The following is a 45,747-nucleotide window of genomic DNA, read 5'->3' as shown; positions in this document are numbered from 1 at the left end:
CGCCGTAATCTGGTTCTGCCTCAGGCCCTTGCTGCCATGCAGCCTGCGGGAGCCAAGATGGAAGAAGACTACCTCAAAATTAAATTTAGTGGGGCTGCTGCCTAGCTTGACCCTGCTGATAGAGACATCGATCGCGCCCCCCGCAATGTCATAAGATGGTTGAGCAGATTTTTTGGGCTCAGAACCGTTCATGAATTCATTGCAAGATCAGGTCGCAATCGTTACCGGTGCCTCCCGAGGGATTGGACGGGCTACGGCTTTGGCCCTCGCCGGTGAAGGGGCTAAAGTGGTCATCAACTATGCCAACTCTAGTGGTGCAGCTGATGCGGTAGTGGCTGAAATTGCAGGCAATGGGGGAGAAGCCTTAGCCCTCCAAGCCAATGTGGCAGAGGCCGATCAAGTAGATACCCTGTTTAAGACAGTGCTTGATAAATGGGGGCGTGCTGACGTGCTCGTGAATAATGCAGGGATTACCCGAGATACCTTGCTGTTGCGAATGAAGCCAGAAGACTGGCAAGCCGTGATTAATCTCAATCTCACTGGAGTCTATCTCTGTACTCGGGCGGTGAGTAAAGTGATGCTGAAACAGCGATCCGGTCGGATTATCAATATTGCCTCTGTGGCGGGACAAATGGGGAACCCAGGACAGGCCAACTACAGTGCGGCTAAGGCGGGGGTCATTGGTTTTACCAAGACCGTAGCCAAGGAAATGGCGTCTCGTGGGGTAACGGTGAATGCAGTGGCTCCTGGCTTTATTGCCACGGATATGACGGAGGGGCTAGGGTCCGAAGAGATTATCAAATTTATCCCCCTGGGGCGCTATGGCCAACCCGATGAAGTGGCCGGTATGATCCGGTTTTTGGCCGCTGATCCAGCGAGTGCTTATATTACCGGTCAGGTCTTTAATGTAGACGGTGGCATGGTGATGGCTTAGGATTCTCTTATTTTTACGGATAAAACCCCTGAGGCATCTCCCTTTATTGTGTAGTATTTTAAAGTGCTCTTAATGAATGTGGGGTTGTCCACAAGTTGGCTTGAGGGTCCTTGAAGCCTAGAGCACGCTTGTTAGAATCGTCGTAATAGTCTGTGTGACTGTTGGATAGAACAACAAGACTAGAATTGTTTAGTGTTTGACTAGGTATCTGCGAATGGCTGTTTCCGATCGCAAGCTCCAACTGCTCGATTTTGAAAAACCCTTAGTGGAGTTAGAGAACCGAATTGAGCAGATCCGTAGCCTCTCTGAGCAGAATGGCGTAGATGTGACCGATCAGATCACTCAGCTCGAAGGTCGGGCTGAGCAGCTTCGCCAGGAGATTTTTAGCAGCTTAACCCCAATGCAAGAGCTGCAGCTAGCCCGACATCCTCGGCGGCCCAGCACCTTGGACTATATCCATGCCATTAGTGACGAATGGATGGAATTGCATGGTGACCGACGCGGCCATGACGATCCGGCGATTGTCGGCGGGGTGGGGCGAATTGGTGGTCAGCCCGTATTAATGTTGGGGCATCAAAAAGGGCGCGATACCAAGGACAATGTCGCCCGCAACTTTGGCATGCCTTTTCCCAGTGGTTATCGTAAAGCGATGCGGTTAATGGACCATGCCGATCGGTTTGGTTTACCCATTATTTCGTTTATTGATACCCCTGCTGCTTGGGCTGGACTGGAGGCAGAACAGTTTGGCCAAGGTGAAGCCATTGCCCTCAATTTGCGGGAGATGTTTCGGCTAGACGTGCCTATTATTTGTACTGTGATTGGCGAAGGCGGGTCTGGAGGGGCGCTGGGAATTGGTGTGGGTGATCGACTCCTGATGTTTGAACATTCGATTTACAGCGTTGCGCCGCCTGAAGCTTGTGCGGCCATTCTGTGGCGGGATGCTCAGGAAGGCCCCCAAGCAGCTGAAGCCCTCAAAATTACGGCAACGGATTTAAAAGAATTGGGTATTATTGACGACATTCTACCCGAACCCTTAGGTGGTGCCCATTCTGCTCCGGCACAGGCAGCAGAAACGATTAAATCGACTATTCTGAGCAGCTTGGAAGAGCTATGGCGGCTGAGTCCCCATGAACGTCGCCAGCAGCGCTATCATAAGTTTCGGAATATGGGAATTTTCACCCAGCTGCCCTGAGTATGCGCCCCACCTTGAACCAGTGGTATGATGACTAAGTCGCAACATTTGTTTACAATTAGTGCAAGCTTGCGCGCGATGGCTGCCTCTGAATCTGCGCTGATAGCTTCAAGGAGTTTACACCCGTATTTTTAAGTCCCACAATGATTTGCTGGTCCAGTGTGCAGAAGCATTTATTGCTGGGCTGTTTTTTACCGAGTATTGATTTTAGGAATTTTGCATGACTGCTCAACGGAAACTGCGAGCTCTGATTACGGGAGCGAGCAGAGGGATTGGTCGGGCCACGGCCGAAGCATTTGCTGCGTCAAATATTGATTTGGTCCTCGTCAGTCGTTCCCAAGACCAACTAGATGAACTCACTCAGACCCTGCAAAAACAGGGGGGAGACGCGCGAGCCTTTGCCATTAACTTGTCTGACGTCCATCAGGTTAAGTCCCAAATCAGCCAGCTCTTGGAAGATGTTGGCCCCGTTGATGTTTTGGTCAATAATGCTGGGATGGGTTTTACCGCAGAGCTGATCGATATGTCCCTGGCGGACTGGCAGCGGGTGATTGATTTGAATCTCACGAGTGCATTTCAATGTATCCAAGCCGTGCTGCCGGGGATGCGATCGCAACAGCAAGGCACCATCATCAATGTCGTTTCCGTGGCGGGCCAACAAGCGTTTCCCCAGTGGGGGGCCTATTGTGCCAGTAAGTTTGCCCTGATGGGCTTAACCAAGTCTCTCGCCCAAGAAGAACGCCCCCACGGCATTCGGGTAACGGCGGTTTGTCCGGGTGCGGTGAACACACCGTTATGGGATACCGATACCGTGGATGCCGATTTTGACCGTACCGCCATGCTGAAACCAGCGGATGTGGCCCAATCGGTTTTGCATATTGTGCAGATGCCTCAACATGCGGTGATTGAGGAACTAGTGCTAATGCCAAATGCCGGGACTTTTTAAGCCCTCTCCTGCACCAGCCACAGCCCTTCTGTCAAATTTTCTACAATTAACTGAAGCTAATGACTACTTTCTCCCCTAATTCTTCTGATACGACTAATTCTTCTATGAACAGCACTACTAATAGTTCTCAACTTCGTCCTGATCGCAGTTTGTCTCAACGGGGGAGAGAGAAAGACACCCATCGCCAAGCCAGTAAAGAAGAGATGATGGGAGCTGTAGAAACCATGCTGTTAGGCGTGGGCGAGGATCCAGAGCGAGAAGGGTTACTAAAAACGCCGAAGCGGGTCGCCGAGGCCATGCGCTTTCTCACCAGTGGCTATCAACAGTCCTTAGAAGAGTTGGTCAACAATGCCATCTTTGATGAAGGCCATGATGAAATGGTGCTGGTTCGGGATATTGATGCCTTTAGTTTATGTGAGCATCATATGCTGCCCTTTATCGGTAAGGCCCATGTCGCTTATATTCCCAACAAAAAAGTCATTGGTCTGAGTAAGCTAGCTCGGATTGTGGAAATGTATTCTCGCCGTTTACAGGTGCAAGAGCGACTAACCCGCCAGATTGCCGAAGCCGTCCAAACGGCCCTAGAACCCAAGGGTGTGGCTGTAGTGATGGAAGCCAGCCATATGTGTATGGTGATGCGAGGAGTGCAAAAACCCGGCTCTTGGACCGTCACTAGCTCCATGGTGGGGGTCTTTCAAGACGATCACAAAACCCGTGAAGAGTTTCTGAATTTGATCCGCCATCCCCATAATTTCTAGCCTGAGCGGATGGAGATGAAAATCTATCCCCACCACAGGGCATACTCAAGGTTGAGAGGCTTTTCTCTGTTCGGAGTGAGTTCCCGGAGGCTGCCGTTGATAGTATTGGGGTTTTTTAGATCGTGAGCAACCATCCTCTGACCAGAAGCAGCCGTAGAGGGAACGCTGGCCAAACCCAGACTCAGTTTTTGACCATTGCGCTGCTGATCGGCAGTATGGTCGCATTGGTGTCTCCCTTGGCCCGAGCGGAGAACACAGAGGATTTGCAGCGCTTTAAGCAAACGCGTCGCTGCATTAATTGCAATCTAAAAAAAGCGAATTTAGTAGATGCCCCGTTGACCGGTGCGTTTGTGCGAGACACGAACCTGAAAGAGGCCAACCTAGAAGGTGCCGATCTACGCTTCGCCATCTTCAGAAAAGTCAATCTGAAGAACGCCAACTTAACCAATGCCGATCTGACAGGGGCAATCTTTAAGGACGTCAATCTAGACGATGCCATTTTAACCGGGGCGCGATTACCGATCGGCTTTGGAGAACGTCCTAATCCCACTCGAGATGTTCAGATGCCAAGCCAGCTTCAGCGACCCGAAAGGCCTTAACGCTAAGCTATTGTAGAGTTTCAGAACTCAGCTCCCCCATAGGTTGAGAGCACATCATGGGTAACCACACGATTACCGCCGTCGCTGCGAGCTTGCTGCAGGTTGCGATCGCAAGCCTCAATAAAGGCTTCAATACCTAGTTCAGCAGTCGGTTGAATGGCAGCTAAACCAATACTTAAGGTGATAGGTGGAGACCCCATCGCTAGCTGCTCGATTTGTGTTAGCAACTGCTGAGCAAGGGGTTCCGTTTGAGTCGTAGTCTGCTGGGGTAGCACAATCGCAAAGGTGAAAGTGCCATATCGACAGACGAGATCGTTGGGACCTTGTATCGCTTGTTTGATGCTTTGAGCGATGTCATATAAACATTGATCGCCCGGTTGAGACTGGCCCCCTGTACTATAAACATTGAAATGATCGAGTTGACACAACATTAACGTTAAGGAGTATTGGCCTTGAATGGCTGCTTGCCAGGAGGTGAGCAAGTAAGCATCAAAGCGGCGGCGGTTGGCTGCCTGGGTTAAGTCATCCAAAGCGGCGAGGCGCTGCAATTCTAGATTAGCTTGTTGGAGTTGAGCATTTTGGGTCCGCAACGCCTGCTGAAGTTGCTGAATTTTGAGTTGATTTTCGACCCGAGCCAGCACTTCTACGACCTTAAAAGGCTTGGTAATATAGTCCACTCCCCCGGCTGAAAAGGCTTTCACCTTATCCCAAGATTCATCCAAGGCACTGATAAAGATAACAGGAATATATTGTGTGGATGGATTGGCCTTTAGCTTTTGACAAACCGTATAGCCATCCATTTCGGGCATTTGGATATCCAATAAAACCAATTGTGGTTGATCGAGAGCAACGGCCTGGAGGGCAACCTCACCATTCAGGGCTTGGAGCACTTCATAGCGCTGTTCTTCGAGGACATCTGTCAGCAGTCTTAGATTTTGGGGCTGATCATCGACGAGTAAAATTTTGATTTTTCCAGATAGGCCCGTGGCGTCTAGCAAGGGCGGTTCTACGATCGCTGGTGAGGGCTGGATCGGCGTGGGGGTAGAGGCGGCCTGTGTTGCACTGCGCATTTCCTGGGCCAGAATAAACCGTACATTAGACTTGGAAACTTTTTTATCCAGGGCTTGGGAAAGTAAGTGCCACAGTTTAGGGGCCACATCCTGTTTGACATATTTAGGTGAATAACCACATTCATCCGCTATCTGATCATAGGTTTTACGTTCCCCTTGCAAGGCCGTACTGAGAATACGCCGTTGGAGTTCACTGCAATAGGTCTCCGTTTTTTGCAGAATTAAGTTCTCCGCGAATTCTAAGAGTTGTTCTGTGGAATTATCGGTGTCACTCATGGGAACTGCCTTTGGTGTTATTCCTGGATTAGCTGGGCTGTGACTTCAGTGATGTGGGCATACTCATAGTTCTCGGCTAGATTCATTAAATAGTGAGCGGCTGCGTCATACTCTGGGGGAATGTCCCTTAACAGTTGGATCACTTGCTTCCCCTTTAGTCGTAAGGCGGCGTGATGCAACTCCTTGAGCCAACTGGAAGGCATCAATGCTAAGACTTGGTGAATGGTGCCTGAGCCGACGGTGAGGGATACTTCTGGTTCAACCCTATCACTCCGTTGGGTGGCGGGAATGATGGTCGCCTCGTCCGCTATCGGTTGTGGGCTATATTCACTGTCTGCTAACGAGACTTGAGCAGTGAAGGTCAAGAGGGTTCCTTGTTCCACTTGGCTAGAGACTGTGATCTCGCCATCCATCAACTGGGCGAATTGCTGGCTAATGGGTAACCCTAACCCTGTGCCTGATTTCGATTTTTCGCCACTTTCCGTTTGTTCAAAGGGAATAAACAGTTTATGGAGTTCTGAGGCGGCAATGCCTTCGCCCGTGTCTTCCACTTCAAATCGTAGGGTTAAACGGTCTGTTGGCGGCAGACTATTGATCCGTAGCGTAATGTGTCCGACATGGGTGAACTTAAGGGCATTACTCAATAAGTTAATCAAGACTTGGCGAAGTTTCTGCGCATCACCGACTAAGGAAAAGGGCAAATCGGGGGCTACTTCCACCCGAAAAGACAACCCTTTTTGTTCTGCTCGGAGTCGAAAAATGCCTTCAACAGTCTCGATTAACGTGCTGAGTTTAAAGGGAGCCTCTCGCAGTGATTGTTTTCCCGACTCCAACTTGGCGAGGGAAAGAATGTCGTTGATCAGTCCTAATAAATGCTCGCCACTTTGATTAATCAAACGAGTGCGTTTGTGGTTGGCCTCAGAGAGGGTGCTGTCCTGCGCCATCATTTGGCTAAACCCCAGGATTGCATTGAGGGGGGTGCGTAATTCATGGCTCATTTTGGCGAGAAATTTGCCTTTAGCCCGACTGGCCATTTCCGCTGCTTCTTTGGCTTGGCTCAGTTCCAGGTTGGCTTGTTGAAGTTCGGAGGTGCGGTGAGCCACCTGGATTTCTAGATTGGTTTTGGCCTGCTTCAAAATCCGCAGGGTTTGTTGTTGGGCTTTGATGTTGGTTTGGATCAAGCGATCGTATTGATAGAAGGCATCTAGGCCCAGACTAATCAGCAGAAAGTTAGCTAGAGTAGGAACCATAGGTAACCACCAGCCCCAAAGCAGAGCTAAGTAGCTACAGCCTATAACGAGTAACGTGACTAGTGCGATCGCAAGTAAGGTATACCGAGGCGACCGAATATAGGCTGCAATCAGGATGCCCACAACTCCGCCAAGGACAATGCAGAGATATTCTGCCCACTCCGGCCAAGCGCTAATCATCGGTCGTTGATCTAAGGTGGCGCTCAGAATCTGGCTAATCGTATGGGCATGAAATTCGACGCCATAAACCCAATGTTTGCGATCGTCGATAACAGAGGGGACTGCGGCTGAAGAATAGTCCTTCGCACTCGGGGTCGTCACACCAATAATCACGATCCGATTTTTGATTAAATCGGGTGAAACATCACCTGAGAGAACTTGCTTAAATGAAATCGCCTGAAAAGCCTGGGGACCATTACGAAAATTCAGCAGCATTTGCATATCTCCCCCACCTGCACTGGCACGGATATAACCGCCAAAGTTGGCGCGAATACGGGGAATTTCAGCAGACCTAAATCTCATGGTTGAGGGATCGTGGCGGCCATTCTCAAGCTGAATCTTCCGGGGGGTCAAATAAGCCTCCGCCAATAGCAGTGCCAGAGAAAAGCGGAACTCTTTTGGGGTTTGAGTGCCCAACAATGCACGGCGTTGGCGGCCATCTTGATCAATGGGAGCATCCGCAAATCCCAGACGATCTATCGGTAAACTCGGAGGAGGATCAACGGTTTCGGGCAGAACTTTGTCAATACCAAATAAGTTATCCATGTCTCGAAACGCGATGGCTAAATCAGCGGAGCCAGGCTCAATCGGTAAATCGCGAAATAAATCCAGACCGATCGCCCGAGGTTGATGACGTTGCAACTGAGTCAGCACCTGCGCCAAATATTGATCCGGGATGGGGTAGCGGCCAAGAGAGCGAATGGTTGCTTCATCAATCTTGACGAGCAGAATGCGCTGATCTTCCGATTCAGAGGGTCGATATTTGATAAAGGCATCTAAGGCTCGCCATTCTAGATATTGAAAGGCCCCTGTCCAGCGTCCGCCCAGGATTAAACTCAGAACCAGCACACTGGGCAGCGCCACCAGTTGGAGTGGGCTTAATGATTTGCGCAGTCGATGCCAAATCTCAATGTTCAACCCGCTCTCCTTAATCCGTGATGTCTGGATAACAAAGGGGTGTGGTGCACCCATTATTCAGCAAGAAAAATGCCTGAACTTGGTACTGTGCTGAAACTGGACCTGAACTGTTCTGCCATCCATATCTGAATGACTGCTGAATTTTCCTGATGATAACGGGATTTTTTCTGCACAGGTGCTCCATTAATCTAATTTCAACAACCGAATTACGGGGGAGATTGAAGATGTCTGATGACGTTAGATATGCCAGGCCGACCAGCTATTCACTTCCCCTGCCACCCGTCAGGGAAAGGATGACAGGGATAAAGCAACGATTCCAGAAATGGGTTCGCCGAGAAATAATTGATTTTGATCCCTACGACAAAGAGGTTGAATTACGCCTGTGCGAGCCCAAGGGCGAAGAGGTGACAGACATCTCTTTACCTGAAGGATTAAACGCAGAGAGATTCGAATCAATCAGACAAGATACTACTATGGTCGTAGAGAAAACGCGAGATTCCATACTTTTACAACAGCGACCCATTGTTTCAGAACCCTGGCAGGAGGTTGCACTGGAGTGGACCCATCATGACTTAAAGACCATTGCCCATCGAGATCATCGTACTGCTCAGTGGCTAGGGGAGCAGCTTGCGATCTCAGTTTGTGAGGTTAGTGCAGCGTAAGGTATGGACGAATGGCTTATTTTCATTTCCATCCATGTACTCCCATGAAACAACTGACACCGCAAAGACAACGATCGGCCTTCACTGGCTTCAAGGGCTGTTTAGGGATTGGTTTGTGCTTGGCATGCCTGCTCCTCCCCTGGCCTGTTGAGGCGAGGCGCTATAAGCCCCCCTCAGGGGATCCGCCCAATGACTCCTTTTCCTCCAATGGTTCCCGTGCTCCAGGTTTTCGCCATTGTGCTTCCGCCCAAACTGTAAGCACTCAAACAGAGACAGACCAGCCCCCTCCGTTGCCGTTAACCCTGTTCTCTCCCCTCAGTCATGTGGGTCGGACCACCACGACAACACCAACCTTGGTTTGGTTTATACCGGTGACGGAGCCGTATCGCCTCCGCTTGTCTCTCTTTGCCCTCGATTCTGACCAAAACACAGTACTGTTACATGAGTTGGAGTATGTAGAACAAGCATCAGGCGTGATTCAATATACCTTGCCCGACAACCAATCTGAACTGCAAACGGGGCAACGGTATATTGTGCGGTTGAGTCTGGCCTGCAATTCCACTAGCGATCGCTTTAATCAATCTTTTGTCACCGAATTGGATATCAAAGCGCCTTCCCCGACTTTGAAGCAAGCGCTGTCTCAGGCTAAAACGCCGCAAGCGAAGGCTGCGCTGTATGCAGAGGCTGGCTACTGGTTTGATACGGTTCGAGAGTTGTTGGTAGACGCAACCCAATCTAAGTCCTATGCGCAGGTTCGGACACTGCTGAAGGAATTGGCAGAGTCGGAAAAGGCGGAGGATTATCGTCAGACCTTAGTCCAACTGGCGGAGACCCTCAAAGATGATGATCTCGGCCCATCCGCAGATGGCCCAAAGGCCCCGTAACCTGAACCGCCCACGACCCCTTGAATTAAATAGCATCGTGTCTGTTGTCCACACTTTGGTGTTATCAAGACTATGAATAGGATAGATTGCGATCTCAGACTGGCCCATCATTTTTGCAGACAGGCCACGGCCACTGGCTCTTGGGTGGGCATCCTTTTGAGTCCACTGATCGTTTCAAATACGGGGTTGGCTCAAAGTATTGTGCCTGACAACACCCTCGGGACGGAACAGTCTGTCGTTGACCCTGGGGCCACTGCCAACGATTGGGTGATTAATGGAGGGGCACAGCGCAATACAGCTTTGTTCCATAGTTTTGAACGATTTGGGATTAACCCCAATCAAACAGTTTTTTTTAGCAACCCTGCGACCGTCGAGAATATTTTTGCACGGGTGACCGGGGGAACGGCTTCCAATATTAATGGCTTGTTGGGGGTGGATGGTCCTGCCAATCTCTTTTTCGTCAATCCCAGCGGCATTCTCTTTGGCCCCAATGCTCAGTTGGATGTGGCTGGCGCCTTTGTCGCCACCACCGCAGATCGGTTCTTGCTCCCCAATAGCAATACCTTTAGTGCGGTGAATCCCAACGCTCCCCCCTTACTCACCGTTTCGGTACCCTTAGGCGTTCAGTTTGGTGCGAATCCCCAGCCCATCAACGTCAATGGCGCACAGTTAGGCCCAGAGGTAGACCAGCTAGTGTTGCTGGGAGGAGAGGTGAACCTCGAGGGCACTAATATTTTTTTACCAGGGGGGCGGGTTGGACTGGCAGGACTCTCACAACCTGGCGTTATTTCCTTTGACCTGGAGGTAGCGACCCCTGAAAATTTTCTGACCGTTCCAGTAGAGGGACGGGCTGACTTTTTCTTCAACGGTTCAACGGTTGATGTTGTGGATCAGGGTGAGGGAGATATTATCCTTCAAGCCCGCAATAGTTCACTGACTCAGACCGATCTCTTCGCTGGACTGGATGGGACAGTCACGTCCGCCAATATTGAAGGAGGAGCCATTTTAGTTGACACGACTGAAGATTTCGAACTCGTTGACAGCGGGATCTCGAGTCTTATAGATAATAACGGTCAAGGCGGAGATATTAGGGTGACTGCCAGGAATCTGACGCTGCAGCAAAATTCTCAGATTTTGACAGACACTTTAGGTGCTGGTTCAAGCGGCGATATTTATATCAACGTAACGCGTCGTCTTTTAGCAGAAATCAATTCTGGAATTTTTAGCGCAACCTTCGAAGGCAGCTCCGAGAACAATGCTGGATCAATCTTTATCACTGCACCGGAACGGTTCGCGAACGATGCTGGATCAATCTTTATCACTGCGCCGGAAATTAACCTTAACCGTAGCTCCGGCATTAGTTCTATCACTTCAGGTTCAGGCGGAAACATTGAAATCACCACCAATTCTCTCCTAGTACGAGAGGAAAGTTCTATTCTGAGTGGCAAATTTGGACCCAATACCTCGGAGGGAGATATTCAGATTCAAGCCAATAATATTCTCGTTGATGATCGAAGAGGACCTACTTTTGATGGGCCACCGATTGGTATTGAGGCAAGTGTGACCTTCTTCCCTGAAGAGTTCGGACTACCCCTGGAGACGAGGGGTGGAACAGGAGGAGATATAGAGATTGATACTCAAAACCTAACTCTGATCGGCGGGTTGATTGGTCCTACCGTGTTTGGGAATGCTCAAGGGGGGGATTTGACTATTCGAGCAGGAGATACGGTCTGCCTCGTAGGGGATCCGGCAGCAGTGCGCGCTAGCTTTGCTGGGGTGGCCGAGTTGGCCACTGCTATTCGGGATTCGACAACGGAAGGGTTTAGTGGTGATATTCGAATTAATGCTCACCATTTAGTTCTGGAGAATGGCTCCATTATTGACGCTGGGGCTGAGGGCTTCGGAAATAGTGGCGACATTTTTATCAATACAACGGAGTCTGTAACGCTTCAAGGTACTTTGAATGGTCAGCCAAGCCGGATTGTTACCCAGTTGCAAAACCCTGGAGAATTTATCGGGGGCAATATTGATCTGGTCACTGACCGTCTCACCCTACAAGATGGTGGACAAATCTCGGCTGCAACGATTGATAACTCAGTTGGGAATGGCGGGAATGTCTCCGTTGTTGCGAACCAAAGTATTGTCATCACTGGATCCTCACCTCAAGTGACATTACCTGCCGGGGATGCAGATTCTCCCTTTGTATTGGATTCGACGGGGACGCTATTTCCCAGCGGCATTTTTGCCAATTCTCCTGGGGAGGGGAATGCAGGGGATGTGGAGATTTTTACGCCCAATATCACCGTGCAGAATGGCGCGCAGATTTCCGTCAGTAGTACGAATGAGGGGGCAGCAGGACGCTTATTTATTGAAGCCAACAATATGGTTATGGATAATGCCAAGTTATTGGCCGAGGCCGTTGAAGGCAATCGAGCCAATATTGAGCTGTCGGTTAGAGATTCCTTACAACTGCTCAATCGCAGCCGTATTTCGACGGTAGCCAGGGGTGATGCCGATGGCGGCAATATTATGATTGATGGGCCTGAGACTCAGTCACTCCGGTTTTTAACGCTTAAGGATGGATCGATCATCTCTGCAGAGAATTCGGGCCGCTTTGGCAATGGCGGCAATATAGATATTGCGGCTCAGTTTATTCTGGCGTTCCCTGGCGAACTCAATCAGATCGTTGCCAATGCCTTTGAAGGGGATGGTGGCGATATTGATATCTTTACGAATGCGATTTTTGGCCAACCGTTTCTCAATATTTCTGCTTCCTCACAATTGGGCGTAAATGGCGAGATTACAATTGAAACCCTGGCAACGGATCCAGCCAATGCCCTCACCCCGCTCCCCGAGAATGTGCTGGATAAAAGTACTCAAATTGCAGATGCTTGTGCCAATCCTCGATCAGGGCAATCTCAGTTTGTGGTGACGGGTCGGGGCGGATTACCGCTGATGCCATCCCGCCGGCCTACGGGTAGCTATCTCTTAACCGATTTAGGGACTCAAGCGCCTCACAAGGTCACTCCTATTCTCCAAGAAGCGAAGCGGTTAGTGGTGACTGCTAGTGGCAAGTATTATTTGCAGGGAGAGGCGCATCTCCCGTTGTCCCAACAATTGGAAGCTGCCCGCCAAGCGTACCAGCAGGCTGATTATTCTCAGGCCATTACCCTCTGGAAGCAAGCCGCAGAGCAATTATCTAAGCAGCCTGAGGCTTATGCTTCAGTGCAGAGCCATTTAGCCCTGGCCTATCATCACCTGGGAGACTGGGAAAAGGCGAGGGAGGCCATTGCTACGAGTCAAGCAACGCTGACCCCTGATCTGATCGCCCAGCAACCTGCTCTCCATGCCCAGGTGCTGAGTTCAAGAGCCAGTTTATTCCTCGCACGGGGCAATACTCGTGCAGCTTTTGAGAATTGGCAACAAGCAGCAGAGGCTTATCAACGGGCTGGGGATGATGCAGAGCACCTGCAGGTGCAGTTGAATCAAATTCAGGTCCTTCAGGATCTAGGCTATTTTCGGCAGGCGCAAAAACAATTAACGCCACTGATGCAGATTCTAGAGCGGCAGCCTCCGTCTCCCGTCAAGGCGATGACCCAGCTAAATTTGGGGAAGGTGTCGCGTGCTGAAGGCAATATGTTGCGATCGCAACGTCAACTCGAAGCCGCCCTAAAAACATCCCAATCCCTGAACCAGCCCGCCCTGAAAAGTACGATTCTTCTGAATTTGGGACATACATTTCGGGGTCTGGGGAACGCCCAAAAGGCGTTGGACTACTATCAGCAGGCAGAGACCCTTGCCCCCACCCCTCTACTTCGATTTCAGGTGCAAGTGAGCCAATTTGATCTTTTGGTTGCGCAAAAAGATCCTGCGGCATCGCCGCTTTTGCAAGCACTAAAGGGGCAAGCCCAACAACTTCCTAGCAGTCGAAAGGGAATCTATGCGCAACTCCATCTGATCGAAACCGTTTTAGCATCCGCACAACTGGACGAATCCCAGACCCTATTGAGGTTGCTGACTCATATTCAAGCCCAAGCGCAAGCCTTGGATGATCCCAATGCTCAGTCCTATATCCTGGGCTATCAGGGGAAAATGTATGGCCAGGCCCAACAATGGTCTGAGGCGGTCTCTTGGACGGAACAAGCTTTACAGCAGGTTCAACGACAGCGTGCCCCTGAAGTGCTCTATCAGCTAGCTTGGCAACTGGGTCGCTATCGTCGTCAACTCGGCAATCGCCAGGGCGCGATTTCAGCCTATCTCGATGCGGTGGCAGCCCTACGCTCCCTGCGGGGCGACCTGAGCACGGCTAGTGAAGATGTCCGCTTTACCTTTAGGGATGGGGTAGAACCTATTTATCGTGAGTTGGTGGCGCTGTTGTTAGAAGGAGATATGACGCAAGCCAATGCAGCCAACCGCCTGAAGCAAGCTCGCAAGCTGATTGAAGATTTACAGCTGAATGAAATTCAGGACTACTTCCAGGATGCCTGTGTGCAAGCCCAACCGATCGCAGTCGATCAAGTGGATCCGAAGGCGGCCGTGATTTATCCGATTGTTTTAGCCGATCGGGTTGATGTGATTGTCAGTATTGGTAAGCAACCTTTGCGCCATTACAGCACGCCCATTGAGCCGGGACAGGTGGATAATACGGTCCAACAACTCTTGCGCTCCCTCTCCATGCCCTTGGACTCTCTCCAAAGCAGTAATCTCCATAAGCTCAAACAGATCTATGACTGGGTGGTGGGTCCTGCTGCCGCAGATTTAGCTCAACAGGATGTAGAAACGTTGGTTTTTGTCGCTGACGGAGCCTTGCGCACTTTGCCCTTAACGACGCTCTATGATGGCCAGCAATATTTGATTGAAAAATACAATGTGGCGCTTTCTCCGGGATTGGATCTATTAGCGCCTCGTCCGCAAGATAGAGAGCGGGTGAAATTGTTAGTGGGAGGGGTGAGTGAGGCTCGGTCTGGATTCCCGGCTTTGCCCTATGTGGCCAAAGAAGTTGAGCAGATTACTGCTCATATTCAAGATCATGAGGTCTTGTTTAACCAAGATTTGACGAAACAGAACTTGGATGACTACCTAACGGAAGTGTCTTCTGAAGTGGTGCATCTAGCAACCCATGCCGAGTTTGGCGCTAGCCCCGAAGATACCTTTATTCTCACCTGGGAAGGTAAGCTTTCGATCCAGGCAATGGCCTCGTTACTCCGCAACCGAATTCGCACCTCTGAAGTCCCGATCGAGTTGCTTGTCTTAAGTGCTTGTGAAACGGCGACGGGCAATAGTCGGGCAGTTCTTGGTATTGCGGGCATGGCGATTCGGTCCGGCGTGCGCAGTACCTTGGCCGGATTGTGGTCCTTGGATGATCAGGCAGCAGCGGCTTTTATGGGCCATTTTTATAAAGCCCTGGCTCAACCGAATACGACGAAGGCAGCGGCGTTTCGTCAGGCTCAGCTAGCTTTAATGAAGGATCCGAAATTTAGAGCCCCCTATTTTTGGAGTCCGTTTGTGTTGGTGGGGAATTGGCTATAATCCCGACTGCAATATTAGGATTCCAGTAGCTTCCAGGTGATTTCTTCTCCTGCCCTCAGGGGCACAAGTCCAGTTTCAATAAACGGTACTTGATCAGGAATGCGCCAAGTCTGTTTGACTAAGGTGATTTTCTCCGTATTGCGGGGAAGCTGATAAAAATCTGGACCATAGAAGCTGGCAAAGGCTTCCAGTTTGTCGAGGGCATTCGCACTTTCAAATGCTTCTGCATATAATTCCATGGCATGGAGGGCCGAATAGCAACCGGCGCAGCCACAGGACTGCTCTTTCGAATTGCGGGCATGGGGGGCGCTATCGGTACCGAGAAAAAACTTGGGATTGCCGGATGTCGCTGCCTGCAACAGCGCCTGCCGATGTGTCTCTCGTTTCAGAATGGGCAGGCAATAATAATGGGGACGAATTCCACCCTGAAATAAAGCATTACGGCTAAATAATAGATGTTGAGGTGTGATAGTTGCCGCGACATTGCTGTTGGCATTAAGGACAAACTGTACCGCTTCGGAGGTGGTGATATGTTCAAGTACTACTCGTAGTTTGGGGAATCGCGAGATGAGGGGAATCAGGTGGGTTTCGATAAATACTTTTTCGAGATCGAATACATCCACCTCTGTGTCGGTTACTTCTCCATGGAGTAATAGAGGGATATCTTCTGTTTCCATGGTGGCGAAGATGGGGTCACACTTCCGAATGTCGGTGACACCAGAGTCAGAGTTGGTGGTTGCCCCTGCTGGATAGTATTTCACTGCTTTGACAAAGGCCGAAGCTTTGGCGGCAATGATTTCTTCGGGGCTAGTATTATCGGTCAGGTAGAGGGTCATCAGGGGTTCGAAGGTTTGGCCTGTGGGAATGGCTGCCAAAATTCGGTCCCGGTAGGCAGCAGCCTCAGCCACTGTGCGGATGGGAGGCTTTAAGTTTGGCATGACGATGGCACGAGCAAACTGGTGTGCCGAGTGGGGGAGAACGGCTTTCAGGGCTGCTCCGTCCCGGAGATGAAGGTGCCAATCGTCGGGCCGAGTGAGGGTGAGTTTTTGCATTTCTCAATCATAAAATCTTGTCGCTAGCTTACTCCATATACTGTTGCTTCAGCCAGAGGAATGGACAGTTAAAAAACACCTAAATTGACCTGAACTTACCTGAATAATTCATAATTTTTTTGGCTATTAGATTTGGCGATAGAAAGGACATCAACGAAGTGACGACCACAATCGATTGATATTTCTGTAGTTGAAATCAAATGACCCACTAGGGAATCACCATCAACACGGCAGGTAGGCCGTGAGCTAGGGCTGATGATAGGCTCTATCACTGTTACCTGAATAGAACTGAGTAATGAACTGAATAAAACCGAACTTTTCAGGATTTTTTCTACTGGACGTTTTTGAGACAGTTAGCTCAAGAGGAAATCAATCTCTTGTGGACATATATTCAATTCAAAAAAGGGGAAACAATCATGAACCGAAAACTCGTTAAACGAATATTCGTGCGCAAAGCTCGGCGTGGCTTTGTTCCATTAAGAGAATTTGACGTCTATGATAATTTTTATGATCTGGGCACAAAAAAAATGGACTCAAATCATTTTGACAATAAATACAAAGTGAAAGAATCTGGAATTTATGATGGTGAACATGAAGCCTATAGTATTGTGCAAGGCACAAGCGGAAATGACACCATCATCGGCAATGAAATGGTGGCAGGATACGCTCTCCAAGAAACTCTATATGGAGGAGCAGGTGATGACCGTATTGAAGGGCGAAGCGGTGACGATGTTCTACTTGGTGAGAGCGGAAATGACTTCTTAGATGGCGGTTCTGGAGATGATCGTCTTTTGGGCCAAGTTGGAAATGATTATCTAGATGGTGGTGATGGGGATGATTATCTAGATGGTGGTGATGGGGATGACATACTGATTGCTGGAGAAGGGAAAAACTATCTTATTGGAGGCGGTGGAAATGATAAATTAGTCACTTCCACATTAGGAGGTGACACTCTATATGGTGGATTAGGTAATGACACGTTGGAATTTCAAAAAGATTCTGTCGGAACTTTTCGTCTCACAAATTCTAGCCTCAGTGGAACTTATGCTGAACTTACTCACGAAAAGAAAAATAATGGCACGTATGAGCTTAGATATAAGGACAAATCTACTGGTCATAGAATAGGAGAAATCGAAAGCGTCTTTATCAGGGATAAGAGTAGGGCACTTTCTAGTTCTGGGCATACACCGTGGGGATATGCTTACAACTATGGTTCCCAACGTAAAAACAGCTTAGATGCGAGCCAATTTTCTGGTAATCTCACCTACCAGACTACTGGTTTTGGTGTCCATGCAACTGGCACTAAAGGCATCAGTACCGCAATTATCAGTAATGCTAAGGCAGAGGACTTTGAATGGAGCAGAACAGGCGATAACTTTACCGTCACGGACGTTAAGTCTTCCTTCTTCTCTAATTCGATGCGTCGACAGGGTCAAAAAAGCACCTTTGAAAATTTTGATCGCCTGGGCTTTAAAGACGGTAATGTCACCAAAATCTTCGATCCAGCATCAGGAAACACGATGGTATCGGCAGTTGCAACTGTCTATAACAGTAAAAATACGGGTGAGTCCTATGAAGTTGTAACCGGCAAATATCATGGTGGTGATAACTACAAGAATGGATCGACTCAGTACGTCATTGGCCTAAATGGAGAAACTGGCCCTGTTCTCGATATGAACGTAGAGAAGTTGGGGCAACTCATCAATCAAATCTCACTGCCAGATGCAAATATTGAGCGGAAGCGTTTTTTGACTAATATCATTCTCTCTGGAACAAGTAATATCCCTGTAGTTGGATTTTTGTCAGATCCCATTAAAGATATTGCCAATTATGGCTACGACAAAGACCAGGTTGATGCACAGATTGATGCAGCAAAAGCGGCATTAACTGATCCTAACTTTACCTCTGAAAGCTTTGGGAAAATCAAGAACAAATCTCGTAAAACAATTGTTATTGATGATTTCCAGCTTGGTGTTGACACAATCATTTTACCGACCCTCAAAGACGGCTTGACGTATTTTTATACTGCTTCAACAATGAATGTCAATGGAAAAGAGAAACATGGTGTCACAGTTAGTATCGACGAGAACGGAAACCGAGAAAGTCTTTTATTCATCACGAATAACTATGGTGAAAGAGGTGGACTCATAGATAAAGACTTTGCAGCGATAATTAAAGACTCATATATGAATGGAGTCATTTCAGCCTTTAAAAGAACTACAATACTGGGTAATAATACTGATCATGAAACTCTTGATGGAACTTATACCTCCGATCTTATTGAAGGAGAAGGTGGTGCTGATATAATTCTTGGCCAATTCGGTCACGATAGGATTTTCGGTGGAAAGGGTAATGACACTCTGTATGGGGGGGTTAAGGGCTCCTACGTAGACAAGAATAATCGCCTTGGTAAAGCTGTCCGTTATCAGAATGATGGTAATGACACCCTATATGGAGGGGCAGGGAATGACGTTCTATTTGGTGAATCTGGAAATGACTACCTCGATGGTGGGACTGGTAACGACGAACTGTATGGTGGTGATGGTAATGACCAACTAAATGGTGGTGATGGTAACGACCAACTAAATGGTGGGACTGGTAACGACACCCTCAACCCTGGATATGATGTAAATTCTTTCAATGATATCGTTGATGGAGGGGCAGGGGACGATGTCCTCAAGGTGGACTATAGTGCCAAAAATTATGAAGGTATTGATTTCTCACGTGGCTTCACTCATGGACAGTTGAGCAGAAAGCAGCTTCTTACAATTAAGAATGTCGAAACCTTCGATATTACAGGCACAAAGCATGATGACAAAATTCTCGGCGGAGCAGGTAATGACACTCTCAAAGGTGGAATTGGGAATGACATTCTTGAAGGTGGCAAAGGTAATGACTCACTTGAAGGCGAGGATGGTGACGACCACATTCAAGGTGGCGATGGGAATGATAGTCTTTCTGGTTGGAAGGGTAACGACATACTTGAAGGTGGGAACGGCGATGACTTTCTTTGGGGTGATCATGGTCAAGACATTCTGATGGGTGGCGATGGTGACGACGATCTTTCTGGTTGGAAAGGCAACGACATTCTTGAAGGTGGAGTGGGGAACGACACCCTCAACGGCGGCGATGGTAATGACACCCTCATAGGGGGAGTTGGCGATGACATCCTCATCGGTGGTGCTGGCATTGATGTTGCTGATTACTCCAAATCTGCATCAGGTGTGGGGGTTAATCTAGAAACCAATGTCAATCGCTGGTCCAGTGCTCATAGAGATACTCTTGAAAGCATTGAATGGGTCTATGGATCTAACTATGGTGATCTACTTACTGGAGATAGTAAAGATAATCTCCTCAATGGCGGGACTGGTAACGATAACCTCAATGGTGGGGCTGGCAACGACATTCTGATTGGTGGTGATGGCATAGACACTATCACTGGTGGAAAAGGCTATGACACTGTTGATTTTGCTGAAAATGGCAATCAAGGAATTGTGGTTGACCTAGCAGCATTCAATGTCATGGATGCCTTTCTTAATCACGAAAAGCTATCTACTAGTAGCTCGATTGAAGCCTTCCGAGGAACTGCAGCTAACGACTTTATGTTAGGCGACGGTGGCGGTGGTGCCAGCGGTGGCACAGCCTCCTTCTACAATGCTGATTTCTATGGCGAAGGCGGCAATGACACTCTTATCGGTGCTGGCTTGGGTAATCGGCTCGATGGTGGCACTGGCAACGACTTCCTTAACGGTAGAGGTGGCAATGACACCCTCATTGGTGGGGCTGGTGATGATATCCTTCTCGGTGGACTGGGTAACGATATCCTGACAGGTGGCGTAGGAGCTGATATCTTCAGGTTTGACTCCAGCGGGGTTGATCGCATTACCGATTTCAATGTCAATGAGAATGATGTCATTCAAATTGATGCCTCTGCCTTTAGTCTCGGTGCCAATGACTATGATCGGCTATCCTTTGCCAACGGCAACTTGATGGTTGATAATACCGCCATTGCAACCCTCGATAACGTGAATAGTCTGATTATTGACACAACTGCAAACTCTAACGTGGTTTTAGTTTAATCAGCGAAATTCTACTGGATGGTCCAACGTCAGTATAGAAGTTAGCTTAAAGGCTGGGAGTGATTCCAGCCTTTTTCGTCTGTGGGTAAATACCTGAACTTACCTGAATAAATCGGGATTTTATCTGCTGTTTGATTGGGCGATAGTAGACATTCAGTTTCAGACACTCAAAGATGACCCCGCTTCCCATGGGATGGTTTAACTTGCACTTAAACCCATCCCATGGGAATTTCCTCTCTGTTGGGCTGTCTTGAATCTTGTCCTACGGGATATTGCGCTACCTAGAAGTTCTCACACTGTTTGGACACGATGGGTCACGAGAGCATAGCGCCGCCAACACATTCATCATAATTTTGGGTTGAAATAACGAATGGGGAGGATTAAGCATATGGATCACTTCCGTGAAGGCCTGGTAAACCATGCTTTGCCGACTGTTCAGCCGAATAATCTGATCGATATACCGCTGTAACATCTTCGTGATCCAGTCTGGTTGGGGGCCTGTGGTTTGCGGCCAACGCAGATCTTCCCCGGTTGCCATCAGCCAAGGCGTGCGAACGACTGCTGCTAATTGCCGATGAAAGGATCGAGAAAAACCAGGTCCGATGCTTCCCCCTCCGCCCATCCACTGGCGTTTCAGGCATTGATCGAGGGTCACCGCACTTTGGGCGGCAACGGTCATCCCTTGTCCATAAACAGGATTAAATGCACAGATGCTATCTCCAAAGCCGATAAAATTCCCAGGACCTTGTTTTATCGCCTCATAATGCCGCTGACGGTTGGCAGTCGCCCGGTAGGAGTGGATGGTCGAGAGAGGCTCAGCATCTTTAATGGTCTCAAAGATGATGGGACTCCTCAGCTGTCTGGCAAAATCGAGAAAACCAGCGTCATCAGTGGGAGGATAATGGCGATTGATACCCATCAATGTGGTTAGCCAACGATTTCCCTCTACTTGCACTAAGGCGCCTATATGGGGGTGGTCTGGCGCTTTGGCCATAACGTACAGACTCTTCCAGTCCTTAGAAAAATCTACCGGACGTCGAAAGTATTGGCTGGCATAGCCTAGACCTGAATCGATAATGGTTTCCTCAGGAGGGGGATAACCGATGTGTTTTAACCACTCAGGTGCAGGTGAACTGCGCCCACTCGCATCAACAATTAAATCACCCAATAACGGTGTCATCTGCCCTTGAGCATCTTTCACAAGAACGCCACGAAGCATGGCTGTGCAGGAATCAGGAACCAGTTGGATAACCGTGGAAGCACAGAGCCAATGCACATTTTGGATGCGACTGAGTTGCTGGCGAATCGTGAATTCCAGCAGGTTGCGACTACAGGTGATGCTTTGGATCTGTGATTGCAAACGAGGAGCCCATCCTGAGGGGAATAGAACGGGGCATTCTGCTAACCAATCAATTTCAAGGGCACCTTGAGCCATCAATTGCTCTTCAATCCCTGGAAATAAATCGGACACAATTCTGTATCCCTGAGTTAGTAAAATGTGAGCGTGGGGCGATTGGGAGACCCCTGCCCGAGCCTCTGGCTGCAGAGAGAAAGTATCTCGCTCCACGATCATGACTTGTTCAAAGTAGTTGGCGAGCACACGGGCTGCTAACATGCCCGCAATACTGCCACCAATGACAATGGCTTGATGCTGCTCTGAGGATGACATTTTTGATCGTTGACTCGTTCTCTTTATCGTTATGGTAGAAGTTAGCGGTCACAAAAGTTGGGAGTGGAGGTATGACCATGCTGACCTTATACACCGCCCCGCCCCTCTGGGGGATACCCAGTATCAGTCCCCATTGCTTAGAACTAGAGACGTGGCTCCGATTAGCGAAGCTGCCCTATCACAAAACAACAGAACACTTAGAACAGGCTCCCAAGGGGAAGGTCCCCTTCGTTCAATATGGCGATCGGTATATAGGGGACGCTACGTTTATTATTGAATACTTGAAGCAGGCTGAGGGCATTGATCTGGATGCAGCTTTGACGGCCCCTGAACGAGGGATCTCCCTGGCCTTGCGCCGGATGCTGAAGGAAAACACCTATTGGGGGTTGGTTTATCTTCGCTATGGTCCAGAGGAAAACTGGCAGCGTTATCGCGCCATGATTGCAGGAGCACTGATGCCCCAGCTGACTGAGCAAGAGTGGCTGCCCCAGTTGGAAGCACTGCGGGAAAGGATTTTAGCGCAGCTGCATGGGCAGGGAATGGGGCGACATAGTCCCTCAGAAATTTGCCAGCTCACCTGTGCAGATTTCCAGGCGCTATCGGATGTGCTGGCGAGTCAGTCCTTTTTTATAAGTGATTGCCCCACGACCTTAGATGCCACCGCCTATGCTTATGTGGCCAATGTCATCCATGCACCTTTTGATGGTGAGATGGTTGCCTATGTCCGGGAGTTGAAGAACCTCATTGACCATTGCGATCGCATCACCCAACAGTGCTTCACCTCTCTAGAGAACAGTCGTGAGCACGATCAAAAGCCGGGTTAAGAAAAATCTGGTGCTTCACTAAACCTGGCCCTTTAAATATCGCTATCGCTCTGACTCAGGAAATTTTTCAATCGCATACCGGAGCATGGTGCGAGGTATAGACTGGTAGTGTTTTTTGAGAAAGGTTTTCTCTATTTTCAGGTCTCGTTTGCCAATTTCTCGCAGCATCCAGCCTACGGCTTTATGGATAAGATCTTCCTGATCGTTTAACAGTAGCTGGGCAAGCGCTAAGGCATCCTCAAAGTCATGGTGGCGCATCCATCGGAAGGTGGCCATCACAGCAATTCGTCGTTCCCATAGGTTTTGAGATTATGCAAGTGGGTAGATCGGTTGGCGATCTTTTCCTTCCAGGAATGCTCCCACGATTTGATAGGCAGAACTGTCCACCAAATCCCAGTTGTTGATGAACTGGGTATGGTGGAGATATGGGTACCCATCGGTATTTTTGGCCTACGCTTTATTAGCGTGGTAATTCCAACCTTACCGAGGACTTATAGGCTTCTAAGATTCCCTCTGCATTCACCTTCGGGTTGTCCCAAAGTCGATAGGTTGCTTTGCACTGAGACCAGCTTTCGCTCGCGTGTGGAATACTTGCATTAGGCTGAGCACTCAACCTCTCTTGAATCAAGCAATCTCTATCAAGCATTTGTCGAGACGAGCATCACCGAGGTTGGATGTTTTCAGTTCCTGAGCGGCCCATGTTTGCATGATATTTGCTTACCTATGTCAGAGGTTAGGTTTCACTTTACGCTTAAACGCAAACTCCAAGCCTATTCCTCACAATACTTTCAACAGTTGTGGGTAAGGCATAGGCTAATAAATAGACCTTTGGCATGAAGTCAATAGAGCGTGTATTTCTTACCGAGTTTTTAACCGCCCTCAAACGTATACCCAGGTACAGCCAGATATGTCAGGATTTACGATAATAGAAACGATAAATAATATCCTTTACAAACTTCCATGAAATCTATCGCTGAACGCTATAAAAGTCTTGCCGGGGCTTATGTCAAACTCTCTGACAAATTTCATCAGCTTGACGTAGCTCATATGAATCTCAAGGAAAAACTGTTGCCTGCCATTAAAGCCATCAACAGCTATCGTGCCTTAATCCATCAGCTTCAGCAGGATAAAGCCGAACTTGAACGGACGGTTCAGACGCTCACAGAGCGACAGACGCATTTGCAGGAAAATCAGCTCACCTTGCAAGCGAAGGAGGTTGAGCTGTCGATGACCGTCAATACGCTAACGAAGGAGAATACTGATTTACAAGCTGTCCTCCAAGACTTTCAGACAAAGTACGAAGTGGTGGCTGATTTTGAATCCCTATTAGCGTCTGAGCCTCAAGCGATGTTGACAGAAGCGGAACAGCAGATGGAACTAGTTGAAGAAACCCTGCAAGAGATTGCACTCAACAGTGATCCTGACCTGAGCCAGGAAGAAAAACAACTGATAGAGGCTTACCAGACGGAAAGTGAGAGTTTATCGGTCTCTATGGAACCTTTACAGGATTGGGATGTTCAAGAAGTGTCCGACGCTTTACCCTGCGTCGCATAGGTGTAAATTTCTAGGGCACATTGCGTTTGTTTGGTAACTCCCCTGTCTGTCACGGTGCGGGGGAGTTTTTGGGTGTGCGATCGCACCTTCAATACCGGGATGCGATCGCAACTTACGGGCTACGCAACAGACTTGGGGATAGAACAGACAATTCGTTGGGTAGAAAAGCCGATTCAGCCCCCAGTGTATGTCTATTTGAGTCGATGCTTGCAAGAGATGAAGTTGATTTCCAGGCTAGCTAAATCAACCCCTTCAAGTATCTTTGTCGTTCAGATTTGGGAAATTTCTCAATGGCATACCGTAACATTGTCCGGGGCATCTCCGGGTAATGCGCTTTGAGAAAGGCTTTCTCTGTTTCTAAATCTCGTTTGCCAATTTCTCGCAGCATCCAACCTACGGCTTTATGGATGAGATCTTCGTTGTCGTGTAGTAGTAGCTTGGCAATCGCTAATGCATCTTCGAAATCATGGTTCCGAATCCATTGAAAGGTTGCGATCATTGCAATTCGCCGTTCCCATAGGCTTTGAGACCGGGCAAGGGGGTAGATGGGTTGCCGATCTTTCCCTGCCAGAAACGCTCCTACAATTTGATAGGCAGAACTGTCCACCAAATCCCAGTTGTTGATGAACTGGGTATGGCAAAGATAGAGATCGTATAGATGGGCTTGTTCTGCTTCGGGGGCTTTCTGAAATTGCTTTACCCAAACGAGAAGCGCAAACAAGCGTTCTTCATGCCAGGGGGATTGCAAAAGACAAATCACTTCATCGTTGGGGAGCTGTTGATATCGAGTGACCTGCTTTCTCAGAACGGGGACTCGAATGCCTAAGAACTGATCGCCCGCGCCATAGTCCCCTGGCCCAGTTTTAAAGAAGCGCTGAGAATGCTCGGCAATTTCTGGATTGGCTAGGGATAGGAACTGTTGATGAACTGTTTCAGCGGTTAGGTTATTTGCCACCGTAATAAAAGGCGATTTCCTTATCTTTTAAGGGAGCGAAGTCTGCATCCTGAAGCATTTGATTCAGTTCAGCTTGAGCAATATGCTTGGCTCCAATGCGGACAATCCGAGAACGCATTGTATTCGATACGCCACTGCGTTGCCGATTTGACTCTAGGCCCATCACCTGATTGTAGAGATTGAGTTTGGCAGCGGGGATAGGAGAGCCATCGAGATCGAGACCGTTTGCAATCGCAGCATCAACAGCTTCTGCACCAGTTGTATTAGAAGAATTTGCCATATTGAGATTTCACTCAGTTCACATCGGGGGGTGACTCAACAATACAGGATGAAACAAGGGAAAGGGAGTCCGATTTGGATCACACCTGACTCTGAAAGGATAAAGCCTCTATGCATCAGTCCCTATTACCTGGCTAAAGACTGGAGCCATGCTGTGAGCAACTGATTGATCAATTGGGGGCATTCGAGATTGACCAAATGGGCTGCTTCTGGAATTTCTCGTCCTGCTGCATTAGGGAGTCTATCCACAAGGGTGACAAGCCACCTTGATCTCCGCAAAATCTAGCGCTCCCCAAATCACCAGTGTGGGGACTCGCAGATCAGAGAGCCGCTCATAGGCGGAGGGCGGTTCACGTTCTTGCGTTAGCTCCGGCATTCTCAAGGCAATCCCATTCATATCAAAGAGTAGATCTCTGATTTCACCCCCCACACGCCCTAAAGGACTCATCGGACCATCCAACCATAAATTGACCTCAATTGCATTCACCTGCTCCATATCACCTGCTTGCTCTGCTGTCTCTAGAGCATCTAGCCGCTCTTGAATCTCAGGAGGATAAACATCTGGCTCTGGTGCGCCGCTGATGGCGGGAGCAAACAGTACCAGGGCTGTCACCCGTTGCGGATCTGCGATCGCCAAATCAATAGAAATCCGTCCGCCTTGGGAGCATCCGATCAAAACTGCTGTGGGCACCGCCCGCTGATCCAATAAGGCTCGCAAGTCTTCAGTATGCGAGAATGCCTCGTCTGGGCTGGTGGTTTTACCGAATCCACGGCGATCATAGGTAATCGTCTGATAGCGATGTTGCAACTCACTCACTTGTGGATGCCACATGCGCTGATCTGCGACTCCGGTATGGAGAAACAAGACGGGCTGACCTTCACCTGCGCGCTGGCCCTCAAGTTGAGCTTTGCCAAGGTTAAGCTTAAATGGCTGTGTCATGGTTAAAGCCCTCTCTAGTCATACGTTTGACTCTGTCGATCTCGTTCTTGGCGGTCAAAGCCGAGATCATCTTTGCCCAATCCATCCGTGCAAGGACCGCAGATTTCATGTCATGGTAAATAGGGCAATTGGTTACGAATAATTCCACGATACAAGCTATGACCTCTGACCCTAAAAAACGTGTTGTCGTCGTTGGTGCGGGTTGGGCTGGCCTCGGTGCCACCTATCACCTCGTGAACCAAGGGTACGATGTCACTTTACTAGAGGCAGGCTCCTATCCAGGTGGCCTAGTCGCGGGTTGGAAAACCGCAGGCGGCCGTCCCGTTGAAGCCGGGATTCATGGGTTTTGGTACCCCTATAAAAATATTTTTGGTTTGGTCGATGAGTTAGGACTCGATCCCTTTACGGACTGGACAAAGTCCTCTCAATATTCCCCGGCGGGACTGGAAGCGGTGTCCCCTATTTTCCAGAAGGAACAGCGCTTACCGATGCCCTTGGGGACCTTTGCTTACCCCCAGTTTCCTCGCTTACCGCTAGTGGATCGACTGTCCGCCTTTACGATGATGTATCCGATTATCGACTTTGATAATTCCGATGAGGCTTGGCGACGCTATGACTCGGTGACGGCTAGAGAACTGTTTAAAAGCTATGGCGTGTCAGCTCGCTTATATCGAGATGCCTTTGAACCGATGCTGCTAGTAGGATTGTTTGCTCCGGGTGAGCAGTGCTCCGCTGCTGCTGCCTTAGGGATGCTCTACTATTTCATCCTGGCCCATCAGGCTGATTTTGATGTGGTGTGGTGTCGGGGCACGGTGGGAGAGAAAATCTTCAAGCCCTGGTGCGATCGCATCACCGATGCAGGGGGCAAAATTCTCACTCAGCGTCGGGTCACCGATGTGCGGCTCAATGACTTGGGCCAAGCCGATGCTGTCATTTGCGGGGATGAAGTCTTTGAGGCCGATGCCGTCATTTTTTCCGTTGGCATTACAGGGATGCAGAACATTGTTCGGGGCAGTTCTACACTACAACAGCATCCTCAGTTCCGAGACCTAATGAACCTTGGTGCCGTGGATATCTTAGCCACCCGTCTGTGGTTCGACCGCAAAGTCGAGGTCCCTCAGCCTTCTAATGCCTGCTTTGGCTTCCATCCGACGACGGGGTCTACCTTCTTTGACCTCAATGCCCTTCACGATGACTATCGCGATCAGCCGGAAACGGTGATTGAGGCAGACTTTTACCATGCCAATCAGTTCTTGGCCATGGAAGATGATGAAATTATTCGTATGGTGCAACAGGATCTGACCACCTGTCTTCCCGATTTCCGCGAGGCCCAGGTGGTCGATTCTAGCGTGATTCGCTTACCCCGAGCCGTGACCCATTTTGCACCAGGCAGCTATCGGTATTTGCTACCGGCCCAAACTCCCATTAATAACCTCTATATGAGTGGAGACTGGGTGGTCACTCGCCACGGTTCTTGGTCCCAGGAAAAAGCCTATGTCACGGGACTGGAGGCAGCCAATCATGTGATTCACCAATTAGGGCAGGGGCTTCCAGCTGCCATTGACCCGATTGAGCCCGATGAACCTCATATCCAAATGGCGCGTTCAGTGAACAGAACAGTGCGCGAACTTCAAAAAAGTCTTATACCCCAGTTTTGGCTACCATAGAGGTAAATTTGGAAAATGAGGCCCCAAATTTTCGAGTCTCAGTTAATCTAAGACTAGTAAACAGAGTTTCTTCCAAAAAAGCATTGGATTGCAAGTGAGGCGTAAATTGAGGGTATCCTGAATTCTGGGTATTGGGTCAATCGATATAGGGGAACATGAACCACTCAAACGTTCGCCTACCTCAAAAACTGATCCCTAAAGGGTATGCGCCCCTTGAACTTCTGCATGAGGGTAGATACTCCCTGGTCTATCGCGCCTTGCGGAGTGCGGATCAAACTACCGTTATCATCAAAACCACTCCGCCCCAGGTGGCCTTGAGAGCCTCCGATCACCTAGCCTTTCGCAATCAATTCAACATTGGTCATGATCTGAAGCATCCAGGGATTATCCAGGTTTTGGGTCTAGAACCCTGTAACCATTCCTATGCCCTGATTATGGAAGATGTTCAGGGAATTGCCCTTTCGCAGTTCTTACAGGCTGCGGTCTCTCTCCAGGATGGGTTAACAATTGCCCTCCAGCTGGCCGACATTCTCCAATATCTTAGCCAACAGCAAATTTTACATAAGGACATTAAACCTGCCAATATCCTTATCCATCCTCAGACACTTCAAGTCAAACTGATTGACTTTAGCATTGCCTCCCGCCTCCTCAAAGAAACTCAGACTATCGGCAATCCCAAGGGTTTAGAAGGCACTTTGGCCTATATGGCCCCAGAGCAAACCGGGCGCATGAACCGGGGGATTGATTTTCGCAGTGACTTTTATAGTTTGGGCGTCACGCTGTTTGAATTATGGTCGGGGCAGCTGCCCTTTCAAGCCGAGGAGCCGATGGCGTGGATCCATTGCCATATTGCTCAGGAGCCGCCTTCACTGACGGGGTTTGGGGTGCCAACAACTGTGGCCAATATTGTGGCCAAGCTCCTGGCTAAAAATGCAGAAGATCGCTATCAAAGTGCGTTAGGACTCAAGGATGACCTGCAACGCTGTCTCACTCAATTAACAGCACAAGGCGACATTGAACGATTTGAAGTGGGGCAGAACGATGTTTGTGATCGCATCCTCATTCCTGAAAAACTCTATGGCAGAGAAGCGGACGTTCAGATACTGTTGGATGCCTTTGAGCGAGTAGTCCAGGGGGCATCAGAACTGAGGCTGGTGGCGGGCTATTCGGGAGTGGGCAAAACCGCTGTCGTTAACGAAGTACACAAGCCTATCCTCCAGCAAGAAGGCTATTTTATCCAAGGAAAATTTGACCAGTTTAATCGCAATATTCCTTTGAGTGCGTTTGTCCAAGCTTTTAGCAGTTTAGTCCAACAACTCCTGAGCGAATCCGACGCAGACTTAACTCAATGGAAAGCAGCCATCTTAACTGCATTGGGAAACAATGCTCAAGTCGTCATTGAAGTTATTCCCAGTCTAGAAATTATCTTAGGCAAACAACCAAAAGCTCCAGAATTATCGGTTAGTGCGGCCCAAAATAGATTTAATTTAGTTTTCAATCAATTTATCCGTGTTTTTACCCAGCAAGAGCATCCCTTAGTCATTTTCTTAGACGATCTGCAATGGGCAGATTCGGCTTCTTTAGGGTTACTCAAACTGTTAATGAGTGAGTCAGGCAACCATGACCATTCATTGCTGGTGATCGGGGCCTATCGAGATAATGAAGTATGTCCTGCTCATCCTTTGATGGTGTGTTTGTCAGAAGTTGAGCTGGACCAATCCTCTATCCACACGATTCATCTAGACCCTTTATCTAAGGCAAATATCAATAAGCTCGTTTCAGACTCATTGCTCTGTTCTGAGGTCGTCGCCAGACCGTTATCAGAGTTGATTTACCAAAAGACTCAGGGTAATCCATTTTTTACCACACAGTTTCTACAAGGTCTTTATGAAGATAACTATATTGCATTTGATCGAGAAGAAAAGTGTTGGCAATGCGATTTATCTCAGTTAAAAGAAGCAGCTTTGAGTGATGATTTACTGGCATACATGGCCACACGGTTACACAAACTGCCTGAGACGACCCAGGACGTGTTGAAATTTGCTGCTTGTATGGGCAGCAGATTTGACGTGGCTACTTTAGTGGTTGTTTGTGAGAAATCCGAGTTAGCAATCACTGATGATTTGTGGTCGGCTTTGCAAGTTGGGTTAATTGTTCCTGAAACGCAAATTTATCGCTTGTCTCCTGAGGATGAGGTTGCCAATAGTTCTGAAGAAAGCTCTATTGAATATCGCTTTTTGCACGATCGGGTTCAACAAGCTGCTTATACTTTGATTCCTCAATCAGAGAAAGCTAAAACCCATTATCAGATTGGTAAACTTTTAAACCAGGACTCATCTCTAAAAAATAGAAAAACAAACATATTTGATATTGTCAATCAATTCAACCTTGGCCAAAGTTTAGTTTCACTACAGTCCGAACGAGATCAATTAGCTCAACTGAATTTAATTGCGGGTACAAAGGCTAAAAATGCTATTGCTTATCAAGCTAGCTTTGATTATGCCCATACAGGATTATCTTTGTTGGGAGATAACTCTTGGGATAGACACTATCAACTCACTTTAAATTTACATAATCTAGCTACCGAATCAGCTTATTTAAAGGGTGATTTCTCCGTATTGGAATCTCTGGTAAATACCATCAATCAAAATGCCAAGACTATTTTAGATACGGTTTTAGCAGTACAAACTCAAATTCAATTTTATGCTACACAACAAAATTATAGTTCAGCAATATTAACTGGTAGAGAGATATTACAAGAATTAGGAATTTATTTCCCTGATCGACCCAGTTTTGAGCAAGTCAAGCAGGAATATAGTAGGTTTCAGCCCTGTATCAATCAATTCAGCATCCAGAAAATTGAAGAACTGCCATTGCTGAAAGAGCCAGAGACGTTAGCAGCAGCCAAAATTTTACTTGCTATGTGTGCATCAGCACTGATTAGTAACACCAATTTATCTTGGTTGATTATCCTAAAATTGGTCGAACTGTCATTAGAACATGGTAACTCACTTTATTCAGCATATGGTTATGTAGTGTATGGAGCTCTAGTCAAGCTTATAGAACAAGACATTGAAAAATTCTATCAGTTTAGGCAGCTTGGTCTAACTGTAGTAGATATTTTTCCCCAGAATCCCACTAAAAGTCGCGTCTTCCATGTAGTAGGTTCTGCTGTAAGCTACCTTAAATCTCATCTTCGAGAAGCACGACCATTATTGTCAGCAGCTTATACGAGTGGTTTAGAAAGTGGAGATTTTGAATTTGCTGGATATGCTATAGGTTCAAAATGCCTAAATTTCTTTTTTAGTGGTGAGTTATTAACTACTGTACAAACTGAAATTATTCAAGCTAACCAGGCACTTGAGCAACTAAATAACCAGTTTGCCATAGGTCTTAATCGATTTCTGAAGCAACTGGTCGCCAAGCTCACAGATCAATTAGAACAGCCCAATAGTCTAGAAGGTAATTCTTTTAACCTAAAGGAAATAAATGAGCTTCTAACCACAGCTAAAGATCGATTTAGCTTACATCATTGTTATTTGCATGAAGCAAGTTTACAGTATCTATTCTTAAATACCAATCTTGCTTTAGCAAACATACAAAAATCTGCAAAAAATTTAGATAGTGTTAGTGGCTGGTTGACAGAATACATTCACTATTTTTATGAATCTTTAATCTATCTAGATTATATTGATTTTGCAAATCCCTTGGAAGAAAATTTAGTTAATCAGTATTTAGAAACAGTAGAAAGTAATCAAAAAATATATCAAGATTTGGCAAATTATGCGCCAATGAATTTTCAACATAAATTTGATTTAATTGAAGCGGAAAAATATCGAATTTTAAATAATAAAATTGCAGCTTTAGAGTTATACGACAAGGCGATCGCAGGAGCCAAAGCAAATCAATTCATCCAAGAAGAAGCCCTGGCAAATGAACGAGCAGCCAGATTCTATCTCGACTGGGGCAAAGACAAGATAGCTGCGGTCTACATGCAAGAGGCGTATTGTTGTTATGAGCGATGGGGTGCGAAGGCCAAAACGAATGACCTAGAAAATCGCTATGCATCGTTGCTTGAACCCATTCTCGAGCAGAGAGATGGGATTGATCCCCTAGCAACATTGCATAGTATTGCGCCGTTGTCTCTGTCTGTTCATTCCTCTAGCAGGAGTTTCCAGCCTACTACCGACCGCTTCAATACAGTCCTTGACCTGGCAACAATCTTTAAATCGGCCCAGACCCTGTCTGAAAGTATTGGCCTGAGTGACCTGCTGCAAAAACTAGCGCCAATGATGCTGCAAACATCGGGGGCAGAACGGTTGGCGCTGCTGTTGCCTGATGCCGACAATGTTTGGCAGGTGAAGGTAACGGCAACCGTTGAAACCACCCAGCTGGTCTCAGACCCGATGACGGACAATCTCCATCTGCCGGTTCAACTGCTTCAGTATGTCCAACGGACCCAAGAAGCCTTGGTGATCGATGGGGTCAGTCAATCGCTGCCCATCGTTGATCCATATCTGCAAGACCATCCCCATCTCAGTGTGTTATGTTTGCCGCTGCTGCACCAGACCCAACTGATTGGATTGCTATATCTAGAGCATCACTCGGTCGCGGGTGTGTTCAGTCGCGATCGCATCACCGTCCTCAACTTTCTCTGCGCTCAAGCGGCCATTGCTTTGGAGAATGCGCTGCTCAAGCAGACGCTAGAACAAAAACTGGACGTGCAAACCGCAAAACGCCAAGCCAGTGAAACGCGTCTACGGAATATGGTCGATAACATCCCAGGTGTGGTTTACCAAACCCGTATGACGGGGGATAGCGCGGATTCCCTCTCCTATATCAGTCCTAATTGCCAAACCCTCTATGAGTTATCAGCTCAAACCCTGATCGAGGGTCAGTATAGTTTGCGGGATTTCGAGCACAGCGAAGATAAACAGAGCATTGATCAGAGGCTGGCGGCGGCCAATCAAACCTTACAGCCGTTTAATCACGAATTTCGCATCATTACACCTTCAGGCAGTCTGAAATGGGTGCAAGTTATTTCTCGTCCCAGCCGACAGCCCGATGGGGCAACCCACTGGGATGGGATTGTTATGGATATTAGCGATCGCAAGCAACTTGAACAAGAGCAAAATAGACTGATTCAAATTTTGCAATCGACAACCGATTTTATTGGTGTCTGCAAGCCGGAGAACGGAATTTTGTGGCAGAATCAACCCTTTAGGACATTACGTCCAGATTTGAAGATTCATGAGGAGCGAGTACCCATTTCAAGGTTGTATCCCAAATGGGCCTTTGAAATTGTTAAACAAGAGGGGCTACCCACCGCGATTGAGCAGGATATTTGGTCGGGTGAAACGGCCTTACTGACCCCTTCTGGAGAAGAGATACCCACTTCTCAAGTCATTATTGCTCACAAATCAGAGAAGGGAGAAGTCGAGTACCTCTCAACCATTCTGCGAGATATAAGCGATCGCAAAGCCGCAGAATCAGCCCTAAAACTCAGCGAAGCTAGGGCCAAAGCAGCCTTTGAACAAGCAGCAGTCGGCATTGCTGAGAATAGCATTGAATTCAATCAAATTATTCAAGTCAATAACTATTTTTGTGAAATGCTGGGGTATACCAGAGCGGAAGTCCTCCAGCTCACCATCAAAGACGTCACTTACCCTGAGGACTTAGCAGAGTCAAAAGCTTATCTCACCAGACTTTATAGTGGAGAAATAGATTGCTTTACCCTTGAAAAACGATATGTACGCAAAGATGGTTCAATCGTTTGGGCAGCCACAACGGTCTCTTTAATCAATATCCCTGGGGAAAAAGCCCAAAGCTCTTTAGCCATTATCAAAGATATTAGTGAGCGCAAGGCGGCGGAACTCGCCCTCCAAGAGACTCAAGCTCAATTTCATCGCATGACTGAAAATGTTCCAGGGATGATCTATCGCTATGTCCTCCATCCTGATGGTCAGGATGAATTGACCTATGTGAGTTCCCAGATGCAAGAAATTTTTGAGCTGGATGTGGAAGTGGCCTTGCAAAATACGACTCAGGTTTGGGACAGAATCCACCCCGATGATATGGAGCGGATCAGCCATGACATCCAGGTATCAGCCGACACTTTACAACCCTTTACGAGTTCCTATCGTTTAGTTCTTCCGAACCAAGGTCTCCGATGGGTGCAAAATATGTCTCACGTAGAACGGCTAGAGAATGGTGATGTGGTTTGGGATGGTGTTGTCATTGATATCAGCGATCGCAAACAGCTAGAGCAAGAACAGCTACAACTCATTCAAGCACTACGAGACACATCTGAGGAAAATGCTCAGCTTTACACAGCCAGTCAGAAACAAGCCCGGAACCTGGAAGAATCTCGACATAGGCTAGAACAAATCGTTCTGCAAACGCCTGCTGCAGTGATTGAGTGGAATTCTGACTTCGAGTTTTCAACTTGGAATCCTGCCGCTGAGAAAATTTTTGGCTTTAGGGCAGAGGACGCCATCGGCCAACATTTTAGTTTGATCGTTCCTCCGAATCAAAAAGTTTATGTGGATGAAGTTGCAACGGGCATTTTGACTCAGGCAGGGGGATCTCATGCCATCAATGAGAATGTGACCAAGGCGGGAAAATATATCACCTGTGAATGGTTTAATGCACCTAAAATTAATGCGGATGGCCAGGTGTATGGTGGTATTTCGATTGCCTTAGATATCAGTGAACGGAATGCCAAAGAGCAAGAGTTAATCCTGACAAAATTCGCTTTAGATAACGCGGCCACTGGTATTCTCTGGATTAATTCAGAAGGGCAGTTGACCCGTGTGAATGAAGCCGCGTGCATCAGTTTAGGGTACGGACAAAATGCATTAAAGCAGCGATCGATTTGGGAGATTACGCCAGACTTGCAGGCTGAGGATTGGTCCGAGCATTGGGCTACCATTCGTTCTGAAATTTATGCTAGGTACGAAACCTGCTATCAAACGCAAGATGGCCATATCTATCCAGTGGAAATCACGAGCAATTATCTTGAATTTGACGGTATTGGCCATCAGTTTGTCCAGTTTCAGGATATTAGCGATCGCAAACAAGCCGAATATCAATTGCAAAGGGTTTCGGAACGGCTAGAACTAGCGGCTGAATCGGCTCAACTTGGCATCTGGGAGTGGGATTACCAGGAGAATCTCTTGACCTGGAACGATCAGATGTTTGCCATTTATGGTGTATCCCCCCAAGAATTTGAGGGAACTTATCAGGATTGGGCCAAGGGTATACATCCTGAGGACTTCGCCCAGGTAGAAGCAAGCACCCTTAATAGTATCAACAGCCAAGCGAAAAGTTACAGCCAAGAGTTTCGAGTCTTGCATCCAGATGGTTCAGTCCGATTCATTTTAGCCACTGCCTCCATTGAACGGAATAACCAGGGACAACCCATTCGTTTGGTCGGCATGAATTCTGATATTACCGATCGCAAACAAGCTGAATGGCAATTACAAGTGCTTTCAGAACGACTAGAGCTAGCCGTTGAATCTGCTCAAATTGGGATTTGGGAGTGGGATCACCAGGAGGATCTTCTGGCCTGGGACGATCGGATGTTTGCCCTTTATGGCGTATCCCCCCAATCCTTTAAGGGGACGTATCAAGATTGGGCCAATTCTGTACATCCTCAAGACTTAGCCCAGTTAGAAGCTCATACACCGGATATCATCAACGGCACAGCGAATCGTTATACTCAAGAGTTCCGCATCCTTCGTCCCGATGGTTCAGTCCGATTCATTTTAGCCACTGCCTTCCTTGAACGGAACAGCCAGGGGCAACCGATTCGTTCGGTGGGCATCAATCTTGATATTACCGATCGCAAACAAGCAGAAGCCCAACTCCAAGGCACGAATGAAGAACTCATGCGTGCCACTCAACACAAAAGCGAATTCCTTGCCAGTATGAGCCACGAATTGCGTACGCCGCTCAATGCCGTGCTTGGCTTCAGCCAGTTGATGCAACGCGATCGTTCCATCTCTGACGAACACCATGAAATGTTGACGACCATCAACCGCAATGGGGAATATTTACTGGCCTTAATCAATGACATTTTAGAAATGTCCAAAATTGAGGCTGGCAAAGTCACCCTTAATCCTAAACCCGTCGACTTGCCCCGGTTTTTAGACGATATTCACGAAACCTTCCAAGTTAAAGTTGCAGCAAAAAATTTGGTTTTCAAGGTTACCCATACGTCTGATATACCTCGTTTTATACAGGCTGATGAAGTCAAATTACGACAGATTCTGCTCAACCTCTTGAGCAACGCCTTGAAGTTTACTCAGGAGGGGCAAATTAGCTTCCATACTCAGGTGTTAGATCAGAGCTATGACACCTCACCTGAAAAGGTACACCTACAATTTACGATCAGTGATACGGGTCCAGGGATTGCATCAGAGGATCTAGACAGTATTTTTCAAGCCTTTATTCAATCTGCATCTGGCAAACAACATCATCAAGGTACGGGACTGGGCCTGCCCATTAGTCGTAACTTTGCCCAGATGATGGAAGGCAATCTCCAAGTCAGCAGTACTTTAGGGAAAGGCAGTCGGTTCACCTGCGATATTTACGCTCAGATATTAGCGGTGGATCCAGACGTAGAGGAACTGCAATCTCCCCGCTATCACAATATTCAAGGGTTAAAACACCCGCACCAATCCTATCGCCTGTTGATTGTGGATGATAATCCTGATAATCGAGCGGTGTTATCACAAATGCTATCCATCCCCGGATTTGAGGTGTGTGATGCGATCGATGGTTTGCAGGCTATTGAGATCACTCAGCGTTGGCAACCCCATTTGATTTGTATGGATATCAACATGCCATACATGAATGGATTAGAAGCTACTCGGCAGATCCGACAGTCAGGCTTGATGCCCAAGATTATTGCGATTACGGCTAATGCCTTTGCTGAAGATCATCAAGCGGCCCTCGCTGCAGGTTGTGATGATTTTCTCGCCAAACCATTTACCGAAGATAAAGTCTTTGAGTGCATAGCATGTCTTCTAGAGGTAGAGTTTGACACGATCTCTCTGCCCTGCTCCCTCTCACAAACGTCTCATTCTGCTTCCCCAGCAGACCTCATTCAAGAAGGATTTGGCATGATGCCCATCCAATGGCAGCAGCAAATGCATCAGGCCATTCGTACGCTGGATGAGTACTCGATAAGGCAATTACTGGCAGAGGTTCCTCAAGCCTATGCAGACATGGTTGATGCAACCTCAAAACTACTGAAGGAATTTCGCTATGACACGCTCATGCATATCTTAGAGATAGAACCTTGATGCGCAGGGTGCAAAATGACTTTGCCCTCGGTCTCTCGAACGACCGAGAAACCCAGAAGGCTCTGTTGCCAATATTTTGGTTGCCATAAGGTGCTAAACTTGCGAACTCGGATGCTAATACCATGATTGGAGAAGTCGCAGCAGTCAGTGCCGCCTGTTTATGGGCCGTTGCCTCCGTGATTTATGCGACCTTGGGACGACAAGTCCCAGCTCTAGCCTTAAATTTTTGGAAAGGCGTGATTGCCATTGTTCTGTTGATCATCACGCTTGTGGTGCAAGGACAGATTGTGCCCCATCTGGCAGTCAAAAATAGCCTGTTATTGTTACTGAGCGGTGCCATCGGAATTGGCTTTGGTGATACCGTCTACCTGGAAGCGTTGCGTTGCTTGGGCGCTCGAAGAACCTTGCTCTTAGGCACTTTAGCCCCGCCGATGGCGGCCTGTCTTGCTCTAGTATTTTTGCAGGAGCAGCTCTCTCCCTTTGCCTGGGTAGGCATTGGCGTCACTATTCTGGGGATTATCTGGGTTATTAGTGAGCGCATCACGAACCACGAACAGCGCAGTATGCAATGGCGGGGCTTCGGGTATGCCCTACTCGCGTCTTTAGCTCAAGCGATCGGTGCCATCTGTTCTCGCGCGGCCTTAGATCAGTCTGCGGTCAGTCCACAATGGGGAGCCCTCTTAAGGCTGGTGGCAGGTGTGGTGATTGTCTTGGGTTGGGGGATGCTGAGACGTCCGGGACAAAGGGGGTGGCGAGCCCTCAACACCACCGATCTAAAGCTGCGACTCTTTGCTGCTGCCTTTGCGGGGACTTATTTAGGCATTTGGTTACAGCAGTTATCTCTCAAGTACACCGTGACTGGTATTTCCCAAACGCTCAATGCCACCAGCCCACTGTTCGTGTTGCCTATCGCAGTCATTCTGGGAGAACAGGTGAGTTATCGTGCCTGGTGGGGCGCTGCAATTGCAGTGATGGGCGTGGGATTGTTGCTAACTCAGACATAACAGATAGGGCGACAAACTCGCGTATCTACTGTTTTTACCTATTAAACATAAAATGCTTTTAATCCTCCAGTCGAAAGCCACAGTGTTTGTTATTAGGACAAAACAAGCTTAGTATCTGACAATTGGCAACGTGTCAATAGAAGACTCAAGATTCTTTAAATAGTGCACTAAACGGCAAAAGCTTTGATATTTGTCGTTGGCATTACCGAGATTTTCACAAAGATGTGGAAAAGTTATACACAAATTAGACAACTTATTGGTTTCCATAGACGCGATCGCAAACATCCCCTTGTCATACTCATAAACACATTGCGATTTTTGTCGAATAAGATTTGTCGGGGGAGAACCAAATGTCCAGCAATAAGGAGCAAGCGCTCCGTTTCCCTATGTCGATGCCATCTCAACGGTGGATATGGCCTGTTTCACTCACCCTGAGTCTAATGATGGCCGCACCCAGTCAAGCACAATCGCTCTCATCTCAATCCGTCATGCATCCTCGCACGACGACCTTCAAAATTGCAGCGCAGTCCAACTCCATTGCCCAAATGGAAAAGCAGGTTTTGCGACAAATCAATGCGCAACGTCAGCGTCATGGACTGTCCCCCTTACAACTCAACCGCCACTTGTCACGGATCGCCCGTTCCCACAGTCAGCAAATGGCCAGCCAAAACTTCTATAGCCATATCGATCGTCAAGGCCGTAACCATCGCCGTCGTGTAGAAGCCTCCGGTCTAAGCGCCTATATGATTGGTGAGAATCTGATGAAATGCATTCGTGCGGGCGATCCAGCCGGTCTCTCGGTCAGCAGTTGGATGAAAAGTCCCGCTCACCGCAAAAATGTCTTACTACCGCAAATGACGGAAACAGGGGTAGGCATTTGGCGACAGGGAGAGACCGTTTATGTCACCCAGCTCTATATGGAGCCCAAGTAGAGCATGGGGCAATCCATCGCCAGCCCAATCTTTGATAGGTTGGAAAGGACGGATCTCCACGTTTAGCTCGTGCTGCACTCTCTGATTTTTGATGTCGATGGTACCCTAGCGGATACAGAACGAGACGGCCATCGAGTGGCCTTTAACCGAGCCTTTACCGACGCCGGGTTAGACTGGCGCTGGTCCGTTGAGCTTTACGGGCAGCTCTTGCAAGTGGCTGGAGGCAAAGAACGGATCTCCGCTTATATTCAGCATCATTGTTCCCATTGGCAGCCGCCTCAAGACTTGCAGGGCTTTATTGCGGACCTGCATACGGCCAAAAATAACTACTACCAAGCTTTGCTTGCTCAGGGCACAATTCCGCTGCGACCCGGCGTAGAACGCTTGTTGCAGGAGGCCAGAGCCGAGGGAATACGGCTAGCGATCGCAACCACCAGCGATCTCCCCAACGTCGTGACCTTATTAGAACAGACCTTAGGCAAAGCTAGCCTCCAGTGGTTTGAGACTATTGCCGCTGGCGATATCGTGTCCGCCAAAAAGCCAGCACCCGACATTTACCACTATGCGCTCAATCAGCTCGGGCTGGAACCCACCGACTGTCTGGTATTCGAAGATTCCCAGGTGGGCTGCCAGGCGGCTTGTGCGGCGGGCTGTCGTCCGATTATTACCGTCAATGACTATACCCAGACTCAGGCCTTTGCCGGGGCATTACTCGTGATTGATAGCCTGGGCAATCCTGGCCAACCCTTGACCGTAATGGCCGGTCAAACTGAGGGGGCTGAGTATGTGGATCTGGCGTTGCTGCAATCCCTGGGGTAGGCCCCATCAACTCATGATTAATTGGTCGATCCCTAGCGGCTCGGGTTTGCCAATTCCGTAACCTTGCGCATAATCCACCCCGATAATCTGCAACTGTTCCAAAATCTGATCGTTTTCCACAAATTCAGCAATGGTTTGCATTCTCCGGTTATGGGCCAACTCATTGATCAGATAAATAATTTCGCGATCGCTCTCGACAGTAGCAATATTCCTCACCCAACTGCCATCGATCTTGAGATAGTCCACAGGCAGGCTCTTTAAGTAGCTCAGGGAGGAGACACCACTGCCAAAATCGTCTAGAGCAAACTTCACCCCGATCTCTTTCAGCGGTTCGATAAACCGCAGGGCCTGATCTAATTGGGCAATCGTAGCCGTTTCCGTAATTTCGATGCAAATATTGCTAGGGGGGACCTTGGACTGGTTAATGAGTGCGATCGCATAGGCCGTTGCCCGTTCATCATTAATACTCGCCCCTGATAAATTAATCGAAACAATCGTATCCTTTAAGCCCGCTTGAAAGTACTGGTTGAGCGTGGTTTCTAACACCCACTGGTCAATCAACCCAATGACGCCATACCGTTCCGCTGCAGGGATAAACAACCCAGGACCAATAATATTATTTTGGCCATCTCGCAATCGCAACAGAATTTCATAGTGAGCATAGGGTGAAACAGGGTGACCAATGGATTGGATCGGTTGCTTAACCAAAAACAAACGGTTTTCTTCAATGGCCTGAGGTATATCCGCAATATGGGCCATTTGCAACTGGTAGCGATCAATTTCATGATCATTTTGATTGGCAACATAGACTCGACCCCGGCCAGCATCCTTGGCTTTATAGCAAGCTAAGTCTGCTCGACTCAGCAAGGCTTCTGCGGTATAGCTTGCATCTACAAAGGCAACCAGGCCAACACTGACACCGACTCGGAACTGATTATCCTGCCATTGAAATCGAAAATCTTGCACCGTGGTCACCAGCATTTCACAGCAGGCTTGGGCCTCCTGTAACGAGCAGTCTTGCATCAATAACCCAAATTCATCGCCGCCCAATCGCCCCAGAACATCATTAGGGCGAATCTTTTGCTGGAGTAATTGCGCCAGTTCTGTGAGTAATCGATCGCCGACAATATGTCCCGCTGTATCGTTGACCAACTTGAATTGGTCTAAATCGAGATAGCACAAGACAAACGTCGTCTGATCTTCCCTGGCCCGATGGACGGCGTCTTGTAACCGACCATCAAATTCTGTCCGATTCAGCAGATGAGTTAAGCTATCGTGGGTCGCCTGATAGGCAATCTTTTTCGTTAAGAAGTACTCTTCTGTTATATCGCGCTGAATGCCTCGATATCCCTGAAATAACTGATTATCATCAATGATGGGTTTGCCATTCAGCTTAAAGATCCGCATTTCTTGATTATCTTCTTTGGCAAAGAAGATAAAGTCTTGCAGGGGTCGACGCCAATACAAAATGGTGTCTAGGCGTTTCGTATTAAAGTCAAACGTCCGTTCGTCTGCAAAGATCTCCGATAAGGATGAGCCAATCGCCTGAGAAGAGATGGCTGAGGTTTGATGTCCCTGGAGATCGGATACATACGATAAAGACAAATCCGCATTCAGTTCCCAAAAGGTATTGGCACCCACTTCTGCTAAGTCTTTATAACGTCGTTCATTGTCCCGCAGGGTTTTCTCGACCTGTGCCCGCCGACGCAGGACCTCTATCAGTAAGGCAATAATAATCAGCGCACTGGAAAAGGCAATGACGACGATCCAGACCAAACTCCGATGCTGTTCGTAGAAGGAGGGGTTGCTGTACAACACCGTGCTGCCCACGGGTAAATTCTCAGGATTAATCTGAAACCGTTTGAGTTCTCTCGCATCGAAGAGCCAACGTGTTCTTGACTCCACAATCGGCTCTATCGTTGCCGGATCGGTCCCATCCAAAATTTGTTCAACCAATTGCACCGCTTGGTCGCCATGATAGACCCCATCTAAGACCTTGCCGCCAATGGCTCCAGGTCCCAACCGCATCATGGTCTCCGTAAAGATTGGATTAGGAAGCTGGGTCCTTAAAATTTTGGTATCCACCTCATAATCGATTAATTTGCCAGTGCTATCGTTTTGACGGAGTTGACCTAAGGAGATCACAGGCCAATGAGCAGGATAAGCGGATACTCTTTGGGCCAACTCTTCAGGGGTGACATCATTGATGACTTTGATCATTTGCGGGGCATTGGGCAGTTTTGTTAGCTCCTTGATGCGTTGGATATTGGCCTGTCCCGTTTCAGTGGTGTCGTTAATAACAACCAAGCCCTCTGTCCCTGTCAGTCGTTTTGCCAGTTGCACTGTCTCGGCCAAACTATGTTTTTCAAAGACCCCGGTTAACCCAGGGACATTGAATAGCTCGGGCTGAACATGGTTAATGCCCATAAACACAATGGGTAGATCTTGGAAATACTTTTCACGGACTGACAAAATCAGCCTGAGCCCCGGATCATCGGCCACCATCAAAACATCCAGGGGAACCTGTTGATATTTCTGATCAATCAGATCTAAAAAGAGCTGTGCATGCTCCAACGCGGGTAACCGCTTACTATCCAGGTATTCATGAAAAACCTTGGCCTCTGGCCGACGGTCTTGAAAGGCGTCGTCAATTCCCTGTTTAGATTGCTGAGTCCAGGAGAGTTCTGGATGGTAGGAATGGATGACGAGAATATTCTCTGCAGCCTTCACCTTGGCTGTACTCAAGAGAGCCAGCATCAATATAGACTGCCCCATCCACATCCCCCATTTGCCAGGGAGTGACTGCAGTGCTAACGCGATAGCTGGACTGGTTTTCATTCGGTAACGTTTAAAGATAAAGACGATCCATTCAAAAATGAACTTTTAGGAGTGATGGCGATGGATGCAATGACAGCCTTACCCAGAAAAATGACTTTTTCATTTTAATTCTTCTACATTCTGCAGTTAGCGATAGTTAGACACTGTCAAACTCGGGTTTAATGACACTCAGCTGTTTCAGGCCCAAACACGAGTCATACCGGCTTTTACTGAACTGATACTGGCTGCGTCATAGACAGACGGGTATAAAAACTAGAAAAAGTCTTCTAATTACCCCATATTTGGAGATGAGCACCATTTATGTCCTTAAAGTTCCCAATTTCAGCCATTTATTAACGATCAGAACCAAAAAACAACCCATAACGATCAGCAAAATCCCAAAACAGCTATTTTTATTTGCCGTGAAATTTAATTTATTTATTATGCCCTGCTCATGGATGGATATTGCGTACGTTCCTTGCTACACGCGGTTGTTTTCATCTAAGGAGCGAATCGGCAATGGATCGACGTCTTATCAACGGTTCACCAGAGATGATCAGTTCAGCCAACGATCAGTTAAAAGGCTAACCCGTGTATTGAGATTTGACAGTCCGTTATTTTTGCGGGATTTTTGTCCATAATTAGCTCGGAGTACTTCACTAAATCCAACCATGCCCAGAACTGCCAATGAATATGCGGTCCACCTATTTATCGAAGGGGGTCACAAGGAAGAGGTTCGGTTTGCCACGATTCAAGAGTTTCAGCAGTGGTACAGCAATGAGTTAGTGCCTAAAGCTGAATCTAAGGAATTTATTAACATCCCGATTAAAAATATCCAGGGAGAATATATGGTGGTTCGACCCGCCAGTATTACGGCTATTCGAGTGGAACCTGTGTTCTTATCGAGCGTCGACCGTTATTAGACTTTTTCTATGCGATCGCACCATGTTTTATCTTCTGCCTTTACTGGTGAGTTGTACGGTAGCCTCTACCCCTGCCCCACCCGCCACTCAGCTTCCCTTGAAAACGGTGCCCACCACGCAGCTACCAGCGGGACTCGCCCAAGACGAGCAGGTGTGGCAAGGGCCTAACCACCCGGGCGGCGACCAAAAGGCATTATTAACAGCGATTGACCATAGCTTGCAGTATTTGGGCACTGATAAAGCAGAGAAAGACTACCAAAACTATCCCGTTCCCGGGATTACGCGCGATCTCGTTACCCGCAGTCTCCGTCGATTCCGGCAGTTAGTCGTGCAGGCGAAGTCACCGCAAGCCTTAGAAACGGCTGTGATGAAGGAGTTTCAGTTCTATCAATCCGTTGGGAATGACCAACAAGGCAACGTTGATTTCACTGGCTATTATGAAGCCACTTTCCCGGCGAGCCGCACCCCAACGTCAGAGTATCGCTATCCTCTATATCAAGCGCCAGCGGGTTTTAAGGAATGGCCCAAACCCCATCCTACCCGAGCGGAGCTAGAGGGTACCGATGGGTTGCAAGGATCGCAAGGTCCCCTCAAAGGGCTGGAGTTAGTATGGCTACGCGATCGCCTGCAAGCCTTTTTAGTGCAAGTGCAGGGATCAGCACGCCTGCAAATAACGGACGGGACCGAAATGTCAGTGGGGTACGCGGGTAAGACCGATCATCCCTATACCAGTATTGGCAAGTCTTTGGTCAAAGATGGTAAGTTCACCCTGGAAGAGCTAAGTTTGCCGCTGCTGATTGAATATTTTCAGAAAAATCCCCAAGATTTAGATCAATATATTCCTCGTAATCAGAGTTTTGTCTTTTTTCGGGAAACCTTTGGATCGCCCCCTATGGGTAATCTAAGTGTGCCGGTGACGGATGAGCGCTCGATTGCCACCGATAAATCGCTGATGCCGCCTGGCGCTTTAGCCTTAATCCGCACATCATTGCCTTACTACAATCAGCGCCAGCAGTTGGAGTTCCAAGAGGTCAGTCGGTTTGTTCTCGATCACGATACCGGGAGTGCGATCAAAGGGCCAGGTCGAGTGGATCTTTTTATGGGCACAGGACCGAAAGCCGAGGCCCGAGCAGGGGTGATGACAGGTTCAGGTCAGCTCTACTATCTACTACTCAAAAATAACCGCACAGATTAGATTATCCCTGAGCATCTCACCTAGAGCGTTTGAGAGCGATTCGATTCGATACTCCCTTGCGAGACTGGGGCGATAGGGGCAATTGTTGCGAGACCATCGTGCGATCGCACATTCAGTACTGAGAGAACCACCGTCAGTGCTAAAAACGGTGGTTCCCATCGCTATTTAGAGTTTTGCCCATTCATCAGGCAACACATTGGCCTGTAACGTAAACCCACCACTTCCATCTGGCGTCAGTACATAAGCAATTCCTTGAGGATCGGGATAAATACCCGTCGCAGCCTCAAAGATATCGTCATGACCGACAATCACAGTATTTTTGCCATCCTCTGGCGCTGCAGTCAGCAAAGGCGTCACATTAGCCTTCATTTCTTCAACTTGCTCATCCGTATAATGAGATATAGTCAAATGTGGTGTATGAGAGAGCATCAGGCGACCTTCTCGCGATCTATTGAATTAGAGTCCTCCTCGATGTGTATACCATCGATAAACG

29 protein-coding genes and 2 pseudogenes are annotated in these 45,747 nt (G+C 48.1%); 19 read left to right on the top strand and 12 right to left on the bottom strand.

Annotation, left to right across the window (positions count from 1 at the left end; translation table 11 throughout):
- From Q0986_RS00865 to Q0986_RS00840, 6 genes are all read left to right on the top strand, one after another.
- The coding region (locus tag Q0986_RS00865; protein WP_299402386.1) for a hypothetical protein at positions 1-105 on the top strand (105 nt) is incomplete at its 5' end.
- Between the two features lie 85 nt (positions 106-190).
- A complete protein-coding gene (gene fabG / locus Q0986_RS00860) occupies positions 191-934 on the top strand; it encodes a 3-oxoacyl-[acyl-carrier-protein] reductase (protein ID WP_299402384.1) in 744 nt (247 codons plus the stop codon).
- Between the two features lie 214 nt (positions 935-1,148).
- Positions 1,149-2,126 (top strand): acetyl-CoA carboxylase carboxyltransferase subunit alpha, encoded by a 978-nt coding sequence (locus Q0986_RS00855; RefSeq protein ID WP_299402382.1) that lies wholly within the window; start codon positions 1,149-1,151, stop codon positions 2,124-2,126.
- Positions 2,127-2,346: 220 nt separating this feature from the next.
- The gene (locus Q0986_RS00850) at positions 2,347-3,072 is read left to right on the top strand and encodes an SDR family oxidoreductase (protein ID WP_299402379.1); all 726 of its coding nucleotides are present in this window, start codon (positions 2,347-2,349) and stop codon (positions 3,070-3,072) included.
- Between the two features lie 59 nt (positions 3,073-3,131).
- Positions 3,132-3,830, top strand: coding sequence for a GTP cyclohydrolase I FolE (gene folE, locus Q0986_RS00845; protein WP_299402377.1), 699 nt, complete (start codon positions 3,132-3,134; stop codon positions 3,828-3,830).
- 122 nt (positions 3,831-3,952) lie between these two features.
- Positions 3,953-4,429: a pentapeptide repeat-containing protein gene (locus Q0986_RS00840; RefSeq protein WP_299402374.1), complete on the top strand. Its 477-nt coding sequence runs from the start codon at positions 3,953-3,955 to the stop codon at positions 4,427-4,429.
- Positions 4,430-4,449: 20 nt separating this feature from the next.
- Here the strand turns inward: Q0986_RS00840 and Q0986_RS00835 are convergent, their stop codons facing one another.
- Positions 4,450-5,775 (bottom strand): diguanylate cyclase, encoded by a 1,326-nt coding sequence (locus tag Q0986_RS00835; protein ID WP_299402371.1) that lies wholly within the window; start codon positions 5,773-5,775, stop codon positions 4,450-4,452.
- A gap of 17 nt (positions 5,776-5,792) precedes the next feature.
- Positions 5,793-8,162, bottom strand: a complete 2,370-nt coding sequence (locus Q0986_RS00830; protein ID WP_299402369.1) for a CHASE2 domain-containing protein — start codon at positions 8,160-8,162, stop codon at positions 5,793-5,795.
- A 224-nt stretch (positions 8,163-8,386) separates the two neighbouring features.
- Here Q0986_RS00830 and Q0986_RS00825 point away from each other — a divergent pair, with 224 nt between their 5' ends.
- From Q0986_RS00825 to Q0986_RS00815, 3 genes are all read left to right on the top strand, one after another.
- Positions 8,387-8,824, top strand: a complete 438-nt coding sequence (locus Q0986_RS00825) for a hypothetical protein (protein WP_299402367.1) — start codon at positions 8,387-8,389, stop codon at positions 8,822-8,824.
- A gap of 44 nt (positions 8,825-8,868) precedes the next feature.
- Entirely contained in the window at positions 8,869-9,708 is an 840-nt protein-coding gene (locus Q0986_RS00820) for a DUF928 domain-containing protein (protein ID WP_299402364.1), read from the top strand.
- A 72-nt stretch (positions 9,709-9,780) separates the two neighbouring features.
- Entirely contained in the window at positions 9,781-15,237 is a 5,457-nt protein-coding gene (locus Q0986_RS00815) for a CHAT domain-containing protein (RefSeq protein ID WP_299402361.1), read from the top strand.
- A gap of 14 nt (positions 15,238-15,251) precedes the next feature.
- Here the strand turns inward: Q0986_RS00815 and pyrC are convergent, their stop codons facing one another.
- The gene (pyrC, locus tag Q0986_RS00810) at positions 15,252-16,289 is read right to left on the bottom strand and encodes a dihydroorotase (RefSeq protein WP_299402359.1); all 1,038 of its coding nucleotides are present in this window, start codon (positions 16,287-16,289) and stop codon (positions 15,252-15,254) included.
- Positions 16,290-16,705: 416 nt separating this feature from the next.
- On the opposite strand from pyrC, the gene Q0986_RS00805 reads away from it, so the two are divergent.
- Entirely contained in the window at positions 16,706-20,368 is a 3,663-nt protein-coding gene (locus Q0986_RS00805) for a hypothetical protein (RefSeq protein ID WP_299402357.1), read from the top strand.
- A gap of 277 nt (positions 20,369-20,645) precedes the next feature.
- Here the strand turns inward: Q0986_RS00805 and Q0986_RS00800 are convergent, their stop codons facing one another.
- Entirely contained in the window at positions 20,646-22,037 is a 1,392-nt protein-coding gene (locus tag Q0986_RS00800; RefSeq protein WP_299402355.1) for a 2-polyprenyl-6-methoxyphenol hydroxylase-like oxidoreductase, read from the bottom strand.
- A gap of 77 nt (positions 22,038-22,114) precedes the next feature.
- Here Q0986_RS00800 and Q0986_RS00795 point away from each other — a divergent pair, with 77 nt between their 5' ends.
- Positions 22,115-22,861: a glutathione S-transferase family protein gene (locus tag Q0986_RS00795; protein ID WP_299402353.1), complete on the top strand. Its 747-nt coding sequence runs from the start codon at positions 22,115-22,117 to the stop codon at positions 22,859-22,861.
- A gap of 42 nt (positions 22,862-22,903) precedes the next feature.
- Here the strand turns inward: Q0986_RS00795 and Q0986_RS00790 are convergent.
- The 3 genes and pseudogenes from Q0986_RS00790 to Q0986_RS22820 form a co-directional block, all read right to left on the bottom strand.
- Positions 22,904-23,287 (bottom strand): annotated as a pseudogene (locus Q0986_RS00790) (DNA alkylation repair protein); the annotation flags it as partial.
- A 34-nt stretch (positions 23,288-23,321) separates the two neighbouring features.
- Positions 23,322-23,507, bottom strand: coding sequence for a transposase DNA-binding-containing protein (locus tag Q0986_RS22825; protein WP_366918479.1), 186 nt, complete (start codon positions 23,505-23,507; stop codon positions 23,322-23,324).
- The gene (locus Q0986_RS22820) at positions 23,486-23,569 is read right to left on the bottom strand and encodes a transposase DNA-binding-containing protein (protein WP_366918480.1); all 84 of its coding nucleotides are present in this window, start codon (positions 23,567-23,569) and stop codon (positions 23,486-23,488) included. Before Q0986_RS22820 ends, Q0986_RS22825 begins: the two co-directional genes overlap by 22 nt.
- A gap of 252 nt (positions 23,570-23,821) precedes the next feature.
- On the opposite strand from Q0986_RS22820, the gene Q0986_RS00785 reads away from it, so the two are divergent.
- Positions 23,822-24,415 (top strand): hypothetical protein, encoded by a 594-nt coding sequence (locus Q0986_RS00785; RefSeq protein ID WP_299402351.1) that lies wholly within the window; start codon positions 23,822-23,824, stop codon positions 24,413-24,415.
- 238 nt (positions 24,416-24,653) lie between these two features.
- On the opposite strand, the gene Q0986_RS00780 is transcribed toward Q0986_RS00785, so the two are convergent.
- From Q0986_RS00780 to Q0986_RS00770, 3 genes are all read right to left on the bottom strand, one after another.
- A complete protein-coding gene (locus tag Q0986_RS00780) occupies positions 24,654-25,370 on the bottom strand; it encodes a DNA alkylation repair protein (RefSeq protein WP_299402348.1) in 717 nt (238 codons plus the stop codon).
- A complete protein-coding gene (locus Q0986_RS00775) occupies positions 25,360-25,650 on the bottom strand; it encodes a DUF4090 family protein (protein WP_299402346.1) in 291 nt (96 codons plus the stop codon). Before Q0986_RS00775 ends, Q0986_RS00780 begins: the two co-directional genes overlap by 11 nt.
- A 240-nt stretch (positions 25,651-25,890) precedes the next feature.
- Complete coding sequence (locus Q0986_RS00770; protein ID WP_299402344.1) at positions 25,891-26,589, bottom strand: alpha/beta hydrolase; 699 nt, start codon at positions 26,587-26,589, stop codon at positions 25,891-25,893.
- A 158-nt stretch (positions 26,590-26,747) separates the two neighbouring features.
- Between Q0986_RS00770 and Q0986_RS00765 the strand changes: the two genes are divergently transcribed.
- From Q0986_RS00765 to Q0986_RS00745, 5 genes are all read left to right on the top strand, one after another.
- A complete protein-coding gene (locus tag Q0986_RS00765; protein WP_299402342.1) occupies positions 26,748-28,256 on the top strand; it encodes an FAD-dependent oxidoreductase in 1,509 nt (502 codons plus the stop codon).
- 155 nt (positions 28,257-28,411) lie between these two features.
- Positions 28,412-37,564 carry a PAS domain S-box protein gene (locus Q0986_RS00760; protein WP_299402340.1) on the top strand — a complete coding sequence of 3,051 codons (9,153 nt, stop codon included), beginning with the start codon at positions 28,412-28,414 and terminating at the stop codon, positions 37,562-37,564.
- A 122-nt stretch (positions 37,565-37,686) separates the two neighbouring features.
- Entirely contained in the window at positions 37,687-38,568 is an 882-nt protein-coding gene (locus Q0986_RS00755) for a DMT family transporter (RefSeq protein ID WP_299402337.1), read from the top strand.
- Between the two features lie 350 nt (positions 38,569-38,918).
- Positions 38,919-39,500, top strand: a complete 582-nt coding sequence (locus Q0986_RS00750; RefSeq protein ID WP_299402335.1) for a CAP domain-containing protein — start codon at positions 38,919-38,921, stop codon at positions 39,498-39,500.
- Between the two features lie 69 nt (positions 39,501-39,569).
- The gene (locus Q0986_RS00745; protein ID WP_299402333.1) at positions 39,570-40,319 is read left to right on the top strand and encodes an HAD family hydrolase; all 750 of its coding nucleotides are present in this window, start codon (positions 39,570-39,572) and stop codon (positions 40,317-40,319) included.
- A gap of 6 nt (positions 40,320-40,325) precedes the next feature.
- Here the strand turns inward: Q0986_RS00745 and Q0986_RS00740 are convergent, their stop codons facing one another.
- On the bottom strand, positions 40,326-43,157 hold the full coding sequence (locus Q0986_RS00740; protein WP_299402332.1) for an EAL domain-containing protein: 2,832 nt from the start codon (positions 43,155-43,157) through the stop codon (positions 40,326-40,328).
- A 650-nt stretch (positions 43,158-43,807) separates the two neighbouring features.
- On the opposite strand from Q0986_RS00740, the gene Q0986_RS00735 reads away from it, so the two are divergent.
- Entirely contained in the window at positions 43,808-44,059 is a 252-nt protein-coding gene (locus tag Q0986_RS00735; RefSeq protein WP_299402329.1) for a hypothetical protein, read from the top strand.
- A gap of 22 nt (positions 44,060-44,081) precedes the next feature.
- Positions 44,082-45,254: a murein transglycosylase A gene (locus Q0986_RS00730; RefSeq protein ID WP_299402327.1), complete on the top strand. Its 1,173-nt coding sequence runs from the start codon at positions 44,082-44,084 to the stop codon at positions 45,252-45,254.
- A gap of 165 nt (positions 45,255-45,419) precedes the next feature.
- On the opposite strand, the pseudogene Q0986_RS00725 reads toward Q0986_RS00730, so the two are convergent.
- Positions 45,420-45,647: pseudogene (locus Q0986_RS00725) on the bottom strand (histidine phosphatase family protein); the annotation flags it as partial.
- Positions 45,648-45,747: the final 100 nt, after the last annotated feature.

This window comes from Acaryochloris sp. IP29b_bin.148 (genome assembly GCF_028285565.1).
Lineage (GTDB): Bacteria > Cyanobacteriota > Cyanobacteriia > Thermosynechococcales > Thermosynechococcaceae > Acaryochloris.
This window is presented reverse-complemented; position numbering and strand designations above follow the sequence as displayed.

Bases quoted from the DNA above. Each gene is read 5' to 3' on its own strand.
- Q0986_RS00825 (WP_299402367.1), top strand. From the start codon at position 8,387: ATGTCTGATGACGTTAGATATGCCAGGCCGACCAGCTATTCACTTCCC.
- Q0986_RS00755 (WP_299402337.1), top strand. From the start codon at position 37,687: ATGATTGGAGAAGTCGCAGCAGTCAGTGCCGCCTGTTTATGGGCCGTT.
- Q0986_RS00735 (WP_299402329.1), top strand. From the start codon at position 43,808: ATGCCCAGAACTGCCAATGAATATGCGGTCCACCTATTTATCGAAGGG.
- Q0986_RS00770 (WP_299402344.1), bottom strand. From the start codon at position 26,589: ATGACACAGCCATTTAAGCTTAACCTTGGCAAAGCTCAACTTGAGGGC.
- folE (WP_299402377.1), top strand. From the start codon at position 3,132: ATGACTACTTTCTCCCCTAATTCTTCTGATACGACTAATTCTTCTATG.
- Q0986_RS00795 (WP_299402353.1), top strand. From the start codon at position 22,115: ATGCTGACCTTATACACCGCCCCGCCCCTCTGGGGGATACCCAGTATC.
- Q0986_RS00785 (WP_299402351.1), top strand. From the start codon at position 23,822: ATGAAATCTATCGCTGAACGCTATAAAAGTCTTGCCGGGGCTTATGTC.
- fabG (WP_299402384.1), top strand. From the start codon at position 191: ATGAATTCATTGCAAGATCAGGTCGCAATCGTTACCGGTGCCTCCCGA.
- Q0986_RS00750 (WP_299402335.1), top strand. From the start codon at position 38,919: ATGTCCAGCAATAAGGAGCAAGCGCTCCGTTTCCCTATGTCGATGCCA.
- Q0986_RS00760 (WP_299402340.1), top strand. From the start codon at position 28,412: ATGAACCACTCAAACGTTCGCCTACCTCAAAAACTGATCCCTAAAGGG.
- Q0986_RS00775 (WP_299402346.1), bottom strand. From the start codon at position 25,650: ATGGCAAATTCTTCTAATACAACTGGTGCAGAAGCTGTTGATGCTGCG.
- Q0986_RS00805 (WP_299402357.1), top strand. From the start codon at position 16,706: ATGAACCGAAAACTCGTTAAACGAATATTCGTGCGCAAAGCTCGGCGT.
- Q0986_RS00815 (WP_299402361.1), top strand. From the start codon at position 9,781: ATGAATAGGATAGATTGCGATCTCAGACTGGCCCATCATTTTTGCAGA.
- Q0986_RS00740 (WP_299402332.1), bottom strand. From the start codon at position 43,157: ATGAAAACCAGTCCAGCTATCGCGTTAGCACTGCAGTCACTCCCTGGC.
- Q0986_RS22820 (WP_366918480.1), bottom strand. From the start codon at position 23,569: ATGCAAACATGGGCCGCTCAGGAACTGAAAACATCCAACCTCGGTGAT.
- Q0986_RS22825 (WP_366918479.1), bottom strand. From the start codon at position 23,507: ATGCTTGATAGAGATTGCTTGATTCAAGAGAGGTTGAGTGCTCAGCCT.
- Q0986_RS00730 (WP_299402327.1), top strand. From the start codon at position 44,082: ATGTTTTATCTTCTGCCTTTACTGGTGAGTTGTACGGTAGCCTCTACC.
- Q0986_RS00800 (WP_299402355.1), bottom strand. From the start codon at position 22,037: ATGTCATCCTCAGAGCAGCATCAAGCCATTGTCATTGGTGGCAGTATT.
- Q0986_RS00820 (WP_299402364.1), top strand. From the start codon at position 8,869: ATGAAACAACTGACACCGCAAAGACAACGATCGGCCTTCACTGGCTTC.
- Q0986_RS00835 (WP_299402371.1), bottom strand. From the start codon at position 5,775: ATGAGTGACACCGATAATTCCACAGAACAACTCTTAGAATTCGCGGAG.
- pyrC (WP_299402359.1), bottom strand. From the start codon at position 16,289: ATGCAAAAACTCACCCTCACTCGGCCCGACGATTGGCACCTTCATCTC.
- Q0986_RS00855 (WP_299402382.1), top strand. From the start codon at position 1,149: ATGGCTGTTTCCGATCGCAAGCTCCAACTGCTCGATTTTGAAAAACCC.
- Q0986_RS00850 (WP_299402379.1), top strand. From the start codon at position 2,347: ATGACTGCTCAACGGAAACTGCGAGCTCTGATTACGGGAGCGAGCAGA.
- Q0986_RS00765 (WP_299402342.1), top strand. From the start codon at position 26,748: ATGACCTCTGACCCTAAAAAACGTGTTGTCGTCGTTGGTGCGGGTTGG.